Genomic DNA, 57,422 nt, shown 5'->3' with positions numbered 1-57,422 from the left:
ATCTGGGACGGCCTCATGGGCTTGCGCAAAGACAACACCGGCTACGACCTGCGCCACCTGTTCATCGGCAGCGAAGGCACGCTGGGCGTGATCACCGGCGCGATCATGAAGCTATATCCCATGCCGAAGTCCCAGCTCACGGCCTTTGCCGCCGTGCCCTCGCTCGAAGCCGCCGTGGAGTTGCTGGGCCTGGCGCACCAGCACCTGGGCTCGGGACTGACGGGTTTTGAGGTCATGGGCCAGTTCGCGCTGGGCCTGGTGGCCAAACATTTCCCGCAACAGCGTGTGCCCTTCTGGCAGGAACACGCCTGGTGCGTGGTGCTGGAGAACTCGGACAACGAATCGGAATCCCATGCGCGTGAATGCTTCGAGCGCCTGCTCGAGGCCGCTATGGAAGCGGGCTGCGTTCTAGACGCCGTGGTCGCCGAGAGCATGGCGCAGGCGCACGCACTGTGGCACATCCGCGAAAGCATCCCGATGGCACAGGCCGAAGAGGGCCTGAACATCAAGCACGACATCTCGATCAACGTGTCGCGCATCCCCGAGTTCGTGGCCGAAACCAATGCATTGCTGCTCGAGCGGTTTCCCGGCGCGCGCATGGTCGTCTATGGCCACCTGGGCGACGGCAACCTGCATTACAACGTGCAGGCGCCGGAGAACGAAGACCAGGCGCGTTTCCTCAACGAAAAGGAAGTGCCCATGAATGCCCTGGTCTACGAAGCGGTGGACCGCTACCGGGGATCGATCTCCGCCGAGCATGGCGTCGGAAGCCTCAAGGTTGACACGCTGCCCAAGCACAAATCCCCCGTGGCGCTGGAGATGATGCGCGCCATCAAGCAGGGCCTGGACCCGCTGAACCTGATGAACCCGGGTCGGGTGCTAAAGGCATAATTAAACCCTTGCCTGGCCCGCCTTGCCGGCCCGCAGCACCTCTTTCCTGAACCCACGCCGACTGGTTTCCAATGACCCGCCCCATCCGTTCCCAATACGAAGATTTCATGCGCCATGTGGACAGCCACGGCGCCTTCAAGGCCGACCGCACAGGCACCGGCACCAAAAGCGTGTTCGGCTACCAGATGCGCTTCGACCTGAACGAAGGCTTTCCGCTGGTGACCACCAAGAAGGTCCACCTCAAATCCATCGTCCATGAGCTGCTGTGGTTTCTGCAGGGCTCGAGCGACAACAACTGGCTCAAGGAACGCGGTGTCAGCATCTGGGACGAATGGGCACGGCCCGACGGCGACCTGGGCCCGGTCTATGGCGTGCAGTGGCGCAGCTGGCCTACGCCCGACGGCGGCCACATCGACCAGATCAGCGAAGTCATCAAGACGCTCAAGACCAACCCGGATTCGCGCCGCATCATCGTGAGCGCCTGGAATGTCGCCGACCTCTCCAAGATGGCACTCATGCCCTGCCATGCGTTCTTCCAGTTCTACGTGGCGCCGTCCGAGGTGCAGGGCCAGCCCGGAAAGCTGAGCTGCCAGCTCTACCAGCGCAGCGCCGACATCTTTCTGGGCGTGCCCTTTAACATCGCAAGCTACGCACTGCTCACCCACATGGTGGCGCAGCAATGCGGCCTGGGCGTGGGCGACTTCATCTGGACCGGCGGCGATTGCCACATCTACAGCAACCACCACGAGCAGGTCGCGCTGCAACTGAGCCGCCAGCCCTTCCCCTACCCCACGCTGCAGATCAAACGCAAGCCCGCATCGATCTTTGACTACCAGTTTGAAGACTTTGAGTTCCTGGACTACCAGCACCACGAGGCCATCAAGGCGCCGGTCGCTGTCTAAAGCCCCGGAACTCAAAGTCATGACACGCATCCACATGATCTTCGCCCGCGCCGCCAACGGCGTGATAGGCCGCGACAACACCATCCCCTGGCGCCTGCCGGAAGACATGGCGCGCCTCAAGCGCCTGACCACCGGCTGGCCGGTCATCATGGGCCGCAAGACCTGGGATTCATTGCCGGTGAAATTCCGGCCGCTGCCGGGTCGCACCAACATCGTCATCACGCGGCAGCCTGATTGGAAAGACACCGGCGCCACGACGGCCGCGAACTTGGCCGATGCGTTGGCGCTGTGTGCCTCGTCAGCCGAAGTGTGGATCCTGGGCGGCGCGCAAATCTACGCGCAGGCGATGCCGCTGGCAGACCGCATCGAAGTCACAGAGATTGCGGAAGATATTGAAGGCGACGCCTTCGCGCCGCCGCTGGGCCCCGAATGGCGACAGGTCGCGCGCGAAGACCACGTATCGGCGACCGGTATGAAGTTCAGCTTCATCACCTACCAAAAATAGACCATCCACAACCCACAACCACAACAACACTTGAGAGGGAATTCATATGTCAGGAGGCGGATTTCACGTACACGGGCCCCACGACCATGAGCTCGAGCATGCGGCGCAAGGAGGGCATGGCGGCCACGAAGGCGGCGGCATGATCGCGCAGATCGCGGTGATCACGGCCATCATCGCGACCATAGGCGCCATCTTTGCCTACATGGGCGGCGCCACGCAGGCCAATGCGGGCCTTTACAAAAACAACGCGGCCATCAAGAAGACCGAGGCCTCCAACCAGTGGAATTACTTCCAGTCGAAAAGCACCAAGCAGTCGCTGGCCGAGCTGGCCCGTGATCTGGCGCCCGAAGACAAAAAGGCCGGCTACCAGGGCAAGGTGGACCGCTACGAAAAAGAAAAGAACGAGATCAAGGTGGCCGCCGAGAAGCTGGAGGCCGAATCCACGGTCTGGGATAAATCCTCGGACGAGCAGATCCACCAGCACCACCGCTGGGCCCAGGCCACCACCGTGCTGCAGGTAGCGATCGCCCTGGCGGCCATCGCACTGCTGACACGCAAGAAATGGCTGGAATACGGCATGTTCGCCGTAGCCGGCGTGGGCCTGGTGGTGGGTGCACTCGCCGCGCTGCACATTTGACCGCTGTTGAACCCGTCTTTTCCGGGGCTGGAGCATGAGACCATGAAGATTACGACCTGGAACGTCAATTCGCTGACCGCGCGCCTGGCCCATGTGCTGGACTGGCTGGCCGCCAACCCGGTCGACGTGCTGTGCCTGCAAGAGCTCAAGATGACGGACGACAAGTTCCCGCTGGAGGCGCTCAAGGCGGTGGGATATGAAGCCGCCGCCTTCGGCCAGAAGACCTATAACGGTGTGGCCATCCTGTCACGCACACCCATGCGCGAGGTGGTGAAAAACATCGTGGGTTTTGAAGACGAGCATTCGCGCGTCATCGCCGCCACGGTGGACGGCCCCGCGGGACCTCTACGCGTGATGAACGGCTATTTCGTCAACGGGCAGGAGCCCGGCAGCGAAAAGTTCGCCTACAAGATGCGCTGGCTGGACGGCCTGCAGGCTTATGTGCGCGCCGAAATGGCGGCCCACCCGCAACTGGTGCTGCTGGGCGATTTCAACATCACGCCGGAGGACCAGGACTCCTACGATCCTGAAGGCCTGCGCGACACCATCCACCACACCAAAGAAGAGCGCGAACATTTCCGCCAGTTGCTGGCGCTGGGGCTGACCGACAGCTTCCGCATGTTCGAGCAGTTGCCAAAAAGCTATTCATGGTGGGACTACCGCATGCTGGGCTACCAGAAGAACCGGGGCCTGCGCATAGACCACATCCTGGTCAGCGAGACCCTCAAGCCACAGGTCAAAGGCTGCGCCATAGACCGCGTGCCGCGCAAATGGGAAAAGCCCAGCGACCATGCGCCCGTGACAGTGGAAATCGGCTGACCCCCGTCCAGGCTCACTGCGTGTAGCCTGTTCCCCCTTCCAGGGGGCGTCGCCTGCGGTCTGGCAAAGCCAGTCCCGCGGCCCCTACTGGTTGGATACCGCCCCTCTTCAACCCAGCATGAGCCGCGGAACCGGCTTTGCCGGGCCGCAGGGCGGGCGGCCCCCTCGGGGGGCAGGGAGCTACACGAAGTGAGCGACCGTGGGGGCCACCTACTCCAGATGGAGTTCCTGGATTTTCCGCGTGATGGTGTTGCGGCCTATGCCCAGCTTCTGGGCCGCTTCGATGCGGCGGCCGCGGGTATTGGCCAGCGCGGTCTGGATCAGCTTGGACTCAAACCGCCGCGTGAGCACATCCCATACATCGCTGCGCCCGGTGGCCAGCAAGGCCAGGGCTTCGGCTTCAAGGCCGGTTTCCCAGCTTTGCTCAGCACCGCCTGCCGGCACGGGCAAAGCCGCTTCGGACACGTGGGCGGCTGGCGATTTGTCGGTGGCCGCGGCCCATTCCATACGCGGGGCTTCGGTCCTTTCAGCCGGAACCTGGACCTTGCCGGACTCCGGGATCATTCCCAGCACTTCGGGCGGAAGGTCTTTGGGTTCTATCACCTGGGCCGGTGCCATCACCGTGAGCCAGTGGCAGATGTTCTCGAGCTGGCGCACGTTGCCGGGAAAACTGAAATTGCTCAGCTGTTGCAGGGCGGTGTCGGAAATCCGTTTGGGCTCGACACCAAGCTGCTTGGCGCTTTGCTGCAGGAAGTGCCGCGTCAGCATGAAGACATCTTCACGCCGCTCGCGCAGCGCGGGCAGGCGCAGGCGGATGACGTTGAGGCGGTGGAACAAGTCCTCGCGGAAACCGCCTTCCTTGACGCGTTGCTCCAGGTCCTGGTGGGTGGCGGCGATGACGCGCACATTGGCCTTGACGGCGTTGTGCCCGCCGACGCGGTAGAAGTGGCCGTCGCTGAGCACGCGCAACAGGCGCGTCTGCAGGTCAAAGGGCATGTCGCCGATTTCATCGAGGAACAGCGTGCCGCCCTCGGCCTGCTCGAAGCGGCCGCGCCGCATGGTCTGCGCGCCGGTGAAGGCGCCGCGCTCATGGCCGAAGAGTTCGCTTTCGAGCAGGTCCTTGGGGATGGCGGCGGTGTTGATGGCGACAAAAGGCCCGTTGGCGCGCGGCGAATGTTTGTGCAGCGCGCGCGCCACCAGTTCCTTGCCGGAACCCGACTCACCGGTGATCATGACCGTCACCATGCTCTGACTCAAGCGCCCGATGGCGCGGAACACGTCCTGCATGGCCGGCGCCTGGCCCAGCATCTCGGGCGCGGAGGCCATACGCTCCTCAGCCACTTCTTCGCGCTGGCTTTCTTCCACCGCGCGGCGAATCAGCTCGACCGCCTTGGGCAGGTCGAAAGGCTTGGGCAGGTATTCGAAAGCCCCGCCCTGGAAGGCGGAGACCGCGCTGTCCAGGTCGGAAAACGCCGTCATGATGATGACCGGCAGGCCGGGCAGCTTTTCCTTGACTTTTTCGAGCAGGTCCAGGCCGGAGCCGCCGGGCATGCGGATGTCGCTCACCAGGATTTGCGGGCCGTCTTCTTCGGTCGCGTTCTCCAGCGCGGCAAGCACTTCGCGGGGGTTGGTGAAACTGCGCGTAGGAAGGTCCTCGCGAAGCAAGGCCTTTTCCAGAACAAACCGGATGGACTGGTCATCATCAACGATCCAGATCGGTTTCATGTATGCAGTCCCTTTTGTCGTGCTTTCAGCGCGGGGCCCTCTGTAAGCCCTCCGCGCCGATCGCGTTATGTATCAATCATGAAGGAGACACATTTCAAGGAAGCGGTATGAGCAGCTTGAAATCTGTACGGCCCGGCACACTGTCGCACTCGATCAAACCGTGGTGTTGCTGCACAAAGGTTTGCGCCAATGTCAGCCCCAGCCCCGAACCGCCCTCTCGCCCCGAGACCAGGGGATAGAAGATGCGGTCTTTGATGGAGTCCGGCACACCCGGTCCATTGTCGATAACATGCAATTCCAGTGCCAAGCGATAGCGCTGCTTGCCAAAAGTTACCTGCCTGGCGATTCTGGTCTTGAAAGTGATCTGCGCATTGCCCGCCGCGATGCGCTCAGCCAGCGCCTGGGCGGCGTTGTGGGCAATGTTCAGCACCGCCTGGATCAGCTGCTCGCGGTCGCCGCGGAAGTCGGGAATCGAGATGTCGTAATCCCGCGTGACCTTCAGCCCCTTGGGAAACTCCGCCAGGATCAAGGAGCGTACGCGCTCGCAAACCTCGTGGATATTCACATCGCCCACCAGGTGCGGGCGGCGGTGCGGCGCCAGCAAGCGGTCCACCAGCGTCTGTAGCCGGTCGGCCTCGTGGATGATGACCTGGGTGTATTCGGTCAGGTCCTTGCCGATTTCCATCTGCAGCAGCTGGGCAGCGCCGCGGATCCCGCCCAGCGGGTTCTTGATTTCATGGGCCAGGTTGCGGATCAGTTCCTTGTTGGCCTGCGCCTGGTCGATCAGGCGTTCTTCCCGCTCCTGCTTGGCCTGCTGCTCGAGCGGAAGCAGTTCCACGATGGCCTCACCCGGGGTGTCGGTCTGCGCCACCACCACATGGACCGGCAGGGGCTCATGGTTCAGCCGCCTGAGCCAGGCGTCATAACGCAGGGCGGCGAACTCATTGCTGCCCGCGCCTTCGAGCGCGTTTTGCAGGATCATGGGTTCGGTGAAACAGTCGGGAAGCTGGGACCCTTCAATGGTCCGCCGGGAGGTGCCCAGCGCGTCCTCCAGCGCGGCATTGGCGAACACCACGGTGCCGTCGGTGCGGACGACGGCGACCAGCGTGGCCAGCAGGTCGAAGGCCTGAAAGCGAGGAAGCCCCGAAATCAGGGCGGACGAGGATGCGGTACGGATGGATGGCTTGTTCAAGCCATCCATTTTCACCCAGAAGCCGGCGCTGCGCGCTTAATTGAGGGTAGGAGCGCCTGAAGGAAGCCGGGATATTTCGCGCTTGAGGCCGGCGATGTCGCTCTGGTTGCGGGTGATGCTGTCTTTGAGTTCGGCCACGCGGTCCAGGTAGCGCTGGTAATTGCGGCCTTCAATGCCCTGCTTCTCTGGCTCACCGTTGTTGTATTCCTTTTGCTGCTCGGCCAGTTTGGCTTCGGCTTTTTTCAGCTCGGCTTCCAGGATGGCGCGCGAATCGCTGTCGCGGGCTCGCTGCTCTGGGCTGCCGTCGGTGCGCGGGCCGCCTGAACCGGTCGCTGCCGCCACACGGACAGCGGGCTTGGGCGTGCTGCTCACCGGCGTGCTCTGCACCACCGTGACGTTGCCGCCCGAGACCAGCTTGCAGCTGCGGGTCTGCGCTTCTTTGGCGTTATTGATGTATTCAGGCGTGGAGCCGCCGACGCCGGCACAGCGGAAAACCTGCTGCGCCCATGCGGCATTCCCCGCGCCGGCCAGCAACAGGGACAAGGCAGAAAGCAATAAGGTGTTTTTCATAGGGGACTCCCGATGCCGGTAAGGGCTAGGACGGTCTATCAGTATGCGGCAAAGGAACAAAAATACAAAGCCAGCACACCCACAACCTGCCGGGACAATAAAAAAGGACGGCATTTGCCGTCCTTTTTTGGCCACAAACTGTGAAAATCCACAGTAAGCGGCTGGGCGCGAGCCCTCCTGTTTACAGGGAGTAGTACATGTCGAATTCGATGGGGTGGGTCGCCTGGCGCAGGCGGGTCACTTCACCCATCTTCAGTTCAATGTAGGCGTCGAGCATGCTGTCGGTGAACACACCGCCCTTGGTCAGGAAGCTGCGGCCCACGTCGAGCGCGTCCAGCGCCTGGTCCAGGCTGTGGCAGACGGTTGGCACTTTTGCATCTTCCTCGGGCGGCAGATGGTACAGGTCCTTGGTGGCGGCTTCGCCGGGATGGATCTTGTTTTCCACACCGTCCAGGCCGGCCATCATCAGGGCCGAGAAGCCCAGGTACGGGTTCATCAGCGGATCGGGGAAGCGCGCTTCGATGCGGCGGCCCTTGGGGTTCGCGACGTAAGGAATGCGGATCGAGGCCGAGCGGTTCTTGGCCGAGTAAGCCAGCTTGACCGGTGCTTCGTAGCCGGGAACCAGGCGCTTGTAGCTATTGGTGCCGGGGTTGGTGATGGCGTTCAGGGCACGTGCGTGCTTGATGATGCCGCCGATGTAGTACAGCGCGAAGTCGGACAGGCCTGCGTAGCCGTCGCCGGCGAACAGGTTTTTGCCGTCTTTCCAGATGGACTGGTGAACGTGCATGCCGGAGCCGTTATCGCCGACGATGGGCTTGGGCATGAAGGTGGCGGTCTTGCCGTAGGCATTGGCCACGTTCTGCACCACATACTTCAGGATCTGCGTCCAGTCGGCGCGCTGCACCAGAGTGCTGAAGCGGGTGCCGATTTCGTTCTGGCCGGCGCCGGCCACTTCGTGGTGGAACACTTCGACCGGAACGCCCAGCGATTCGAGGATCAGGGACATCTCGGCGCGCATGTCTTGCGTGCTGTCGACGGGAGGCACGGGGAAGTAGCCGCCCTTGACGGTCGGACGGTGGCCGCGATTGCCGCCTTCGAGCTTGGCGCCCGAATTCCAGGGCGCTTCGTACTCTTCGATCTTGAAGAAGGTGCCCGACATGTCGGTGTTCCAGCGCACGTCGTCAAAAATGAAGAATTCGGGTTCAGGACCGAAGTAAGCGGTGTCGCCCAGGCCGGAAGCCTTGAGGTAGGCTTCGGCGCGCTGCGCGATGGAACGCGGGTCGCGGTCATAGGCCTTGCCGTCGGCGGGCTCGAGCACGTCGCAGCTCATGAACAGCGTCGTTTCTTCAAAGAAAGGATCGATGTTGGCTGTTTTGGGGTCAGGCATCAGCTGCATGTCGGAGGCTTCAATGCCCTTCCAGCCGGCAACCGAAGAACCGTCGAAGGCGTGGCCCGACGTGAATTTGTCTTCGTCAAAGTGGGACACGGGCACGGTCACGTGCTGCTCTTTGCCCCGGGTGTCGGTGAAACGGAAGTCAACGAACTTGACTTCGTTTTCCTTGACCATTTTCATGACGTCTGCGACGGTCTTTGCCATCAAAATCTCCTGTGCTGGATGGGTGGTTGAAAATTATCTTCGGGCCTGTTGAATGCACTTTTTGTGCCAAAGCCGTTGGCTCTACGCTTTCCTGCCAAGCCTCGGATTGTGCCGTTATCTGGCCTCACTTCCAGCCTTGGCGAGGCAGAAAAGAGAAAAAACACCTTGCGCTAACGAGTGCACCATTTAAGTGCAATGCCTCGAATGCACCTTTTAAGTGCAAAAAATCATCGCACCAATTCAGGGCCGAACTTGAGGTCAAACTTGTGCAGGCCGGCGAGCATGGCGGGGTAAGCCAGGTTGACCGCCTCAGGCGCGCCTTTGACGCCCAGCTCGATATGGCGGCCATATTCCGGGTGGTCCACGCTGGGCAGGCTGAAGACCTTGACGCCGGCATGCGCCGCTTCAATGGCGAGCATCAGCGGCGTGAGCATGGCTTCCATGGACCCAAAAATGATCACTGACTTTTCGGTGTAAGGCGACTTTTGGTGCAGGTGGGCATAGTGCGTGTCGAGCGCCCATTCGATCATCGGCCAGGCCATGACGGGGAAACCGGGAACAAAGTGAACCGCCCCCTGCCCCGCCCGACAGGTGAAGCCGGGAATCTTGTTGTAGGGGTTCGGGATGATCTCCGCGCCCACCGGAAACACCCCCATGTTGAGGCGGTGGATGTTGTCGTCGCGGTCGGGCTCATAGGGTGTGCCCTGCTCCTTGGCCACGTCCGCCATGCGTTCGAGGATCAGGGTTTTGGCCGTGGGATGCAAGGCCAGTTCGACCCCCAGCGCCTTCGCCGCGCACTGCCGGGTGTGGTCGTCGGGTGTGGCACCTATGCCGCCACAGGAAAACACCACGTCGCCGTTGTCGCGCGCCGCCGAGAAGGCGCGCGCCAGCGTGGCGGTGATGCGCGCCGGGTCGTCGCCCACATAGTCGGCATACGCCAGCTGCAGGCCGCGAGCGCCCAGCAGTTCAATGGTTTTGGGCAGGTGCTTGTCGGCGCGTTTGCCCGAGAGGATTTCGTCGCCGACGATGATGAGGCCGAAGTGAGGAGTCATGTTTTCAGGGGAATTCAAGGCAGGTGTAAATCGGGCTTGCCGCCCATGGAGCCAAAGCTGGGCGCCGGTCCCGGCAGGGCCTCGGGGGCCAGTTCCGCCGCCATGGACGTGACCTCAGCCTGCGCGAGTGGGTCCGGGACGAGCGCATTGTTCTTCTTGCGAAGCTGCTCCAGTGCGGCCAGGGTGTAGTGGGCAAACCAGAGGGATGAAAAGGCAAACACCAGGGTGTAGATCCAGATGGCCACCGGCACAAGGATGGGCGCCATGGCCACGAACATTGCACCTGAAGCCCAGAGCACGCTAGGCGCCGCGCCGAGGTAGCCGCTGAGCACGCCTATGGCAAGCAAGGGCATGCGGTGCTCCTTGAAAATCTGCCGCCGCTCTTCACTGCTGGCGTGGTCCACCATCGCGTCATAAGACATCACGCGGTAAGTCAGCCAGCCCCAGATCAGCGGCGGCAGCACCAGGATCAGGGGCGGAATCAACCAAAGCGGAATCGAAATGACCAGCGCCAACAGGGCCAGCAAGGTCGAGCCCAGCGACCAAAACAGGCTGGTGAACAGGGAACCTCCCCGTTTGCGCTCCATTTGCGGAAAGCGCCGTTCAGCCACCAGGGCCACCATGGCAGGCGTCATGAGCAATGCCACAAAGAGCAGCGAGACAATGATGATGACGGGAATAATCAACAACAACAGCAGCACCTTGGGCAGTATGGTTTGCAGTTGACCCAAGCCCAATCCCTCGAGCCAGCGAATCATGATATCGACGAGCTCGAAACTCCCGAGTTGCACGCGGACGGCTTCGGCAGCACTGTCCCAGAAGAAGTAGGCCAAGGTCAGAGAAACCACGCCCATGATCACCAGCGGCAGGATCGACAGCACGATGACCCGCGGGTGCAGACAATACATCACGGCACGCCAGAAGGCGTCAAGAAGTTTGCTCATGGCCGACAGGATACCGCAGCCCCCACGCTCCCCACTTCGTGTGGTTCGCTGCCCCCCGAGGGGGCGCTGCGCCTGCGGCCCGGCAAAGCCGGTTCCGCGGCCCCTGCTGGGTTGAAGACCTCAGCCCTCAGGCGCGGCCGAAGAGGCGCTTCAAGCCAATCCACTGCTGCGACCAGAAGCCCTTGCCGTAGTCCCGTTTGACCTCCACCTGGTCGCGAACGCCGGTGGGGTCATAACGCTGCTCGAAATTGGCCGTGCCGAACAGCACGTCCCACCAGGGCAGCAACACACCGAAATTGTGTCCGCCCAAGACAGTCCGTTCAGCCTTCACCGTCTCATGTCCTATGCCTATGCTGTGGTGCAGCCGGTGAAAGCGCGGGCTCACCCAAAGGCGCTCGCCGATGCGGCCGAACCAGATGCGCACATTGGCGTGCTGGAAGCTTTCACTGAGCTGGGTGAAGGCCACGATGGCGACGAACTGGCCGGGCGGCACGCCTATGAGCTGGGCCACCAGCACGACGATGGAGTCGACCAGGACGTCGTCGATCAGGTGGTTGCGGTTGTCGCTCCACATGGTCATCTGCCGCTGCGCGTGGTGCAGCGAATGCAGGCGCCACCACCACTCGAGTTGGTGCTGGCCGCGATGCGTCCAGTAAGCCACGAAGTCGAAGACCACCAGGTAGATCAGCAGGCTGACCACCGCGTGGTCGCTCACGCCGGGCCAGAGCTGGTCGAGATGGAAGGTGCCGTAGCCGGCCGTGCGTAGCGCGCCGAAGGCTTCGTCGAACCACGGGTCCAACGTGAAGAACAGCGCAATGCGAAACAGGCCCAGCCGGTGGATCAAGGTGTACAGCACATCGGTGCGTATGGTGGCGCGGTCGGTCACCGGCTCCACCGGCCGCCAGCGCTGCAGCGGGCCGATCAGGGCCAGAAGGATCACGACCTGGATCACGCCCACCATGAACCAGGCGGTGGCGTCATAGCCGTCTTCCAGCAGGTTGCCCATGCCCAACGCGAACATCGCGGGTTGCACGGCCGCCTCGAACAGCCATTGCTGCGCCGCTGAAAAATAATTGCTGAACCAGTCCATGGCGCTTATTTTGCGGGCTTGGCCGGTGCCGGGCCCGACTGCGCGTCAATCCAGTCCTTGTACTGGGGGTGCTCGCGCAGTGTCTTGAAGCAAAAGCCGCGCGCTTGCAGGCCGGTGACCAGCGGCTCCAGCACCTTGGGTGCCCACGGATCCTTGCGCGACCAGATGCCCAGGTGCGCCAGCAGGATGTCGCCGGAGCGCACGTCGCGCAATGCTTTTTTCAGCAGGAAGTCGTTGGGGTATTTTTCGCTGGCCAGTTCGTCGCCCAGGAAGCCCGCGGGCGACCAGCCCACATGTTCATAGCCGCAGGCCTTGGCGGCGGCCAGCAGCGCGGGCGAGGTCTTGCCGCCCGGTGCCCTGAACAGCGGCAGCGTTTTTTTGCCGGTGATGGCTTCCAGGCGCTTGCTTGATTTGCTGATTTCTTCGCAATACTGCGCGGCCGTCCAGGTGAAGTCCTTGCCCTCCAGCGGCCCCGCCGAGGGGCGCATCCTGAACTGCGCCTGTGCCCCCGGCACAGCGGGCACGTCGCCGCGCCAGTAGACGTGGTCCCAGGTGTGCGAAGCAAACTCGTGGCCCTCGGCCGCACGTGCCTTCCACCAGGGCGCCCACTCCGCGCCCAGGCTGCCGTCGCCGGTTTGCGTGCGCTCATTGGCGGCGAAAAACGTGACCTTGACCTGGTGCTTGTTCAGCACCTCGGCCATCAAGGGCGCAACCGCCATGTGGCCGGTGTCCAGCGTCAGGTAGACGGGTTTGCAGGGCGCCGCAGCCGAGGCAGGCTGCAGGCAGGTAACCGCCACAAAAACGGCAAGCAGCGCAGCTGCCGGGACTTGCCTACCTTGGCGAATGATCAAGGGTCCAGACGCCATGCGGGCTCTTTCCAACGTTAACCTGGCGCACTACCTTGCGGGTCGCCACGTCGATCACGGTGAGCTTGCGCGCCCAGCGCGATGTCACCAGGATCTGCTTGCCGTCTCGGCTCACGTCGATGCAGTCGGGGCCGCCCGGCGCGGGAAACTGGTCGACCACCTCGAGGGTTTGCAGGTCTATCCGGCTGATGGTGTTGGCCACGCGGTTGCTGACCAGCACGTGGCGCTTGTCGCCGAAGGCGCGAAAGGCATGGGCGCCGGCGCCGGTCTTGATGACCTTGGTGCGCTGGGGCTGCGCGCCGCTCACGTCATAGACTTCGACCGCGTCGCCGCCCGTCAGGCCCACCAGCATGAATTTGTCGTCGGCCGTGCCGTAGACGTCGGCCGGGATGGAACCGGTCTTGGTGCGCCATTTGATGGACTGGCTGCCCAGGTCGATGGCGATCAGCTCGTCGCTGTCCTGCATGGTGGAGTAGATCGTGGTGCTTTTGCTGTCTATCCACAGATGGCTGGGCGTCTTGCCGGTGGCCACGCGTTTGGCCAGCGTGATGTCCTTGCCGTCCCATTTGTAGATGTCGATGTGGTTCAGGCGATTCGCGGCCGTGACAAACCATTTCATGTCCGGCGAAAAGCGCAGTTGGTAAGGATCCAGGATGCCGCGTATCGTGCGCTGCACCTCGGCGGTTTTCGGGTCTATGAAGGTCAGCGAGTCCGACAGGGCATTGGCCACGATCACCGATTTTTCGTCGGGCGTGAGGTAAAGATGGTGCGGCTGCTTGCCCGTGGCGATGCGCCGGGTCTCGGTCCAGGTGGCCGGGTTGATCACGCTGACGGTGTCGTCGAGCGAGTTGAGCACAAAGACGGGCGTGGTGATCCCGGAAGCGGCCGGAGCCGCCGCGGTCTGAGCAAGGGCGGGGAAACTTGTCAGGGCGGCAAAGGCGCACAGGCAGGCGGCTGCAAAACGGGCGGAAACATTCACAAAAACGGTCTTTCTAGGTGCAACCAGCTAGTGTAGCGGCGCGAAGTTGCCGCAAAACCACTCAAGCCGGCAAATAGCAGCTTGCAGGAGACCTAATGCGCTGGACGCCTTATCCGTTTACATCCCTTACGATGCGGTGATGAATTCGACGGAGATCTTGACGGAGACGGTGGAGATCAACGGTGTGCGCCTGGAAGTCAGGCGTATTGCCGGGCGGGCTGACCTAGCCCCGATTGTTTTCCTGCATGAAGGCCTGGGCTCGGTCGCCTTGTGGACGCAGCGAGGGCTGGACTGGCCGCAGGCCGTGTGTGCAGCGACAGGCCGGGCCGGCATCGTCTACTCGAGGCGCGGCTACGGCCGGTCCGCATCCATCCCCGACGTGCGCGGTAGCGGGCGGCTGCCGCCGGACTATATGCACCGCGAAGCATGGGAAGTGCTGCCCGCCCTGCTGCAAGCCTTGAACATCCATCAGCCGGTGCTGCTGGGCCATTCCGATGGGGCCAGCATCGCCCTGCTCCACGCCAGCCGGCATCCCGTGTCGGCCTGCATCGCGATGGCGCCGCATGTGCTGGTGGAAGACATCGCCGTGCAAGCGATTACCGAAGCCCGGGTGGCTTTTGAATCAGGAGGCTTGCGCGAGCGGCTGGCGCGCTACCACGCCGAAGTGGACGTGGCTTTCTGGCAATGGAACGACGTCTGGCTGTCCGAGGCTTTTCGCCGATTCGACATCCGCGAGGAATGCGGCCGCATCACGGCGCCGCTGCTGCTGGTCCAGGGCCTGGACGATGAATACGGCACCCTGCGGCAGCTGGACGAAATCGCTCAGGTCGCGCCCCACTCGCAGCAACTGCGGCTGGCGGCTTGCGGGCATTCGCCGCAGCGCGACCAGCCCGCCAAGACCGTGGAGGCGGTCACTGACCTTCTCAAGCCGATAGCTTGAGCTTCATTGAACTTCAGGCCTCTTTGACCTCAATGTGGTAAGTCGCCCAGGGGCACCAGGCAAAGCGCGCGGGCAAGGGTTTGGCTGCCATCTCAGGGAAGCGGTCCGCGTCATAGACGGCCCAGAGCGGGCCCAAGCCGCCCAGCGACAAAGGCTGGCCGTCCATGTGGGTGGCAACGATAAACCGGTACTTGGCGATTTCGGCGGCCGTCACCTGGGCCGCATAGCCGTCCACCGCGCGCAGGAACACCGTTGTCTTGTCATTGACCTTCACGCCACTGGCCTTCAGGACATCGGCCAGCAGCGGGCCTTTGAGCGTGTGCGGCTTGCTGTCGTATTCGAGCGTGGGCTTGATGGTGACGGCCGGCAGCGCAGCCAGGGCGGCGAAGTCAAAGGCCTGGGCCTTGTCGAATTTGATCTTTTGCTTGGCCATCATCTGGTCCAGCGCCGGGTCGAGTGCAGCGCGGTTGCCGGCGCCTATGAGGCCGCTGACGGTCAGCACGGTCGGGCCTTTTTGCGCCTTGGGCGCCAGCTGGGCCTGCGCCAGTTCGGGCAAGGCGACAGCGCCCAAGGCCGCTATCCCCATAAATTTGCGCTTGTCCATGTTTTCTCTCCCCTTGTAAGCAAATGCTGCCAGATGTGGATTTCGTCTAAAACTTCACACTAAATCAGTAATACAGCGCCAATTTCACGACACATCTCAAGTAAAAGTACGCAAATCGGCGCATATTGTAATTACCCGTAACAAACCAGGAGTTCGTCGTGTACAGAAACTCAGAATGGTCGCCGGCAGGGCAGCTTCACATGCCGCATCTCGCCGAATGGTACAGCTTGTGGGCACGCTGGGTAAACCGCGGAAAACGCCGCATTCCCAAACACTGGCCCCTGCATGCGCGGGTTTTGATGAACAGCGAGGAACTGCGAACCTGGCACTGGATGATCAGTACTTTCGACGATCACCATGTGCTGGTGAAGATGCCGGTGACCCGGTTCACCAGGCCCAATGCCAGTGAGAACAGCCTGTACTGGTATGAAATGCTGCAGAACACCACCTGCACCTTTTCAGTCTGCGCCGGCGACGGCCACGTGGTCGGCTGCGTGGACGTCCCCAAGTCCTTCGGCCTTTCCCATAAAGCCAGAAGCCTGAAGCGCAACTTGCTGGCGCAATGCGGCATTTCCTACGCCGTGCTCAACCCGTCCATGCTGCCGAACCCGGACGAACTTCGCAATGAATTCTTCGGTGAAGCGGCCACCAAAGCCCGGCATCTCAAGCGTGAAGAAGCAGTCCTCGAAGTTGCACGCATCAGCCTGAAAAACACGCTGGCGCAACAGCGGCAGATACGCACCCACATGGACCAGGAGCACAGCAGCAGCATGCCCGGCCACTGGCACGACTCGTTTCTCATACAGTCCAACACCCGGCCGGCCGAATTGCGATAAGGCGGCGCCTGCGGATGCGCGCGGCACTCAGGCCGCGATACGGGCCAGGTCTTGCGCCGTCAACCAGCGCCACTCACCGGCTTTCAGGTCGGCCGGCAGATCCAGAGAACCTATGCGCGAGCGGTGCAGGCCGCCGACCTCTTCCACCCGGTTGCCCACGGCGGCGATCATGCGCTTGACCTGGTGGTATTTGCCTTCGGTCAGCGTCAGGCTCAACTGGTTCTCGCCGGTTTTCTCACAGGCCGCGGCCCGCACCGGCTTGGGGTCGTCGTCCAGCACCACGCCGGCCAGCAGTTTGGCCACCTGTTTGTCGTCCACCGGGTGTTTGGCCCGCACCTCATACACCTTGGGCACGTGGTGCTTGGGTGAACTCATGCGGTGGATGAACTTGCCGTCGTCCGACAGCAGCAAGAGGCCCGTCGTATCCTGGTCCAGCCGGCCGACGGCCTGCACACCGGCGGCGGCCCCGCCGCCGCGCTGGCGTATCGGCGCCGGCAGCAGCGTGTAGATGCTCGGGTAGGTGCTGGGTTTTTGCGAGCACTCATAGCCCGCGGGCTTGTGCAGCATCAGATAGGCTTTTTCATGGTATTCCCAGGCCACGCCCTGCACCGTGAAGCGCAGGCCTTCGATGGCCTCGAATTCGGCCGTGGGGTCGTCGCAAGGCGCGTCGGCCACCGTCACGTGGCCCTGCTGGACCAGCCCCGCGCACACGCGCCGCGTACCAAAGCCCTGGGAGAAAAGAATTTCTTGAAGTTGCATGCTTGCCATGGGCGTATTGTCGCCCGCTGGCGGCCGGCTTCGGGCAGAGGTGGTGCGCTCCCCGAAAAAACCGGGGAAGGAATCACATCTTCGTTGTGCGGTTGTAGATGTCACACAGCATGACGTCGTATCCCGCATGCGGAAACATGGGATGGGAATTCAGTTCAAGCCACCACAACTGGCCCTGGTCGTCGAGCACGGCATCCACCGAGTAGGCCAAAGGCACAGGCGCCACCTCCCGTAAAGCGCCCCGCATCAGTGCTCCCATCTGCGCAACTTGTTCGCCGCTGCTTGCATTCAGCTCCGCCAGCGCGCTTGCGGTTTTGGCGCCGCTCTGCCGCTTCTCGAAGGTGCGGCCGTACCTGAAATCGATCCACAGTTCCCGTCCGGCAGGCAAGACGTCCGTGAGCGAGAAGCCCTGGTAGGCTACGCAGGACGCCAATATCGCCTTGTCCGCCAGGACATTGGCGCCTATGTCCTGGTTGATCTTTGCATCGGCCAAAGCACCGACCGTTGAGCGCCCGTCACCGGTGACGACGGCGTAATCCTGCGTTTCCGCAAAAAACGGCGTGTGCCCCCAGTACCAGATCTTCACGATTTTCCCGGCCACAAACTGCTCCTGGAATGCGGCCGCGTTCTGCTCGCCCGGCCCCGGCGGCAGGGCCGGCACCGATGCCTGGAAAGGCCCCTGGATGTCGTAGCCGAATGAGCCCCGGGACTTCTTGCGGATGTAGCCTTGCGTCGGCTGCTGGCCGGGCGGCCACAGTTGCGGCGTACGGACACCCGCTTCCGACAGGTGCTGCTTGAACAGCAGTTTTTCGGTCGACAGCCGCGTGGAATACGGTTTGTAAGGGCGCCATCCGCCGAACGCGATCGCCGAATCCGCCATATCTTCAATGTGGACCAGCCGGTCATTGAGGGATGCCGCGAAAATCGGGAAAAACGTGAAATACAGGTTTGCGCAGCGTATTTCCAGCTGCATGGACCTCACGTCCATCTCGACCTTCGCGTCGTGCTGGGCCGCCCATCGGCGCACGGCCCTGAAGTGGTCAAAAAAAGTAGAGAGAGCCATCAGTCGCCAGTCATTGTCGATTGCGGGGCGGTCGCCGCGCCGCTAGTTAAAAGGATGAGGGAACCTTCCCCCGGATGCGATTTTTTCACCCATGCCCAAGGGCAGGCCGTCATACCCGAATGCCATCGGGATGGCGCCCGGAACAAGCACCCGCACCGTGCGAATCACCTTGCCGTCAAATGCACGTGGCGCAGCCGGGTGGGTCAAATCCACCCACACCGCTTTGGAGGGCCCGGGCGCCGCCTTTAGCCTCTCGCCCAGGGAGGCCGGCCATTTTTCGCGCAGCTGTGCGAACCCGGTCACGTCCCCGCCTTCGGTGATCGCCGACATTTTTGAATAGTGGGCCGCCTGCCTGTAGAGAAGGCCATGGTCCGCCGGCGTCAGCACGGATTTGGGCGACAGCCGCCGGGGCGCCTTGAATTCCAGCGCGGCAAACGCGGCGATTTCCGCCTCACCGATTGCATGCGCCATAGCCTCTTCAGCAGAACCGGAGCACGATGCCGCGATCACGGAAAACCGGTGGGAGACGGAAACAACCGCGGCAAAAACGACCGGGCCCCACTCCCCCGTGAAGGCACCGACACGCAAGGCGCAACCGCGCCCTTCCCAGTCATGCGTTTTTTCCTGAACGCTCGCCGGAAGCGAATCGGGCGCCAGCGACAGGCCCGGCCGCTGCGCAAGCCAGTGCCTCACAAAGGCATCGCGTTCAATCACCTCGAGGCCCGCGCGTTCGATCGCCACCTCCAGCGACACGTCGCTGGCGCAACCCGACGAGGTTTGCCGCATCAACATGCCGAGCTCAGCCACCCGCGGCAAATACCGGCCGAAAAAAACACAGTCGGCGGGCACAAAGACTTTCTCGTCGCTGCCCAGGCAGGTCGCGGCCACCCAAAACCGTTCGGCATCGTCGAGGTAGGGCCGTATGCCCACTCCCGCCTTGTCGCGGTACTGCCTGTCCGAGAACCGGATCAGTTCGTGCGGGTTGAGCTTGCCGGCAAGCCGGCTGCCCCTTTCGAGCAGCAAGCCATCGGGCGGCTCGCAATAGGCATGGCGCTCCACCGCCTCCGACAGGGCCTTGGCGCAGGCCAGCCTGGCGTCGGTGGACCGCCCCCAGCCCATGCGGGTGGTGCCGCCGGCCTGCGTCACCCGGGCCGCCGCCAGGTAGTCCCGCTGGTCTTCGCCGTAGTCGACGATCCTGATCGTGGGCCGGGGCGGTGCGGGTTTGCCGCCATCGCCAGCAAGCGGGCCGCCTATGAATGCGGCGGCGATAAATATGTGTTTGTCCGGCGCGCACAGCGTACCCACGGCATGGGCATAGGACGCCCCGGCGTCCACGCAGGCAACGCCCTCCGCGGCTGCCGCTGAGGCCAGCCTTTGCAGGGCCGCGCCGCCGGCCATCAAGGCCATGTCCAGGGGGTAGTCCGGCAAGCCCTCCGGGGCAAAGAAGGCCAGCAAGGCCCGGCTGCGGAAAAAATCGTAGAGATCGGGAAAAGCCCGGTAAGGCACACCGGCGTGTTTTCCGAGCGGCCGAAGAAAAACACCGCTAACCGCCCGGTGCACCTCATAGGCACCGGCCTCGATGAAGTCCAGGGCTTCACGCAAAAAAAGCACTGGCCGCAATCCCTCTATTGACGGCCCGTCTAGGCTGCCGAGGCCGCCCGCCCCGTCCACCTGCTGCGCTGCAAACAGCATGGCGGCCAATGCCTCAAGAGACGGCGCTGCAGCCACGCCGGCCGGCTTGGCCGTCGAAGTGCGTGGCAACACCAGTTCGATGTCACCGGCTTGCAAGGACGAGGCCCCGGGCTTGCCACGGGTGGCCGGTCGGGAGGGCCGCCGCAGCCGCTGCTCCTGCAGCAGGCGATCCACCGCAAAGCGGTGGTCCACCAGCACGCCGGCTTTCAGCATGGCGTCCACAAAGCCGCCGAACCAGGAAGACGGCGAAGAAGGGGAAGACGGCCATCTGGCCTCGCCCATGTCCGCCAGCTCCGTCCGGGTTTTACTGCCGTCGCACCAATGAAAAAGCGCCCGCAAAAATTTTGCAGGCGCTTTGACGGTCAGCTCTTCACCTTTGGTGCGCAGCGTCAGCGCACCGGCCTGGATCAAGGCAGCGCCCGCCAGTACAGGGCGGACGCCGGTGTCGAACTGAAGTGGGTCGTCGTTACGGGTTTTGTCGCTCACGCGGCAATGGTACCCACCTGCTCGACAAAGCTGGCGGCGGCGGCGTCAACCGACAGGGCTTGCCATGGCGCATCCAGTTGCACCGCGCCGTTGCGGCAAGGGCTGAAGGCCAGGAAACCTTCCACAAAAATGCCGCAGCCGTTTTCGGTGATGAGGTTGTACAGCTGGGTTTCGGGCGCCATGTGGTGGAACACCGGGCGGGCATGCACCCAGCCGGAAACGTGCGCAAACTGCTCGGGCAGGTCGATCGCCAGCGCGACGGCCGACGGCAGCTGGGGGCTGGTCGCGTTCCGCATTTCATACAGGTAGTGGTTCATGTTGAAGGTTCCCCAGCCTTCCGACACCACATCGCCCTGCTTGCGGCTGACCCACAGCGGGTGCTCGTCCGACAGGATCAGGCACTGGTCGCCCAGGCCGCGCAGCTCGATGACCTTGCGCGACATGCCCAGGGTGGGCCGCTCAAGCGCGGCAATCCGGTTCGGGCCCAGGTTGGTCATCACCAGGTCGCCCACCACGATGTCTTCTACAGGCTTGCTCGAACCGTCGGCCATCAGGACACGGTTGCCGGCCACAAAGCACGAGCAGCTGCCGCAGGAAGCGTATGACTCCGAACTGGCTTCGTCCTGGACCGCCTGGCCCTGCGGCGCCGAACGGTAAGGCCGCCGGGTCACCGACCAGCCTTCGTTCAGGTCGTCCTGGGCATTCCTGCTCGGGACAAACGACTCGTCTTTTCCGACAAAAAGACCACCTTTGGTAATGTTTCCAGCCATGTTCAACTCCAGTTAATTGACGAATTCCGGATCCCTTCCCAAGAGCCCTCTTGGGTCGTTCCAGTGCCTGACAACCAATATATCCAGGGTTTTCGGGGAATGTTTAGGGCCGTGGCCGGGCCCAGTTGTTAAAAATTCACACCCGGATCACGCGCTCGTCCCGGGCGGAAAAAATAAGGCAACATTGCCGTGCGCGAGCACCCTCACATCCAGCCCGGCAAGCGCAAGATGCGCCCCGGACCAGAGGCAAGCGCCCCTTTCTTTCCCATGAAAACCGGTCGAGCCGAGATGCAAAAAGCCAACTGTTCCCGAGACGTTTTTGAAAACCTGCTGTGCCAAAGCCTTTTCGAGCCCGAGCTGTTAAGAAACGTGGCAAGCCTGCTGGACCAGGACCCTTATTTCATGCAAGGCCACCTGGAAATGCTGTGGAGCGCCGAAAAAAAAGGGCACGAAGACCTTCACGCCGAAATCCTTCAAGCTGCCCTGGCCTCGGCGGCGGCGCTGTACCGCGGCGGCGAACTCCAGCTGGCCACCCTTGCGCACTGGACGCCCTCGGACTTCGAAAGCCTGCGCGAACTCTTGTCGATCGCGCTCCGGAGAAAAGAGCTCTCCCTCTGGAAACGGGCGGGCATTTCCCGCCAGTTGAGGGGCTTGTCCCGCGCGACGCGCTTGATGTCGCCTGCGGATTCCGGCGAACAGAAATACCTGGTGTTCCAGAAAATGGTGGATGTCCGCGAGCTTGCCGCCGAGGTGGACGGCATTGCGCCCTACTGGTGGGGCGTCCACACCCGCAGGCAGCAGGCGCTTGACCACCACCGCCACACCCAGTCCATCCTGGTCAGGAACAGGAAGGCGCACGAACGCGCCTACCAGCCGGCCGACGGCGTCCACGAAAGCGAGGAGATGGCCTTCTCAAAGCAATACCCAAAAACCAATGCACTTGTGCTCTCGCTGGCGCAGGATCTCGGCCTGGCCCTGGGCCGCGTCGCGCTGGTCAGGCTGCCGGCCCACAGCCAGGTCTACCGGCACTTCGACGACGAGGAGTATTTAAAGGACAGAGACCGCTACCACCTGGTGCTGAGTTGCGGCGACCGCAATCTGCTCGAGTCCGGCAACAACCGCTTTAACGTGAAGCCGGGGGAGCTCTGGTTTTTTGACAACAAGGTGATGCACAGGGCGGCGAATCTATCCGATAGGCCGCGTGTGCATATTATTTTTGATGGGTATGCGCTTGGAAAACTGGGCCATTCGCCTGTGAAGCCCAAGGCTGATTCAAGCGCAGCTATTGAATAAGGAAATTCCGTTCGACGAATGCCGCAGCAGGCTCATCGGGATCTATCGTCGCGCCCTTGTTTTTCCAATTCGAGATTGCGGGCCCGCAAGAGTTGGATTTTTTCCGGCAACGAATCAGCAAATCCATTTTCTTTTTAATAATTTCATACGCTGAATGATGGCCATCAAGCTCGTCTCCTGATCGACATAGCCCTTCAGCCGGGCTGTCAGCCACGCTGGCGAACGGCGCCGGCAGCAGCGTGTAAATGCTCGGATAGGCACTGGGCTTTTGGGAGCACTCGTAGCCTGCCGGCTTGTGCAGCATCAAATAGGCTGTTTCATGGTATTCCCAGGCCGCGCCCTGCACCGTAAAGCACAGGCCTTCAACGGCTTCGCATTCGGCGGATGGATCGTCGCAAGGCGAGCTATTCACTGCCACATGGTCTTGTTGAACCAGCCTCGCGCACGCGCGGCGTGTGCCGAAGCCTTGGGGAAAAAGTATTTCTTGAAGCTGCATGCTTGCCATGGGGGTATTGTTGCCGGGCTGCGTAACCGGGCGGACGGGTAAAGCCTCAACCCCAAAACCACGCCCGCATCCACTCTATGGGCCGCTTAAAATCTTCGGAGACAAAACACACAAGCACGAAGATGGCAGATTTTGTGATTGACACCTGGTTTCCAAGCAGCATCTACAAACCCTATGACATTGTTTCGGCGCAAGAGAACCAACGTGTGCTCGCCAAGGTGCTGAAGTTGAAAAAATTGAACCGGGCGGGAAGGCATGGAAGTCCAACACCTTCAATTCGCACCATATCTACGACTTTCTGGCCGACGAAGACTTCAAGCCGGTCACCCAGGAAGTCACCCGCCGGGTCGCCGAATACGCCGAAGCATTCAATTCGACCTACCCCTACCAGAGCGCCTCAGCGTGGTTTAACGTCGCCCCTGAGCACGCGTACTAAGAGTTCCATGTCCACCCCCACAGCGTACTGCAGACCTATTCCACTTACATTTACATTTACATTTTGAGAGAAGAGAAGGAATGACCCACAAGCTACTCACCGAAACGAGCAAGTTCCTTAGCTTTGTGCTGCGTCATGAACCGCAGGCCATTGGCCTGACGCTGGACAGCGAGGGCTGGGCCGACATGGAAGCATTGATTGCAGCCGCTACCCAACACGGGCACATGCTGGATCGTGTCTTGATAGACCAGGTGGTAACCACCAGTGAGAAGAAGCGTTTTGCGATCTCGCCTGATGGCGCTTGCATTCGGGCCGTGCAGGGGCATTCGACCGACAGCGTGGTGATCCACTTCAAAGAGAAAGTTCCCCCTGAATTTCTTTATCACGGCACCGCAACGCGGTTTCTGGAGTCAATTCGCACGCAAGGTCTATTGCCAGGCTCCAGACAGTATGTGCATCTATCAGAAGATGTGCAGACAGCCCTTGCTGTCGGTCAGCGTTACGGCAAGCCAGCGGTGTTAACCATCGCAGCAAGGAGCATGCACGAACAAGGGGGCAAGTTCTATTTGACTGGGAATGAAGTTTGGCTTACCGCGACGGTGGCTTCCGGTTTCTTGCTGCCATCCATTGCCACGCCCGCCGGCTCATCACACTGACTCAATCTCGCTCTCCAAATAGCGCCTTGACGACTTCTTTCCATCGAAGGCCAATCCATAGACGTGTGTAGCATTCTTGTAATGCCACGCCACATAAAGAATCTTGGCCAGCTGATCTTTTGAGATGGCCTTGACACTTTGCCCAACTTCGAATTTGGGTGCTGTTACTGGGTTGAATGTTGTCGGATTTACGCGATAGACTTTTCCACCATAACGAAGCACTGCCCAACCTTGATTCTCACCAAGGTACTCAAATACTTTGTCTGCGGGCATAAGCTTTGTAAATGACTCCAAATCCTCCTCGGCTACGAGATGGCTGCCGTGCTGAGGAAACCATTTGGAAGCAACGAATTTCCGGATTGTCTTTTCCATTACTGCGAACCTCGGTTGTACGGAAAATATCCTTGGAAGTCTTTACTGAAAACCTTCGAAGGCAATTGTCCAAACGCTTTTTGCGCGGCATCCAGTGATCCTATACCAGGTTGAAAGTGTCCAGATGAATTATCGATAGAGTAAATACGCCCGGCACGAATATCAACCATACCCGCACCCAAGACCGTAGGATTATTGCCCCCGATCAACGTGGGGTGTGGCATTCTCAAAGTTTGCCCATCAGTATCCTTGCCACGAGTGCCAACCACGATGTTGTAGTCTTCATCAATGACGTACATGTACTTTCCATTGTGACGAGGACCGACGATCTTTCCTGCGTCATTTACTAAATCGGAAAGCGGCTGGGCTGTCGGGTTCTTAATGTAAGTTCCATCACTCATCAGTCGACCTGTTAGAGCATCATCGACGAACATTTGCGGTTGAACACGAAATTGATTCGGCACAACTATTCCAACCCCATCTATCGCGGCGGCGCCCTGCAGGTCTCTGGCAAGCCCAGAGCGGATTGTCGCGTTCAATTCAGTATCGAGCTCTGACCGAAATAGCGAAGCCACTTTATTAGCACCACCAGAGACTGCGACGTTCAACAAGACTTCGCCCCCATACCCAGCAGCGGCCGCATAGTTTCCCTGTAGGGCGTTGGTGGTCCCATTAAGGGAGGCAAAGAAAGTATTCACCGCCAAGCCTGGCGCAGAGAACTGTACTGCAGCAATCTGCGACACAGCCAAATTCTGCCCCATTTGAAAACCCGTGCTGTTAAGCCGCGCCTGTTCCCCAGCAGTCAGTGGTTGCACAGCGCTTCCCGTTGAGGCCGTCACAATCGGCCCTCTCGCGAGTCGATCATTGAAATCGACAAACGCTTGAGCGGCTCCCAATCCAAGCGACATCGTCGACTGGTAAACAAAACTCGCTCGTATGTCTCGGGCATCCCGCCCATCAGCAAATCCTGCGTTGGCATTTGTCGCAGCCTGTGCCGCAGCTTTCATCCGCTCGCCAAGTGCGATGTCTTTCCCGTACACGCCCAGTCCACCCGTGGCAGCAGGGGTGTCACCGTTTGGCAAAACAATGTCCCTATCGCTTCCTACGGCACGCGGATTCTTAATGCCATTGATCTCTATAAGTTGACCCACATAGTTGTTGATGTCGTGCTGGGTAGCACCTGAGCCAAGCTGTGCCCGCGCAATGCGCTCCATCGAACCACCATAGTCCCCCGCACTTACCGAGCGCGGCTGTGAAATCACGGGCGTTGCAGCCCAACTTGGCCTACCCGCTCTGCGTGCTGCCACATCTGCCGCCCAGTCCTGCCCGCCTGTCCAAGGTGCTTGATACGGTTCACTCCGATAGCTGCCACCGTCCAGGCGCGCGAAGTCTCCGGGTGTACGAAGAAGCTCATCTTGGGCGCGAGCAGCATCATTGGCGCGGTCCATGCGCGCAAAGTCGCCCGTTGTCGGTGTCTGCACGCCCATATCATTTAAGTCTGACTCCCAAGCCCTCCCCAACGCATTCCCAAACGCATCCGTCGCAACCTGCTGAATGGTCACTCTGCCGCCTTTGGCTATCGCGGCGGCTGCGCCGGACGCCAGGCCTTTAAAGGTCGCCTTGGCAATGAACTCTCCCGCGTCCATCCCGGCGGGGCGTGAGCCGTCACCGGGCAAGCCCAACTTGTCGCCGACCGCCTGACCCACGGCCGATCCCACCGCGGCAGCGGCCACGCCTCTCCAGTCAAAGTGGTCTTGCAGGCCGGTGATGACACCAATGCCCTGCGTCACGGCGTTGGCAACCGCCGCCTTGACGATGACCGTGCCTGTTTTGCCGACTGCATCAACCACTTCCTTGGGAATAAACTCGCCTATGCCTTCGCTGATACCGGCGCTCACGCCGGCCAGGGCAACAGCCTCCCAGCTGATGCCGTCCTGCACGCCCAGCGCATTTCCGGCGATCTGCCCCATGAGCGAGCCCAGCATGGCGCCGCCGATGCCGCCCGTAACAGCGGACACCACCACCGTGATGATGACCACGATGATCTGGCCGACGACCCCGCAGCCATCATCCTCTGCAGGCGGCGGAGGCGTCGGCAGGTTGGGCGTGGTGTCGCCCACCATCGCGCTCGGGTCGTAAGGCTTGAAGGTGTTGACGTTGTTGCTCAGCGTCCCGACGCGATTCGGGATGGTCAGGGTCTGGCCGATCTTGAGGTCGTTGTCGCCTGAAAGGCCGTTGGCCTCCGCGATGCGGTACCACAGGGCGCTGTCGCCGAAAGCGCCCTTGGCGATGCTTTGCAGCGTGTCGCCGGGCACCACGATGTAGATGCCGGGGCTGGACGACGGGTAGTTGCCGTTGATGGGCTGGTAGCCGAAGTTGAAGTCGGCCACGTTGGCGCCGCTGGCGGCGTAGCCGTAGCGGCCCAGCACTTCACCGCCGACGATCAGCTGGCGCTGGACCTGGCCGTTCTGGTTGGTGTACAAGGCCTTGCCGGCCGCGTCGCTGACGAAGCTGCGGTTGTTCGCCGGCGCGGTGCTGTCCGTGACGGCGGACAGGTTGCCGTTGACGTCGTAGCTGCTGGTAGTGCTGCCCGGCAGGAAGTAGCTGCTGCCGGCGTAGACGCTGGCTTCCTTGTAGCCCTCATAACGCGCCTGGCTGTAGGCGTAGGTGTTGGTATAGGCCATGCCCTGGTAGTTCTGCAGGGTGTAGCTTTGCAGGTTGCCGGCCGCGTCGTAGCTGCTGTAGTCGATCTCGTACTTGGCGCTGTCGTCGCTGTTGAACACACGCTGGTGCAGCAGGCGGCCGTTGGCGTCGAAGCGGTTGATGCGCGTTTCGGTGCCGCTGGCGCTGGACGCGCCGCCGTTGAGGGCGTTGATGTAACCCACCGGCAGGTGGCCGGCCGGGCCGGTCTGCATGTTGCGGTTGGCGCCGTCGTAAAAGCGGTAGTCCAGCTGCACACCGTCGCGCACCACGCCGGTGAGACGGTTCAGCCCGTCGTAGTTGTAGGCCTCGGTGGTCTGGCCCTGACCGGCGTAGTAGTCCGTGCGGTACACGGGTACCTGTTCGGTCTGGTAGATGATGTGGCCGTTCTGGTCCAACGCCGGGGTGGGGTTGCCCGACTCGTCGAGCACCGGGTTGCCGGACTCGTCGAGAACCCAGACGGGAACGCTGGTGTAGACGGTGTTGTAGTGGTCCACCACCTGCGTGGCGTAAACGCGGTTTCCGTAGTAGCTGTCGCTGGTGCGGTTGCCGCTGCCGTCATAGGTGATGCGGTGGCCCTGGGCGCCGAGGTTGCCGGCTGCGTCCACCGCGTCGACCACGGTCTGGCGGTTCATCGCGTCGTACTGGAAGTAGCGGTCGCTGTCATTGGCGGTGTCGCCGTTGATGACGTGGGTCTGGATGTGGGTGCGGTTCCCCATCTTGTCGTAGTCGATGTTGATGAAGGCATGGGTGTCGTTCACCCAGCGCAGGCGGCCCAGGGCGTCGTAGGCCATGCGGTTGTCCTGGTAGACAACGCCGCCCTGCGACATCTGCTCGCGCACCTGGTGGCCTGCCAGGTCCCAGGCATAGCTGGTGACCTTGCCGAGCGCGTAGTCGGTGATGCGGGTGAGCTGGCCGGCGGCGTCGAAGGTGTAGCCCAGGCTCTGGCCACGGGTGTTGGTCTGCGAAGTCAGCTGGCGCGCGTTGTCATAGCTGTAGCTGTACTTGGCGCCGCCCAGGTCGGTGTGGCTGTAGAGCCGGCCGAAGTAGTCGTAGCTCCAGGTGCTGGTGTAGCCATTGGCATCGGCCTCGCCGGACTTTCGGCCCTGCAGGTCGAAGGTGGCGCGCACCGTCTGGCCCATCGGCTGGCGGGTGGCGACCACGTTGCCGCGCAGGTCGTAGGTGTAGCTCAGGGTCTCGCCGTTGCCGTTGGTGTCGGTCAGCTTGTTGCCGGCCTGGTCCCAGGTGCTGGACTCCACGATGGCGCTGGTGCCGATGTAGTACGCCGAATTGGCGCTGTTGACGCTGTAGATGCCGACGGCCGGGCGCACGGTGCTGAGCAGGCGGTCCAGTTTGTCGTAGTTGAAGGTGGTGGCAAAGCCGCGCGCGTCGGTGGTCTTGACCCGGTTGCCGAAGGCGTCGTAGCGGTAGCTGGAGACGGCTGCGTCCGCATGGATGTCCTGTACCAGGTTGCCGGCCGCGTCGAAGACCTGGCCGTTGACGTTGCCGTTGGCGTCCTTCAGGGCGACCTGGCGGCCTATACGGTCGTAGTAGACGCGGGTCACCGGGCTGCCCGCACCCTGGTTGCCGTTGCTGTCGGGCTGGGCCTGCTCGACCAGCTCGTTGTTGGCGTTGTAGCGGTAGCTGGTTTTCCAGTTCAGGGAACGCGGGTCGTTGATCTCCAGCACATTGCCCCAGCGGTCGGTCTTCTGGTTGATGACCGGGCGCACCCACTGGCTGTCCCCGTTCTGCACGGCGGTCTGCCCGAGCTGGGCGCCCACGCCCTGGCTGATCGAGCTGCTGCCCGGGGCCGTCGTGTTGCTGGCGAAGTAGCCCGTCGGAATATAGGTGGAGACCGAATAGGGCACGGCGACCACCGTGTTGCCGCTCCACTGGTAGTGCTCGGCCAGCATGGTCACGTAAATATTGCCGCCGTTTTCGTCGACGCCGATGAGGAGCTGGGTCGCGATGGGCGGGCCGTAGATGGGCTTGCTCGGGGCCGTCATGTACTGGGCCGGGTCCGGCGGCAGATGCCACACGTTCGAGTACACCGGCGACTGGTAGCTATAGGTCGTCGGGACGTAGATGATCTGGTAAATGATGTTGCCGGCCTCGTCGGTCGCATACATCGGCTGCCCGTTTTCGTCGTAACCGATAAAGGTGGGCGGCCCTTGTGTCGGCACCTGGACGGTGTAGTACACCGTGGTGTAGCTGGTCAGCGTCCACACGGGGTAGGGAACGCCGACGACGACATGACCGCTCCACTGGTAATTGGCCCCCAGCGTCGTGCCGTAAATCGGTGCACCGCTTTCGTCATAGCCGGTCACCACCTGGTACATGACAGGCGCGGTGTACTGGGCGTTGGTATACCCGGTGATGTAGTTGGCCGGGTTGGCCGGGGTGATCCACTGGGTCTGGACGTAAGGCGCAACGACCTCGATGTTGCCGGTGGCATGCGCAAAAGGCGCGCCCTCGCCGGAATACGACCAGAGCAGTTCGTACTGGTAAACGCCCGCGCCCACGTCGCTCACGTCGGCGCCGTCATAGCCGCCGCCGCGCGGTGCTACCGCCCGGACCTGCCAGGGCCCGGTGCTGCCTAGCGGCCTGAAGCGCAAAACCTGGTCGATGCCCGTGCCCGGGCTTGCCCAGCCGTAGACGCCGGTCTGGATAAAGCCCAGGGGGGCGCTGATGGTCGAGAGGGCAGGCATGGCCAAGGACACGGTACCCGTGGCGGTGGTGCGCGTCGCGGCGCCGGTCGGCGTGGTCAGCACCCGGTATTCATAGTTCCCGAGGCTGAGCGCGGAGGCGTCAAAGCGCAGCGCATCACCGAAGTTGGTCAAGCCCACATTGCTCCAGCCGCCGCTTCCCGGTGTTCCCGCGGGACGCAGCTGCAGCTGGATGTCGGTGCCGGGATCAGTGGGCACGGCCACTTCAATGGTATTGCCAGCGTAGCCCAGCTTGGGCTGGGCGCTGATCAGCTGCCAGTTGCCCTGCAAGTCCTTCTTGTAGAGGGTCAACCGCATGACGCGGCCCAGGCCGCCGTTGATGGTTCCGGCGGGGTCCTGCCAGCTCATGGTGACGCCGCTGGCGCCCTGCTCGGCGGTCAGGATCTGGCTGCGGCTACCGGCGACGCCACCGGCCTGCACAACGGTTCCGATGATGTTGCCGGCTTCGTCCGTGGCGTAGATGGGCTGGCCGGCCTCGTCGGTGCCGATGACGGTGGCGCCGACAAAATTGGTGTAGGCGGCCGTCTCGTAGTCCATCACCACCTTGACGTCGCCGCTGCCCAGGCTTGCCAGGCTGGTCCAGCTCAGGGCCACGCTGTTGGTGCCGGTCCAGCCCATGACGTTGCCGGATTCATCGCGTCCGATGATGTTCGCAGAGGTGTAGACAGCGGCGTGGGTGGCGTTCTGGCGCACCAGCACCCCGCCCTGCGTCTGCAGGCGCTCGGGCTGCAGTTGCTGCGTCAAGTGCCCGATCGCGTCGTAGCGCATGTCGGTGCGCCGCACGTCGGTCAGTGCCGCGACCTGGTCCGCGCTGGTGAAGGCCAGCAGGTTGGTATTGGCACGGCCCGAACCGGCGCTGCGGATGTCCGCCGTCTGGTGTCCCTGCAGGTCGTAGAGCGCAACCTTGTCGACGCCGTCACCGCCGTTGGTCCGCCAGATGTGGCCGGCGTTGTCGTAGTCGAAGTATTCCTGGCGCCCGCCGTTGATGCCCTTGCGCGTTATCTCGCCGAAGGCGTTGTACTCGACCGCGGTGTCCACCACGCCGGCCTGTGCCTGGCTGACGGTGGTCACGCCGGAACCGGTGGCCTGCGCCGCGCTGCCTTCCCATTTCGCGACCCAGTTGCCGCCCGCATCCTGTTGCCAGATGCGGATGTAGCTGAGCTGTGAAATGCCGCCGTCCGTCGCGCTGGCATTCTCCCAGCCGACGGTGACGCCGCCGCTGGCGGCGCCGGCGCCGTAATCCCGCACCTGGCTGGCTGCGTGGCTGAGCACGCCGCCGTAGAGGATGCCGGACTCGTTGGCGCCGGCAGGGCTGTAGGTGGACAGCGTCTGGTAGTCGACCTGCACCCGCACCAGGCCACCGGCCGCATTGATCAGGCTGGACCAGGTCAGGGACACGCTGTTGCTTCCCGACAGCGTCAACGAGCCCGCTTCATCCGCCGTGGCGAGGGCTGAGCCGACCTGCACCGTGTTGAGGCCGCCCTGCAGCACCGTGGTGGACGCCGGGTCGATGACGTGGGTCTGGCGGCCGAGCTTGTCGTACTGGTAGGCGCGGAATTGGGTTCTGGTGGCGCCGTCGTTGCCGGTGACGGCCTGCCATTCCTTGGCGATGTTGCCGCGCGCGTCGTAAGAGCTGTAGTGGTTGTAGCCCTGCGCGTCGGCGCGCTGGGTCGCGTGCCCCGAGCGGTCGAAGTAGGCCATGGTCGTGCGGTCCGCGGCATCCGCCGCAGCCGCCGTGTACGCGCCCTCGTTCGCGGCGCTGGCTCCCTTGGCCAGGTCGGTCTTGACGACGACGTTGCCGTAGGCGTCGCGGCGGAACAAGGTCAAGGGCGTCAGCACGCTGGCGTCGGCCGCACCGGCACGCGTGGGTGCCGCGATCGCGGTGACGCGGCCCATGGCGTCGTAGTAGCTGTAGGTCGAGGCGCCGGCGGCGTCGGTCGTGCGGGTCAGGTTGCCGACGCTGTCGTAGCCGTAGCTCGTGCTCAAGTTGCCGCGGACACTGGTCGCATTGCTGCTGTCGCTGTATTCGACGTTGACCCTGACTTCCGAGGTTTTGCGGTTGCCGCGGTCGAAGCTATACAGCGTGGTGCGGTCGTCGGCGTTGCTTGTAGCTGCCGGCGCCGTGGCGGCGGGGGAGGCACCGTTCCAGCCCGTGATCGCCGTAGCGGATTCGGTGCGCGCGCTGACGTTTCCGGCGGCGTCGAAAGCCTGCGTCGTCAGGTAGCCCAGGGCGTCCACGCTGGCGGTTTGCTGGCCGCGCTTGTCGAAATAGTTGGCGGTGGAGGTCCAGGTGTCGGTTGCGGGATTTTTCAGCAGCGCGACGCGGGTCAGGTTGCCGAAGGCGTCAAAGGTGTTGCGGGTGGTTTTGCCCGCGATGAAATACTGGCCGCCGCTGGCGGCATCCGGATCGTAGACATAGGTCTGCGGCTCGGTGACCCTGACGGCGCGCCCCGCACGGTCGTACTGGGTCAGCAGGTTGCGGTCCGCGCCGTGGTTCACGCCGGCGGCATTGACCGCGGCATCGACCTGGGCCGCCGACAGGCTTGCAGGGTTGCCGTTCGGCAAGGTGGTCGCGGTGCCGAAACGCACCAGGCGCGTGACCTCGCCCATGGCGTTGCGTGTGTAGCCGGTGACAAAACCCAGGCTGTCGACCTCGTAGGCGACATTGCCGAGCTTGTCATAGGCCTTGTAGCTGTAGTTGCCGGCAACGTCGCGGTTGGCGACGGCATTGCCCAGCGCGTCATAGCTGACCTGGCTGAACAGGGCTTGCTGCGTTTCGGTGCGCGTGGCCAGGCCGGCCGCGCCGTTGGCGGTCAGGTTGTCGGTGGCGGGGTTGTACACGCCCACCGCCGGGTAGGTCGTTTTGACCTGCCGGCCCAGCGCGTCGTATTCGTAGCTTGTCAGCCGCTGCTCAGCGCGCCCGAAAGCTTCGGTGCGGGACACCAGGTTGCCGAGCGCGTCGTAGGCCAGGCGCGTAACGATGCCCGCCGCGCCTGAGGCCGCTTCATTGACTTCCAGGTTGCCGCCCGCATTGACGATGACGGACGTCAATGCAACTTGCGGCGAGGTTTCCTGAATGAGGCGGCCACCCGCGTCGTAGTCGTAAGTCCAGGTGGCGGACTTCTTATTCGTGAAGCTGATTTTTTCACCGAGCCCGTTGTAGGTGTTGGATTCGGTGAAGCCCAGCGCATCGGTGCTGCCGGTCAGGCGGCCGGCGGCGTCGTAGACAAAGCTGTTGCTGCGGTCGGACGCCGCGCTGGCGACCAGGGCGGCCGCGATGGCGCTTGCCGTGTTGGCCGTTGCGGCGGGAATGGCGAGCGCGTACTCCACAACGTTGCTGATCGCGCCCGTGCCGTCGTAGCCGGTCTTGCGCACATAACCCAGCGTATCGACGCCGTAGGTCTGGCGGTTGGCGGCGTCGAACACGCGCCGTTCGGTCCTGTCGTTCGCGGCATCGGCCACAAGCAAGGCGCGAACCGCGGCCTCCGTGGGAACGGCGGCCAGGGTGGCAACATTAAGCAGCGTGGCATAGCGCTTGACCTGCACGGCATTGCCGGCGGCGTCAAAGCTGGTCTCGGTGGCGGCGCCGGTGCCGTCGATGCCAAAGACTTTGCGGTCGGCCAGGTCATAGGCGAAACGCTCAATGCGGTCGTTGACGGCGTCGGGAATCACCGCCGACTGGATGGTCTGGGCGCTCGGTGCGCCGGCCGCGGTCGGCGGCGTCATGGCCGTGGCATAGCTCAGGCGCTGCGCCACGTTGCCGTTCTTGTCATAGACGAACTGCGTGATGCCGCCCAGCGCGTTCACGGAGAAAGTCTGGCGGCCGGCCTTGTCATAGGCGAACACAGTGATGCGGTCAGCGGCGTTGGTGCTGACGCTGCCTGGCGCGGCGGAGCCGGCAATGGCCACGGCGTGCTGGATGCGTTGCACCACCTGACCGCTCTTGTCGTACACGAACTGGGTGACGGCGCCCGTGCCGTCGGCGCTGTAGACCAGGCGGTTGGCCTTGTCGTAAACGCTGCGCACGCGGTTGTCGGCGCTGCTTGCCACCACCGCGGCATTGATCGCTGTTTCCGTCGCGGCGGTTGCCGGCGAAATAGTGGCGGCATAAGCCAGCCGGTCGACCACATTGCCGTTGGCGTCGTAGACCTGCCTGACGACGGCGCCCGTACCGTCGATGGAGAGCACGGCGCGGCCGAGCTGGTCGTACACGGTGCGCACGCGCTGATCATGGGCGGCGTCGGCCACCGGCGCTGGAACCGTGCCGGCCACCCAGGCGCCGCCGCCCGACATGGCCACGCGGTTGGCATAGGCCACGCGTTCGATGACGTTGCCGGCCGCGTCGTGGACGTACTTGGTCACTTCGCCCAGGGCGTTGACCGTGGCGGCCAGCCGGCCGTCGCGGTCGTAGACACGGTTCTCCACCAGGTCCGAACCCGCAGCGGCAAATACTTTGGCCTGGATTTGCGCCACGGTGGCGGCCGCCGGCAGGGTGGCAAGGTTCGCAGGCGTGATGGCGGTCGCGTAGACCGTGGTCTTGACGACACGGCCTTCGGCGTCAAAGTCGTTCTGCCTGGCGTTGCCGGCCGCATCGACGGTGAAGACCAGCCGGTCTCCCGCGTCATAGGCGTAACGCGTGAGATTGCCGTTCGCGTCGGTGGAACTGGTAACGTTGCCGGCCTTGTCGTAGGCATAGCTGCGCGTGAGGTTCAGGCCCGTCGGGTCGACCTGCTCCAGCGTGCGGCGGCCCAGCTTGTCGTAGGTGTAGCGCGTCACCGAGCCGCGAGGGTCGGTCACCGTCAGCGTCTTGCCGCGCCCGTCGTAGCTGTAGGCCGTCACGAGGTTCAGCCCCAGGGGATCGACCGCCTGTTGCGTCAGCTGACCCTTGAGGTCGTAGCTGAACTGGGTCACATTGCCGAGCGGGTCGGTCACCGTGGCCTGCCGGCCTTTGGCGTCGTAGCTGTAGCTGGTCGTCAGGTTCAGCCCCAGCGGGTCGACGGTTCGCGCCAGCACCCGGTTGGCCGCGTCATAGCCGAGCACCACCAGGTTGCCGTTGGCGTCGGTCGTGCTGGCCAGCCGGTTGCTGCGGTCGTAGCTGTTGCTGGCGGTGGTGAGCGCGGTCGCCGTCGTGACCAGGTTGCCGTTCAGGTCATAAGTAAAACTGGTGGTGTTGCCGAGCCCATCGGTCACGCTCTGGGTCTGGCCGAAGCGGGTCTGCACCGTCGTGACCTGCACGCCCTCCGGCGTGGTGACAGTGACGGAGCGTGCCGCCTTGTCGTAGCTGTAGCTCGTGACCTGGCCCAGGCCGTCGGTGTGCGTGAGCACGCGGTCGAATGCGTCGTAGCTGCTGGTGCGCGTGACATTGAGCGGGTCGACGCTGGTGACGGCGCGGCCCAGCCTGTCGAAGGTCCGGGTGCTGACGCGGCCGTTGGCATCGGTGCTGCCGGTCAACCGGCCGAATGCGTCGTAGACCGCGGCGGTGATGGCGTTGATGCCGCCGGCGTCCAGCACGGTCCCGGTCTGCAGGCCGCGGCGGTCCACCGTGGTGGTCTGCGTCAGGGTCTGCGAGGCGCCCAGGTCCTGGACGCGGAAAACTTCATCGCCGAAGGCGTTGTAGCCCAGGACAGTGGCATTGCCCAGCGCATCGGCGCTGCCGGCCAGGCCGCCGAAGCTGTTGTAGGTGTAGGTGGTTTTGCTGTCGAGCGCGGCGTTGGCCACGACGGCCGCGGTGAGCGCGGCATTCACCAGCCCGCCGGCATTGGCGCCGACCAGCCCCGCCAGGTTGATGCGTGTGCCGTAGCTCACGGTGGCGGACAGCTGCCCGAGGGCGTTGTACTGGTTCTCGCTCACCTCGCCGAGCGCGTTGACCGTGTGCGTGAGATGCCCGTCGACGTCGTAGAAGAACAGTGTCTTGTTGCCGTAACCGTCGGTCGTGCTGGTGCGCCGGCCCGCGGCGTCGTAAGCGTGGGTCAATCCGTACTGGGCCCAGACGGCGTCGACCTGCGCCTGCGTCAGGCCGCCCGTGAGCAGCGCGCTGCCGACGCCGGCCAGCTCGCCGACCAGCCGGCCCTGGAGGTCGTATTTCACCGTCAGCGTACGCGCCTGCGCCGTGCCCGCCGCCGCGATTTTTTGTGTCAGGTTTCCTGCGATGTCGTAGCTGAACTGCGTGACGGTGCCGGCCGGGTCGGTGGACTGTGTGGCGCGGTTGAGCAGGTCGTAGCTGTAGCTGCTGCCGCGGTCTTGCGCGTTGGCGGCCGGACGGATGTCGGCCACCGTGGTGCCGGCGGTGATGGAGGACAGGACGCCCGCAGCCAGCGCCGTCGCGTAGCGCACGCTCTGGGTCAGGTTGCCGTTGGCGTCGTAGACCTTCTCGGTCAGGTAGCCCTCGGCATCGATCTCGCCGGCGACCTGTCCGCGCGCGTTCAGGATCAAGGTGCTCGTGATGTCGCCGGCGCTTGCCGCCGGCAACAGTTGCGCCAGCGTGCCCGCCGCACGCAACGCGGGGGTGGTCGCCGCCGCATAGGCGGTGCGGCCGGCCAGGCGCCCGGCGCCGTCATAGCGCAGGACCGTCAGGTAGCCTTCCGCGTCGAGCTGGGCGAGCAGCAAGCCGTCCTCGTCGTAGAAGTTTCTCTCGATGCGGTCGGCGGCGGCGTTGGCCGTGGGCACGACGCTGCCGGAAGCCGGCGCGGCGCCCAGGCCCGCCGTTGAGATGAGGTTGGCGTAATGGGTGACCGAGAGGACGCGAGACGCGCCGTCATAGAGCATCTCGGTGACGGCGCCCTGGCCGTCCACCGTCTTCAGCAAGCGGCCGGCGCTGTCGTACACGCGCCAGGACTTGAGGTCCGCGGCCACGCCCGCGGGCCTCAGGGCCGCCAGCGCCGGGTTCAGCGGCTGGCCCGGCCCGGTGGCCAGGGTCGCCACACTCACTGCGGTCGCATAGGCGATGGCCTGTGTGACCTGGTTGTTCTTGTTGTAGACGTATTCCGTCAGGCTGCCGTTACCGTCGATGTCGGCGGTCTTGCGGCCGGCCTCGTCGTAGAGCATCCATGCCCGCACGCCGGTCGGGTCCTGGGTCATCGTCAGCCGGTTGTCGGCATCGTAGAAATAAAGCGTGGTGCCCAGGTTGGCTGTCTGCGCGCTGCTTTGCGTCACGCTGATGAGGCGGCCGGCCGCGTCGTAGCTGCTGCTGGTCGAGAGACCGTTGGCAAAACTCACCGTCGTCCGGTTGCCGGCATCGTCATAGCTGGTCAGCGTCGTCTGCAGCAGCGCATTCTGGACCGACAGCACGCGGCCCAGGCCGTCGTAGGTGTAAAGGTTGACACCCGCGGTCCCCGAGATGGTCTTCAGGAGCAGGCCGGCCTGGTCGTAGATGTATTGCGTGGTCGACTGGCTACCGTCGGAAACGCCGTTGCCCGAGGCGTCCACCTTGGCATAGCTCGTCAGCGACTGCAGCTGCCCGCGCGCGTCCAGCACGCGGTCCGAACGGCTCGTCAGCGCAAGGTTTTGCGAAGCGGCCCAGGCGGCCATGGCTGCTTCGCCCGGCACCGCGGTCGCGCCCAGGGACGCCACGTCATACGCTCCGGCGTTGTACTGGATGCTGGCGACTTGCTCGCCCCAGGCGTTATAGCGGAATTCGCTCACGCGCCCCGCGGGGCTCAGCACGAAGCGCAGGAGATTTTTGTTGGCGGCGTCGTACACATAGCGTGTGGTCAGCGGCGCTGCCGGCAGGCCGGCGCCCGCGCCGTCCGGGTCGGCCACGGTGTAGCTCGACTCCGTCAGCAGCTGGTTGCGGGCATCGTAAGTCCGCGTGATGGTGTTTCCGGCCGCGTCGCGCTGCAGCACCTGGTTGCCGTTGGCGTCGTATTGCATCACCAGCGCCTGGCCCAGCGCGTCGGTGACCTGGACCAGGTCGCCCGTGGCGTTGTAGGCGAAGTTGCTGACCTGCGAAACGCCGCCCACCGCGGGTGCCGTGATCTTCGTGAGCTGGCCCGCGGCGTCGTATTCGTAGCTGGTGACGAGGCTCAGCGGATCGGTCACCGTTGTGCGCTTGTTGGCGGTGTCGTAGCTGTAACTCGTCGTGTGGTTCAGCCCATCCTTGACGGTGGCGACCCGGTAGTCGGCGCCCACTTGCACATAGGTGAACGTCAGGCTGGTGCCGTCGCTCTGCGTGACGGATGCCACGCGTTTGCTGGTTCCGTCGTAGGTGTAGGTGCTGCGGTAAAACTTGTTGTCGGCCGTGCTGCTGTCGTCCGGGCTCAAGTCCACCGTGACGGTGGAAAGGCGGTTGCTGCCGTCGTAGGTATAGGCCACGCGCGTGAGCGTCGTGCCGTCGGCCCTGACGGTGCGCACCCTGGAGACGTTGCTGCCGATGTAGTCGAGGTAAGTCACGTCGCCGCTGGCGCTCGTCATGCTCGACAGGAAACCCGAGGCGTTATAGGCGTAGCTGGCCGTCGTGCCGCTGGCGTCGGTGGTGCTGGCCAGTCGCCCGGTGGCGGCCTCATAAGTCTCGGTCAGGCCGGTATCGCCATCGGTCCAGACATAGTCGCTGCCGATCGCCTTGATGGTGTCGTAGGCGCCCGCGCCGTCGGTGCTCACATAGGCCAGCCTGGCGGCGTCCCAGCTGTAGACCGATTCGCTGCCGTCCCGGGCCGTGCGCGTGATGGTGCTACCGGCGGCATTCAGCGTGCCGGCCAGCTTCGCCTGCTGGGCGTAGGCCCCCATGGACCAGTTGTCGGCGTTCTCGTCGTTGAGTTTGCCCTGGCTGTTGTAGGTGCGCAGCGCCGTGAGGTTGACGCCATGCGCGACCAGGTAGTCGTCGCGGTCCTGCAGCACCAGGTTGCCGTTGGCGACATTCACGAACGCCTGCTCGCCGCCGCGTCCCTGGGCCGCTGTTCCCAGAAGGCCGTTTCGCCCCAGGGTGGACAAAGACGTTGAACCCAAGCCCAGGCTGTTGCCGCTGACAATCGCAACCATGTGGTGTACCTAATGGTGAGCCGCTGAGTTGGGGCTAGCCCCGGGAATTCCTCCAACCCTTTGGAGAAGTGCTCAACGGTATTTCCCAGTACATCCATCCATTTCCGCTTTTGTTTAGGGGAAACTTCAGGCCACACCCGGGCGGGTCCTGTATTTCCGGCCCGGGATTGGTTTATCCGGATGGTCAAGAGCTCGGGAAGATGGTTCCGCAGGAGCCGGCTTGAACCCGCAAGAGGCCCCGGCTGCAAAAAACCAAACAAATTCCGGAACGTGTGGATATATTAGTGAGCATCGCACCGGCTGGCCCGGCGGTTCACCGTCCGGTCCGCGCAACCCCATGCATTGCGCAGGGCCCTTCCCGCCCCTTACCTTCCCTGGAAAAGACCACGTGCCCATCACCACACGCATGACCCGATTTCACGCCGAAAAGCCCCGCCATGGCGCCTATGAACGGGCCGGCATACCCCCGCGATGACCCGCACGGCTCCGCGCAACAGCATCCTGAATTCCCGCGTGCCGGCGGCCGTAGAGGCATGCCTCACCGACTGGACCCACCTGGCGCCCATGCTCGCGGGCGCAAGCCGCATACGCAGCAAAGGCCGCAAGGCCGTGCTGGTGGTCCGTCATGCCGGTGAGATTGTCGAGATAGCGGCGCCAACGGCCTTGCTGGACCATGTCTTTAACTTGTGCGACGGCACCCGCACGGCCCAGCAGGCCGTGGACGCCATCGCCGATGAAGAGGTCCGCGCGAAATTTGCCGATTTCCTGGCCTTTCTGCTCGGTGAAGGTGTTTTGATCGATGCCAGCCTGGCGAGCGCGCACGCGGCACGTGATGCGTTTCAGCGCAGCCCTTTTGGCGCCACAGCCCCGTCCGCGCTCATCCAGGAAATCGCGGGCCGCTTCCTGTGGAATACCGAAGAGGCGGCAACCGCGATGCCCGAAGCCGCCGCCAAAGTGGAGAGCGCGCCGCTTGACAGGTTTTTATCTTCCCGTATCACGACCAAAACCTTTGCCGACCAGTCGATGCCCGCCTCCGCGCTGCATCAGTTGCTGTGGTCGCTTGCCGGCGTCGTGAGCGTCAGGCATCCGCGCAAGGGTGATTTTTTTCCCCAGCGCACGCTCGCCTCGGCCGGGGGAATGTACCTGCTGGAAATCTACCTGGCATTGCAGCGCCCGGTCGGCGGCTATGCGCCGGGGGTGTACCGGATCCACTATCCGCACGAGCGCATGGTCTTTCTCCAGAAGATCGGCGAAACCGCGGCGCAACTGGCCCGCGCCTTCGTCAGGCCCTGGGAACTGACTTACGCCACCGGCGCGATTTTCCTGGCGGCGGATCCCGCCGTCGGCGCCATGCGCTATCCAAGCCGTTCGCTTCAATTCCTCTTCATGGAAGCGGGCGCCGCCTTGCACAACGGCGCCTTGAGCGCCGACGCCCTGGAGCTGGGCTACGCAACCATCGGCGGCTACCATGAGCAGCCCGCCGCCCAGCTGTGCGGCCTGGACCGGCAGTTGCTTCTGGGTGCGGCCATGTTCGGCGCGAAACCCTCCCCCGAACAGATTGAAACCGCATCCGGCGCCGCAAAAATTGATTTCGCCTGGGCCGACGATGACGGCTCAGGCCACGGCAGGAGTTTTCACCGCGCCCGTGCAAGGGTCGACACCGGCGCGGACGGCGGAGCCTACGCCCACGGCAACGGCACCGATCCCATGCGGGCGGCCCGCCAGGCCATCGAGAACGCCATCGCGCAGGCAGGCCATGAACAGGCCGGCCGGCTTGTCGAAGGCTGCTTCGGTGAGGTCGGGGAGGCCCTGGACCCGAGGCAGTTCGTGCGGTATACGGACGCGCAATACCGGCTTCCTGGTTTCCCCTATCTGCCGTTTTCGCCGTCGCGGGCCTATCCCTGGGTTGAAGGGACGGACCTCGCCACCGGAAAAAAAGTTCGCATCCTGGGCGAGCTGGTTTTTTCCCGTGCCGGCCTGGCGGCCCTTGGCCAAAGCCCCCCAAAACCTTACACGCAGGCCGCCGTGTCCGGGTGTTGCACAGGCACGTCGCCGGAAGACGCGACGGTACGGGCTTTGCGCACCGCCGTCGAACATGATGCCGTCATGAGGCACTGGCTGGCCCAAAAACCGGGCACCGTCTACCCGCCGGCCCAATGGCCGGGCGAAGTGGCTCGTCGCCTTGCGGCGCTCACAGGCGCCGGTTGCACGATCACGATTCAGCAACTCCCCGCGGCCTGCACCCACGTCGCACTGGTTTCCGCCCAGCACGGGCAAAGGCATTTCACGGCCACGGCAAGCGCGGAAGCCGCCAGCTTTACCCACGCCGTCAACAACGCGATCGACCAACTGGAATCCAGGGTTCATGCCTGGACGCAAGGTCGGCTGCCACGCATCAAATTTGCCAAGGAGGCCGGGACGGCTGAACACCATACGGAGCTGTATGGACAGCGACGCCATTTCAAGCGTGCCGACAAAGTACTCTTCCCGTCCGGGGCCGTTACCGGTGCCGACTGGCCGCTTGACCTCGCCGACCTCTCGCTCAACGCCCTGGTCGGGCACTTTTGCGCACGGGGCTTGCACCCCGTGGCCGTCGATATCACCCCGCCGCAATCTCATGTCGACCAAGGCCGCACCCGAATCACGGTCGTGAAAGCCCTGGTGCCCGGCCTGCTGCCTGTTTCAGTCGGTCACCAGCGGGAACCCCTGGGAATGATCCATCGCGGCCACCCCGGCGCAAAATTCCCCCATCCATTCGGCGATTTCCGAATCTAACCAGACAATGACCACCATGACACCAGCACCTTCGGCGCGCGTACAGGCGCAAATCCTGCTCCAGCAGGGAATTGAAGCCGGCCGGGCCCAAGCCCATGCGCAGGCCCTCGCCCTCTATCAGCAGAGCGCGGCGGCTGACCCGACCTGGGGCATTCCCTTCTTCCTGATCGGATCCCACCATGCATCCCAAGGCGGGATGGAGCAGGCCGAAGTCGCTTTCGCCAATGCCGTCCTGCTGTCGCCGGAGTTCACCATGGCCAGGTACCAGCTCGGGACATTGCAGTTCAGCGCAGGCAGGGCGGCGACTGCGTTGGTAAGCTGGCAGCCCTTGCTCAGCCTTCCCGAAAGCGACCCGCTCCCTCATTTCGTCCGCGCCTATGCGGCGCTTGCCCAGGACGACTTTGAAAATGCCGTCAAGCACTACGAAGATGGTTTGATGAGGAATACCGGGAACGAAGCCCTTTCCGGCGACATACGTAAAATCATCGCGCGGATCGCCGAATTGCAGGGAGCGGCCTCAGGTGCCACGTCGCCGCAGGCGGCGGACGTCGCCGAAGAAAACCATGTGCTGCTGTCAAACTACCAGCGCCATAACCACTCAAATTGAGACGCCCGGCCACATCTGGATTTCATTCACGCCATGCCCGTCATCGATCCTTCTTCCCGCCTCGGCGCGTTTCTTCGCCCGAACGCCACCGACCTGAAAAGGCCGGCTCCCTCCGATGCGCCCTCGCAGGAAAAAACCTCCGGGCTCCAGCGGGAACAAGTCGGAAACCCCAACCAGTTTCTTGAATCGCTGGCACTGCTCGAGCCCAAAATCAAACAACAGCTGTTGCAGCGGGTTCGTGCGCTTTCAAAAGAAGATGCGCGGCAGGCACGCAAGGTGTTCCAGCTGTTCATGGAATTCGTTTTGATGCAGGAATTCGCCGGCGACGCCGGCCAGGACATGGACTGGAAGCGGCTGGCGGATCCCGTGGTGGACCAGATGGAGTCCGACCCGGGGCTGGCCTCGGCGATCAAGGAGGCAGCCCGCCATCTCGTCGACGCCGCGGCCGCCATGCCGCAAGCCTGAAGGGTGGCGCCGGCAATCCCTGCCGGCTAGCGGAGCTAATCCTGCGGTGAGTTCCCCGTGAAATCAGGAACGCTCACACCGGGCATGTTCTTCCGGCCTGCAAGCAGCCGCTGCGCGAGTTTACGGATGGCGACTTCGTCCTTCACTTCCCCATTGAGCAAAGCCTCGGCATAGCGCCCCGACATATTGTTTTTGTCCAGGCCTATCGCACGCTCCGCGTGCTGCCTCGCTTCCTGGATCCGTTGTTTGAGCGCCAGCACGACAGCCATGCCGCCATGGCTTTCAGCAAAGTTCCGGTCCATCTCAAGGGCCGTGGAAAAACTGGCCTGTGCGGCGTCCAGGTCGTGATCGAGCAACTCCGCCCAGCCTTGGCCGTGCCAGGTCCCGATGTGGCTGGGCATGCCCTGCAACGCGCGCGCGAAATCCTGCCGGGCCCGCTTCAGGTCGCCTTTCAACAAAGAGGCAAACGCCCGCCCCGACCATGCCCGGCCGTCCGAATGATTGAGCTGCAAAGCCTGGTCCGCCCAGGCGATGGCGTCGTCCGCTTTTCGCGCGCCGAGGGCCAGGGTCAATTGCGTGACGAAGACTTCGGTGGGAAGCAGGCCCGGCGGTTTTTGCGATTGCGAATGCCGCAGCGCCATATCCGCCCAGCGCTGCGCACTGGCCATGTCCCCCGCGTCAATGGCGATCAAACTGGCGATCGCAGCCGCGCCGGCTTCCAGGCCTTGTGCCTTTTCGGCCTCCCGGGCCCAGTTGCAGGCGCGGTCCAGTTCGGCCGTGCGATGAAGGGATCGCAGCCACAGCTGCTGCAGCAACTGCCACGGCAGCGCGGCGCCCACAGCGCGCTCGGTGCCCTCCGGGGGAAGGGGCGGCGCCGCTCCGGTGAAGCTCTCCATGTATTCGGCCAACTCGGAAACGCATTCTGTGTATCGGCCCTGCCTGAACTCGATATAGGCGAGATTGTGCAAAACCACGGCCTTGAACTCCGGGGGAGCCTGGTCGACATGCTGCAACACCTCGAGCGCAGCCCTGGCTTCCGGGTAGAGCTCCTGCGCAAGCAACAGATCGCCCTCTTTCAGGCGCCACGACAGGACATCGGCCTGAAGCGCCTGGCCGTGACGCAGATGGAAAGCGGCCCGGTCCCACTGCCTGCATCGCAAGGACAGGTCAAAAGCCTCCGCGAGCAACTGTGGATTGCCGGGATCGGTTTTCAGATAACCCTCGAGGCGGTCAAGGCGGGCCAGCGCGGCGGAAATCATGGCCGCAGCTTCAGGGGAGAGGTCGTTGTTCATCAATAAATGTCCATGTAGCCATCGAAAAGGCCGGCCTAGGCCAGCACGTCGCAACTTTGCCGCGTCAAACCGTCCCGCAAACTCCGTAGCGCCTGGTGGTGAATCTGCGATATACGGCTTCGCTTGACGCCCAGCATTTTTCCAATGTCTTCAAACGAAGTTTCCTGAAGGTAGTGATACCGGATGACAGTCCGTTCCTGTTCCGTCAGTCCCTTGAGGAGATTGGCAAGCGTTTGCTGCAAGCGCTGCAGTTCGGTTTTTTTGAAATAGCTCACCTCGGCGGAAACTTCGCTGGCCTCCGAATTGAACGACTCGGCGTCTATCATGCCGGTGCCTTCGAGCATGACACCCAGGGCCAGGCTCATGCCGACCTCAGCGAGAAAGGAGAACAGGAACTTCGGGTCGGTCATTTTTTCCGGAAGTTCAGCGCCTTCACTCGCCGCCGAGGCCGGATCCAGCTTCTGCAGTGCCGCCGCTTTGGCTGCGTTGAGGCGTTCGCGCCGCAACTCCCCCTGAATGGCGATCTGCTGGTTCTTCTCCGTCAACCGGGCAAGCCCGTTAAGGATTGAGCCCTGCATTCTGCGAGCGGCAAAAGTCCTGAACTGCGCCCCCAACGACGGCTCATAACGATCGAAGGACTCCAGCAGCCCCACACTGGCAAGTTGAAGATAGTCGTCGAACTCCACCTCGTCATGCGTGCGGCGCGCGTAAAAAGTTGCGGCGACGATGCGCGCGTAAGGCAAGTGCATGGAAAGAAGTTTCTCGCGGGCCGCGGGATCACGCTGGTCTATCCATCCCCGCCACAACACCAGTTCGTCATTTCCCGGGCCCACGGGAAGCGTGGACTGGGTGGGCTGGTTGTTTGCGGTCTTCGACATGTGGGACAAGGTTCAGTGGAAACTGCCGACCAGCGCCTTGAGCAGCAGGCTCCAGCCATCCACCAGGATGAACATCAGTATCTTGATCGGCAGGGCGATGGTGGTGGGCGGCATCATCATCATCCCCAAAGCCATCAGGATGCTCGAGACAATGAGGTCGATCAGCAAGAAGGGCAGGAAGATCACAAAACCGATCTGGAACGCCGCGCGCAGCTCGGACAGCATGAAGGCGGGAATCAGCTGGATGTTGCCGATGTCTTCCATGGACTGCGGAACCGGCGCCTTCGACAATTCCACCATCAGGGCCAGATCGGCCTCGCGCGTTTGCCGCACCATGAATTCACGCAGCGGACCGACACCTTTTCCGTAGCCCTGTTCCATGCTGATCCTTCCTGCCATGAAGGGCTCGAAGGCATCCGCGTTGATTTTCTGCAGCACCGGCGACATGGTGAACATCGTCAGGAACAAGGCCAGCCCGATCAAGGCGGTGTTGGGCGGCGTCTCGGGCATGCCGATGGCGTGGCGCAGCATGGACAGCACGATGATGATGCGCAGGAAACTCGTCAGGCACACCAGCATCGCCGGAAGTATCGCCAGCACCGTCAAGCCCAGCACGACACGCAGGGCTTGAGAGGTTTCCGTGGCGGGTGTTTTGCCTGCGGCGGGGGCCGCGGGCGCGGGCGCACGCGAGCGGGTGGCCGCAGCGGGCGCCTGCGTGGCGGACAGCTCCTGGCTGGCTTTGAGCTGGACGGCGGATTCTCCGGCGGGGCTCCGGGCGTCCGGCGCTTCGGTGCTCTGGGCGCTTTCCACCGCCGGATCGGTCGTTTGCGCGTTCACCCCCGCCCAGCATGCGGCGCCCATCACAAGGCCCGCGATCCACCGCCGCAGCAAAATGCCGGCAGGCGGGCGCGTCATGGCTTTTCCTCCACCGCCGCATGCGGATGGTCCGGCGCGGCTCCCTCGGGTGGTTCGGCCAGCACGCGCTCGGACAGCAAGGTCATGGTCTGGTCCGCGCATCCGATCAACAAACGGCGGCCCCGCCATTCGACCTCGTGGACACTGTGCCTGGGCGACAGGCGCGTCGTGCCATGGAGCAGAAGGTTTTTTTTGGCCGGTGTAAGGCCCCACAAGCTCAAACCCTTCCCGGCGCTTCCCGCGCCGTAGGCCTGCGCGCGCTTGCGCCATGCCCAAAACGCGAAGCCCGCAAGGCCGGACAACAAGGCCAGGGCGATGACCGCCGAAGAGGGACTCTGATCCCCGGAAGCGGGCGTCGAGTCCTGCTTGAACGGAATCGTCCTTGGCAAAACGACGGGGGCGCCGGCGGAGGAAGCGGAAGAACTTGGCGCGGATGCCGCCACGCCCTGGCTGTACGCAGCGGCATGGCTGAACAGCAGGCATGCCGCCACTGATTGCAGGATGCGAAAAAAGCGGGGGGGCCGATCCGGCGCAGCCGACCCGCCGCGTTGAGCCCCCCACAACACGCCGGAAAATCTCATGGCTTGGCGCCGGCCGGTGAGCCGCCTTGAAGGTCCAGCGGCAGAGGCAACTCGGTGATGCGAACCGCAAAACGGTCATCGAGCGCGACCAGCTGTCCGCGCGCCACCACCTGGCCTTCAAGCAGCAGGTCCACGGGCTGGCCAACCGTCCGATCGAGCACCAGCAACTGGTTTTTCGCGGCGGACATCAGCTCGCCTACGGTGAGCGTTGCCGATCCCAGATAGACCTGGAGTGTGGCCTTCACCTGGTGGAGGGGATGGGACGCATTGCCTTCGGGCCGCCAGCCGTTTTTCCCGGGAGAGGCCTCCTCAGCCTGCTGGTGCCTGTCATTCGCCGGCGCATGGGGAAATGTGATGGGGCGGACGGTGAGCGCCGACACGTCGGGCTTGTCGGGGTCAGCGCCTGGATGGGCGGGAGTTTGGGGAGGGAGATTCATCATTTTTCCGACGACTGTATTCACGTTGGGTCTCAGTTAGGGTTGCGTGCCGGCGAGTTCCAGCGATTTAAAACCGTTTGTCTGCGCCAGCCAGGCATGGGCCACTTTCTCGCGGTTTTCCGAGAAGAGCTGCGAAGGCTGGTCCAGGGGGTGCTCAAGCGCAATGACGTCGCCGACCCGCAGGTTCTGGAGCGCGCCAAGCGAGAGGGTGCATGGGCGCAAATATGCGTCAAGCGCAAGCATGCGTTGGCCCAGCGCGGCGTCCATGCGGACGAGGCCGGCCTGCCCGGAGGTTTTCGGCGAGGCCGGCTTTTCTTCGCCGGACTTCAAAAGAATGGCATCCACGCTGTCGGCGTCCAATGCCACGGTCCATTGGAGGCCGGCGGCACAGAACTCAAGCAGCAAAACTCCGGAAAACTCACCAGGCCCGGGCTGGTCGTCAGGGCGCACCGCCATCTCCATCGGCGCCGCAGCGTCTTCGTGGCGCGGCGCGCATGCATCGGCCCAGCACCGCCAGAAATCCCGCCACATGGACAAGGCCGTCTCCGCGGCCATGGATCCCGGCGCCGGAGCAGGTTCAGGCAACTGCCGCTCGTCCGATGCGCCCCAGAGGTAGGCGGCAAAGCGCTCGACGGGAAATCCGGGCGCCATCCCGCCATCGCCCGCACGCCAGCGCAGGCTCGGCAAGCCGGCGCCGTGGTCGCCGAACTCGCACACCATCCATGGCTTGTTCCAGGTCCCGGCATGCGCCGGATCAGCGGCATCAGAAACCTGAACTTGAAGACTTCCGGTTTCCGTGCGCGCGCCGCGCCAGTCCCATGCGCTTTGCCACTGAGAAAGCGCCGCCGAGATGGCAGCACTCACGCGCTCGCGCTGGGCGGCCGAAAACGCCCTGAGCACCCGGAACCTTGAAGCGGCGTCCGCCTCGGAAACCAGGACGGGACCTGCAGCACTGGCATTCAGCATCATTTACCCTTCAGCGCGAAAAGTTCCTGCAGCATTTCATTGGCGGTCGAGATCACCTGAGAGCTGGCCTGAAAGCCTCGCTGCATCACCACCAGGTCGCTGAACTCCTGGGAAAGGTCCACATTGGCGATCTCCACGGATGCGGAACGGATCGAACCAAACCCGCCCTCCTCCGCGCTGCCTGTGGTCCAGTGTTGCGGGTCCAGCGCGCTGAACTGGTTGTCGCCCACGGTGCCCACCGCATCCAGCGAGTCGAAGCGGCCCAGGGCCAGCCGCGTGCTTTTGATGTTTTGGCCGTTCGAATAGCCCAGCACCAACGTCCCCGTGGAATCAAAGCTGGCCTCGGTCAAAGCGCCTGGCGTGATGCCGTCCTGCGAGGACATGGCCAGTGTTGACAGGTTGCCCGAGGCAAAAGAGGTCACGTCGGTGCTGAAGTCCAGCACCAGCGGAATCGCTTTGCTCCCGGCGGGCGTGTACGTCATGCTGAGTTTGGCGGTTGCGGCGGTGGGCTTGCCGTCAAAAAAAATGATCTGGCGGGTCGCGACCACCGCGGCGCCCTCGAGCAGGTCAACCTTCCAGCTTCCCGGGGTCGTTGCATCCGTGTTGGTGAATTTGACGTTAAGGGTATGCGCGCCGCCCAGCGCGTCGATGACGCGCACGCCGCCCACGGTCTGGTCGGTGGCGGTGCTTGAAAGATTGCCGTTGAACTTGACGGTCGCGGTGGCTTTTCCCGGATTGGTGGCCAGCCCGGAGAGGCTGATTTCAGTCAGCCCACCTTCGGGGGAGCGGCCCATGACCTTGGCATCGTCTGCCTGGTTCACGAGCACGCCCGCGCCGTTGAACTTGAACTGGCCGGCGCGCGTATAGGTGATGTGTCCTTCAGCGTCCCGAAGGATGAACAATCCCTGGCCGTCGACCGCCATGTCCAGCGGATTGTCGGTTTTGCGGATTTCCCCCTGCTTGAAGGACAGCACGGTTGATCCCGCGTTCAGGCCGTAACCCAGGCCGCCGTAACTGCCCGAGCCGCTGCCGCTGGCCAGGTTGCTGTTGGAATAAAAAAGATCGGAAAACTGCAGGCTGGAGCCCTTGAAGCCCGGCGTATTGAGGTTGGCCGTGTTGTTCGCGATCACCCGCAAACCCTTGGAATATCCCAGCAGGCCGGTCATTCCGACATAGATCGAATCAAGCATTGTGGTCTCCGGTTGTACCGTTCATATCCCGCGCTATCGCACTGCGACGATCTGGCTGATGCTGACGCCGTCGACAACCGCCCCCGAAGCGGTCTTGACGCTGAGGGAGGGTGAGCTTCCCTGCAGGGACAGCGCCGTGACGGTACCCGTCAGCGTGCCCGATGCCGTCGTGGCGTCGACGACGCGCCCGATCAGCCCCACCGACTGCAAGGCGGCCTGATTGTTGATCAGGGTTTCGATTTTGGTGTTGAGTTGCTGGGTCTGCTCGACACTGGTGAACTGGGCAATCTGGGCCATGAACTCCTGGTTGTCCATGGGTTTGAGCGGGTCCTGGTACGAGAGCTGGGTCAACAGCACTTTGAGGAAGTCCTGAAGCCCGAGGCTGCTGGCCTGCAAATTGGGCGAGGAACTGCTTTGCGGGGCGCTGATTGCGGAGATGGTCATGAAAGCTCCTTGGGCGGGGTGAAATAGGACAAGGTTGAAACGGAGAAGGAAGGAATCTCAAAAACGGTCTTGCCATTGCAGACCAGCCTGGAGAGCCTGCTTCGCTGCTCCTGAAGGCAGGCCCTGATCTGGGTCAGAAGTTGCGCCACCTGCGCTTCTCCGGCTTCGGCCCGGGCGTCGATGCCCAGCCACACGACGACATCCGGCCCGTGCCATTCGGCATGCAGGCGTATCGCCTGCGGATCCGGATTGTCTCCCTCGCTTTGCGGGGTCGGGCCCATCGGCGCAGGAAGCGCATCCGCCGTCAGTTCATCGGCGTCCACGGAAGGTCTCAGGCCCGTCACTTTCAGGCGCGAAACACCCGCCAGCGCAAGCGCCAGGCTGGCCAACCGTATATCCGTGGCAGGCAGGCGGCCCGCTTCGGGCCGGGGCGCACGGGCAGGTGCCGGTATTCCAGGTGAGCGATTCGACATCGGACGGGGAGCCGGGGGCCCCGACTCAGCCACGCGCCTGTCCGCCCTCACCGCACGGTTTGACAGGGCCGGGTGCGGCCGGACCGGATCCAGGCGGAATGGGCCGGCCACGCCTTCGGGCCGCCCTTCAGCCCGCGCCGCGGCTTGCCCCGGCTTGAACCAGGTGTCCCGTTGCGCTTGCTCCATTTCCCGCTTCCAGGCGCCGGCGGATTGCAGCTGGTCGCCGGAAGGGGCAAGCCGAGGGCCGGTCCCGGCCTTGGCCGCCGGGTACAGCCCGCCCGGGTCTTCGCGAAGCGGAAACAAGGGGGAGCTCACGCGCCGGCTCCCGGTTCAGCCGGTGGAGTCGCCAGGGCCTTGTTGAACGTCTCGCGCATGGCCCAGTCCCGGTCGGCTTCAGCCGCGTGAAGGTGCGACTGCTCGCGCACGTAGATGGCAATGACACCCGATTCGTGAGACCGCAGGCCTTCAAGCCGGACCTCGGCGGCGCGGCACAGCTGCAGCAAGTCGGTGCGTGCCTTGTCCAGCGCCGCTACATGCGCTTGAAGCTTCTTCATCGATGTCTGCAGCTGGGCCAGATAAAGCAGCCCGGCCTGGTGCCTGGAGGAATCCAGGCGCACCTGGAGTTGCCGTCCGAGTTTCTCGCAGGCCTGCTGGTGCAAACCTTCGATGGCGCCCAGTTCGGCGCGCGCGGAGGCCAGCTGATGCTGCACCTTGACGAGTTTTCCGTTCAGCGCATCGAGTTGCCATTGGGCCCGCCTGGCCAGGGGCTCCAACGGATATTTGAATCCGCGGAGATCGCCTTTGCCGGCATTGCCGTTGCCCGGCGGGTTCAACGCGAGCCTCCTGCTTTGGCGCCCAGCGCCGCGGCCGGAAGTGCCGCATCCTCGGCCATGCAGGCCCGCAGTTGGTCCAGCGCGCGAGGCCGGTCAAAGCCGCCGTCGCGCTGCGTCATCCATTCCCGAAGCACCGTGTCGCGCCGCAGTGCCTGGTCCAGCAGCGGGTTGGTTCCGGCTTCATAGGCACCGATCTCCACCATCTGCCGATTGCGCTCCACCAGCGACACATGCCGGGTCACGCGGTTGACCAGTTCGCGTTCGGCCGCATCCGTCAGGTCCGCGCGAAGGCGGCTGGTGCTTTGCAGGACATCGATGGCGGGATACTGGCCGGTGTGGGCCAGCGCGCGCGACAGCACGATATGGCCGTCCAGGATGGCGCGCAGGTTGTCCGAAATGGGTTCGTTGAAATCGTCGCCTTCCACCAGAACCGTGAGGAGGGCCGTGATGGCCCCGCCGCTGTCGGAAGTGCCGAAGCGTTCGCACAGCTGCGGCAGCTCGGAAAATACCGAGGGCGTATAGCCGCGGGCCGTGGGAGGCTCACCCGCCGAGAGCCCGACTTCACGGCGGGCCATCGCAAGCCTTGTGACCGAGTCCATGGTGAGCAAGACCTGCTGCCCCTGTTCCCTGAAGTGTTCGGCGATGGCGACCGCCGCGTGGGCGGCGCGAATGCGGGCCAGCGCGGGCTGGTCCGCGGTGGCCACCACGACGATGGACCGGCGCAGGCCCTCGGGGCCCAGCTGCTTGTCGATAAAGTCCCGGACTTCCCGCCCTCGCTCGCCGATCAGCGCGATAACGTTGATATCGGCTTTGACATGGCGCGCGATCATGCCGAGCAAGGTGCTTTTGCCGACACCGCTTCCCGCGAAGATTCCCACCCGCTGGCCTTGGCCGAGCGTCAACAGGCCGTCGATCGCCCGGATGCCGGTCTCGAGGATACGGGCCACCGGGGGGCGTTTCATGGGATTGACCGGCGCGCCGTGCAAAGGGACGCCGCGGACCGTGGCCGGCCGCGCGCCGCCATCCAGGGCTTCGCCGAAACCGTCTATCACGCGGCCGATCTGGGCGGGCCCCACGCCGAACGTCGATGTCCGGCCAAGCGCGACCACCTCGGCGCCGGCGCTGACACCCTGAAGCGAGCCGTAGGGAAGCAGTGTGACGTGGCCGGCATGCAAGCCCACCACCTCGGCCAGGACACCGGCATCTTCCGCAGGCAGGCCGCTGGCGGAGCCCCGTGCCGGCGGGCTGTGCGCCGCCAGGCGGGGGCGGATCCGGCACAACTCGCCGACCGTGGCGTCAGGTCCCTGCGCCTGGATGGCCAGACCCTGGACCTGGCGCACCCAGCCTATCCGCCTCATCAACTCCCGCTCCTGGAGCGCCTGCGAATAGGCGCCCAGCCCCGGACCGGGTATCGGGGCGGCGCCCGGATTGGCCCTCATGCCGGGTCCTCCGTGCGGCGCGCCGCCCGGGTCTGAAGCAGCATGGTTTTGAAGGCCTCGACCTGCACGTCGAGCCGGGCATCGAGCGCGCCCTCAGTCGAGCGCAACATGCAGCCCCCTACGGCAAGCTCCGCATTGGCCATCCACCGGATCGTGTGGTGCGCATGCGCAGCGACTCGAGTCGACCAATCCTTGTCGCCTTCCAGCCACTTCAGGTCTTCCGGGTGGACATGAATTTCGAGCGCCGCCTTGCCCCGCCAATGGGCCAGTGCATTCACGACGCCCGACCTCACCATGTCCCGGCTTGCCGCCGTTTCGCCCAGTACCCGGCAAAACGCCTCAAAAACCAGCGCCACCATGTCGTCCTCGGCGCCTTCCAGAAAGCCGGCTTTCTGCCGGGCCACCGATTCCGCCATCTGCTGCATTTTTTCCAGGGCGTCGGCCAGCTTCTGCTGGCCGGCCCGGTTGCTTTCCAGGGCGGCGCGGTGTTCCAGCGCGGAGCGCTCCAGGGCCTGTTTGAGGCCCGCCTCATAGCCGTCTTTTTCCCCCTGGGCCCTGCCGGCTTCATAGCCGTCGGCATGCGCCTCCTGCCGCGCCTGTTCGCGGTTCGCATCAGGATCGGGAAGTCCCCGGCCGGCTGCGGCGGGCACCGGTTTCTCGGAACCCGATCGCTGCAATGGCGAGGCCGCGCCAACGCGTGGCGCCCCGCGCAACTCCAGCGGCGCGCCTTCCGCGACGCCTCTGATGACAAAACTGTCGGCGTTCACTTGTGGACCTTCATGGGCGCCACGATGCTGGACCAGAACCGCCGCCGCTCCCGCCACCAGCGCTCAAGACCGCCGGGGTGGGCGCCGGCCTCGTTTCGCGAGGGTGCGCAAGCTTCGGCGTTCTGATAGCGCTCAAGCAGGCGCCGCAACAGCGCAAGCTGCAAGCGGGCGGCCTGGGCGTTGTCGGCCCCGGTGCGGGAGCCCAAGCTGTCGAGCTGCAATCGAAGCGACAGGCGCCTGTGCGTCTCAAGCGCCGCCAGCAAGGCATCGGCCCACAACCAGGATTTCAGGGAAAGCAGGAAAGCCAACAGTGCGACCGGCTCCGGTTTCAGGATGGGAAGCAGCAGCTCCACACGCGCGCCGTCGAGCTCGTGCTTGATGGCTTCAAGGGACAGGTCACCGGTGCCGGCCCTGCCCGCGAACGCTGCCTCCCGAGGCGCCTCATGGCTTTGTCGCAAGGCGTCCAGAAGACCGGGATCGGAAGGTATGCCCAGAGTGCGCAGTTCCTCAAGCAAGGATTGCAGCTCGGCGGCTTCGGGGGCCGGGAGTTGCCGCAGCAGCCAGTCGGCATCCTGCGGCGGCATCGCATGCAATGTCAGCGCAGCCTGCCGCGCGGCAGAGGATATTTCCAGATTCACAATTTCAGTCCGGCGGGCGGTGACTCTTGCTGCATCCAGGCGCGGACCTGGCGCAAAGCCGATTGCCTCTGCTCCTCGCTCATCGCGGGAGGCCGGGCTCTTTTCCTATGCAGCAGGAACCAGGCCAAACCGCCGAACACAAGCAGCAGCAAACCCGCTATGGCCATCACGGGCGCAGGCATGTCGCCCTGCACCGCGACCGACGGGCCTGCGGGCGCATCGCCGGCTTCCACCCCGGGTGCCGCCGGCAGGGGAATGGCGCCGCTCTTCAGGCTCTGGACAACGACGGTGTCACCGCGTTCGAGCGAAGCACCCACCGCCGCGGCAATGACTTTTCGCGTCAGCTCCTCGTCGCCCGCATCCAGGGCCTTGCGGACAACTGCGACCACCTGGATGCGGCGGATCGAGCCGGGCTGGCTGACCACCTGTTCGACCCTGCGCCCGACCTGGTATTCCACCTCCCGCTGCATGCTGCCGTTCGCACCGGTGCCGGGACGCGCATCCAGCGGCGCAACCCCGGCATCGCGCGCGGACTCGCGTTCGCGCACCATCACGCCGGCGGGTGGTTTGTTCTCCCGCCCGCTCGCGGGGATGACTTCTTCGGTGGTGATGCGTATCTGGTCCATGTTCAGGAGAACGTCGACGCTGGCAAGTGCCTGCCCTGCGCCAAAGCTTTGGTCCAGCACCAGCGCCGCCTTGCGGGCCAGGTAGTCTTCGGTTTCCTTCTTGAGATCGAGCCGGGCCGAACTGCTGCCGGGCGCCGCGCCGGTTTCGGCATTGGCGGCCACGCGGCTCAGTGCAACCCCCTGGTGATTGACGACGGCGACGTCGGCCATGGTCATTCCAGGCGTGGCGGAGGCGACCAGGTGCTGGATGCCGAAGACCTGTTCGGGGCGCAGGTTCTGGCCCTGCTTGAGCGTCAGGGTGATGGCGGCCTTGGGCTTGCTGCTGGCCTGCTTGAACAGGCCTTGCTCCGGAAGCGCCAGGTGGACACGCACCTCGCTGACTTCAGCCAGGGACAGGATGGTCCGCGTCAACTCGCCCTGGAGCGCCCGCTGGTAGTTGATCTTCTGGGCGAACTCGGTCATGCCGAAATCGGTATTGTTGAACAGCTCGAACCCGACCACGCCCTGCAAAGGGATTTCCTTGCCCATCAGCTTGATCCGTGTCGCATGCACCTGCGTTTTGTCGACGAGGATTGTCGAGCCTCCGTCACCGAGGCGATAGGGCACTTTTTGCTTGTCGAGCTCCGCCGTCATCGCGAGCGCGTCCTGGGGTTTCAGGTCGGAGAACAGCACCTGGTATTCCACCCTGAAAGCCCACCAGGCAAAAAAGACCACGGCAGCCAGGAACAAGACCAGCCCGCCCACCAGGAGCGCGCGAGCCGGCCGGGCGAGCCCTTTCCAGAAATCGATCATTGCTTTCAGCTTTCTTCTATAAAACGGATTTGCGCGGGGGCGCGGGCTATATCTGCATCTTCATGACGTCCTGGTACGCTTCGAGCAAGCGGTTGCGGACCTGCATCATCAGCTGAAAGGCAATCCGGCTTTCTTCCATGCGGATCATCACCTGGTGCAGGTTCTGCACATCGCCCACGGCCAGCGCCTGGAGATCGCCCTGCGTCGCGAGCAGTTGTTCGTTGACCTGTTGCAGGCCTTGCGTCACCAGGGCGCCAAAGGAGCCCGCCCCTTGCGGGACTTGGTCCAGTGGGTGGAGCTGCGGAACGCTGGAGCTTGTTGCCGCAAGGACCGGCGCGATCATGTCGGTACTCATCACGCGCCCCCGATTTCAAGCGCCTTCAAGGCCATGGTGCGCGCCGCGTTCATCGCCGCCACGTTGGCCTCATAGGAACGCATGGCGCTCATCAGCGTCACCATCTCGGTCGCGTTGTCCACACCCGTATAAGCCACAAAGCCTTTGTCATTGGCCAGCGGATGGCCGGGCTCGTAGACCATGCGCGGCGGCAGGTCGGTCGGTTCGACCGACACCACGGCCGGCGCGCCAACCGGGCCCGCGCCGCCCACACCACTGCTGAAAAGATCGGCGAATGCCGGCGAGCCGGACGCCGCCATCGCGGCGGCCCGGGCCACCACGCGAAGCGGCCTGTACTGGGGCCCGTCCGCGCTCTGAATTGTGTTGGCGTTGGCAAGGTTGAGCGAAGCCACATCGGCGCGCGTGCGCTCCAGGCTCATGCCCGCGGCGCTGATGGCAAAGGAATCGGAGTAATCCATGGGTGCTGGTTCCTGCGTGGAGGATCGGTCGAATTATTTTTTGCCTTCCGTCGCGGCCGACGAAAGCATGGCGAGGTGGCGCGAAAGGCCTTTCACGAGCGCCTGGTACTGGACTGCGTTCCGGGCCATGTTCCCGACCTCCACGTCCAATTCCACGCGCGCCGGCTGGCCGTCGGTGCGAAGCACGGGGTGCTGGCGAAATTTCATATCGCCCAGCGCCGCCGCGTCCAGCCGCCCGTGCTCGCGCAAGGTCCGGCGCGCCTGTTCGAGCTGGCCTTCAAAATCCAGGGCCTGCGGCACATAGGCTTCCGTGTTGGCGTTGGCGATGTTGCCGGCAATGACTTTTTGCCTGGCTGCGGCCGCGTCCAGCGCAAGTGACAGCGCGGCCGTCGTGATGGATTCGATGCTGTTTGACATGAGTGTGACCTTTGACTGATCCTGGCTGGTATGGCTGAAAGGCGAAGCTATTGGACGACGAGTTCCGCGTGGAGGGCGCCGGCGGACTTGATGGCGCGCAGGATGGAGATGATGTCGCGGGTATTGGTTTTGAGCTTGGCGAGCGACTGGACCAGGTCGGCCACCGTCGTCTGGCCGGCCACAAAACCCGGGCTGTTGCGCTCATCGACGTCAATCCGGGTGTTGCTGACCAGGGCGGTGCGCACGCCGGGCCCGGCTTCCCCGATGAAGAAAGGCTGCGAAACGCTGTTTTGCTCGGTAATGGCGATCTTCAGGTCGCCGTGGGTGATGGCCACTTTGGCAATGCGCACATCCCCACCCGCGACGACGGTGCCCGTGCGTTCATTGATTACCACCTTGGCGCGCCTGTCGGGTTCGACCGTGACGGACTCCAGGCGCGACAGGAAAGCCACAAGGCTGCCGCGCTGGTTTTGCGGCACGTCGATGTCGATGCCCGAGGCATCGCGCGCCTGCGCCAGGTTGGCGCCCAGCTGCGTGTTGATGGCCATGGCGATCCGGTTCGCTGTGGTGTAGTCCGGCTCTGCCAGCAGAAAGGTGACGTTGGGAACAGCGGCGCCAGCGGAGCCGGGCTCCACCGGGGCTTTGGCCGTGCCGACCTCGACGGTCGCGCCGTTGGGCACGGCGCCTACCGTGGGGTGGTTTTTTTGCAGCACGTTGCCGTTGGAGTCATAGCGATAGCCGCCCACCGACAGCGGCCCCTGCGCCAGCGCGTAGATGCGGCCGTTCGCCGCTTTCAACGGCACCTGCAACAAGCTGCCGCCGACCAGGCTGCGCGCATCGCCCGTGGAAGACACCGTGATATCCAGGGTGTCGCCCGGGCGGGCAAAGCTCGGCAGCGAGGCGCTGACCATGACCACGGCCACGTTCCGGCTCTGGATCTGTTCGGGCGGCACGCTGAGGTTGAACTGCGACATCGCATTGGACAAGGCTTGCCGGGTGGCGCGGTTCGTCGGCGAGTCGCCCGTGCCGGCGAGGCCGGTCACGATACCGGTTCCCGTCAGTGCGTTGTCCCGCCATCCCTGCAGCTTGCCCAGGTCCTTGATGCGGATGAGGCCGGTCTGGCCATGCGACTGCGGCGCGGCGAAGCAGAGCGCGCCGCACAGCAGCAGCGCAAAGGCATGAAGCCCGGGGGCGCGCCGGTTTCTAGGCTGCAGAAAAGAAGTGAGCTTGAGCGTGAGCGCCATGTTCAGAATCCCGTCCAGTCGAGCAATTTTCGCCACCAGGGCCGCTGGTTGCGTTCGGCAATGTCGCCCTCGCCCACATAGGTGATCTTCGCGTCGGCCAGCCGGGTGGAAAGAACGATGTTGCCGTCGGACACGTCCACGGGCCGCACACGCCCTTCCAGCGTGACGCGTTGCGGCTCCTGGTTGACCGTCAGCATCTGCTCGCCCGTCACCGCGAGATCGCCGTTGGGCAGCACCTCAC

48 protein-coding genes (2 of these 48 running past the window's edge) are annotated in these 57,422 nt (G+C 63.7%); 12 read left to right on the top strand and 36 right to left on the bottom strand.

The genetic code is table 11. The features are described 5' to 3' along the window. The 5 genes from AC1D0O_RS11480 to xth all read left to right on the top strand — a co-directional run. Window positions 1–891 carry the 3' portion of an FAD-binding oxidoreductase gene (locus AC1D0O_RS11480; protein WP_477653648.1) on the top strand. Its footprint begins 531 nt before the window's first position, so 891 of the gene's 1,422 nt are visible here — the last part of the coding sequence; its start codon lies off the left edge, out of view; its stop codon occupies window positions 889–891. 71 nt (window positions 892–962) lie between these two features. Next, window positions 963–1,793 (top strand): thymidylate synthase, encoded by an 831-nt coding sequence (locus tag AC1D0O_RS11475; protein ID WP_436157662.1) that lies wholly within the window; start codon window positions 963–965, stop codon window positions 1,791–1,793. A gap of 19 nt (window positions 1,794–1,812) precedes the next feature. Then, on the top strand, window positions 1,813–2,298 hold the full coding sequence (locus AC1D0O_RS11470) for a dihydrofolate reductase (RefSeq protein WP_477653646.1): 486 nt from the start codon (window positions 1,813–1,815) through the stop codon (window positions 2,296–2,298). A 46-nt stretch (window positions 2,299–2,344) separates the two neighbouring features. Beyond that, on the top strand, window positions 2,345–2,935 hold the full coding sequence (locus AC1D0O_RS11465; protein ID WP_477653645.1) for a DUF4337 domain-containing protein: 591 nt from the start codon (window positions 2,345–2,347) through the stop codon (window positions 2,933–2,935). 42 nt (window positions 2,936–2,977) lie between these two features. Next, on the top strand, window positions 2,978–3,754 hold the full coding sequence (gene xth / locus AC1D0O_RS11460; RefSeq protein ID WP_477653644.1) for an exodeoxyribonuclease III: 777 nt from the start codon (window positions 2,978–2,980) through the stop codon (window positions 3,752–3,754). Window positions 3,755–3,964: 210 nt separating this feature from the next. Here the strand turns inward: xth and ntrC are convergent, their stop codons facing one another. The 9 genes from ntrC to AC1D0O_RS11415 form a co-directional block, all read right to left on the bottom strand. Then, window positions 3,965–5,479, bottom strand: a complete 1,515-nt coding sequence (gene ntrC, locus AC1D0O_RS11455; RefSeq protein WP_477653643.1) for a nitrogen regulation protein NR(I) — start codon at window positions 5,477–5,479, stop codon at window positions 3,965–3,967. Between the two features lie 94 nt (window positions 5,480–5,573). Beyond that, window positions 5,574–6,680, bottom strand: coding sequence for a nitrogen regulation protein NR(II) (gene glnL / locus AC1D0O_RS11450; protein WP_477653642.1), 1,107 nt, complete (start codon window positions 6,678–6,680; stop codon window positions 5,574–5,576). Between the two features lie 27 nt (window positions 6,681–6,707). Further along, on the bottom strand, window positions 6,708–7,241 hold the full coding sequence (locus tag AC1D0O_RS11445; protein WP_477653641.1) for a hypothetical protein: 534 nt from the start codon (window positions 7,239–7,241) through the stop codon (window positions 6,708–6,710). A gap of 181 nt (window positions 7,242–7,422) precedes the next feature. Next, window positions 7,423–8,838 (bottom strand): type I glutamate--ammonia ligase, encoded by a 1,416-nt coding sequence (glnA, locus tag AC1D0O_RS11440; RefSeq protein WP_436157669.1) that lies wholly within the window; start codon window positions 8,836–8,838, stop codon window positions 7,423–7,425. Between the two features lie 227 nt (window positions 8,839–9,065). Then, window positions 9,066–9,890: a competence/damage-inducible protein A gene (locus AC1D0O_RS11435; RefSeq protein WP_477653640.1), complete on the bottom strand. Its 825-nt coding sequence runs from the start codon at window positions 9,888–9,890 to the stop codon at window positions 9,066–9,068. 14 nt (window positions 9,891–9,904) lie between these two features. Beyond that, window positions 9,905–10,834, bottom strand: a complete 930-nt coding sequence (locus AC1D0O_RS11430; RefSeq protein WP_477653639.1) for an EI24 domain-containing protein — start codon at window positions 10,832–10,834, stop codon at window positions 9,905–9,907. Between the two features lie 127 nt (window positions 10,835–10,961). Further along, the gene (locus AC1D0O_RS11425; RefSeq protein WP_477653638.1) at window positions 10,962–11,924 is read right to left on the bottom strand and encodes a sterol desaturase family protein; all 963 of its coding nucleotides are present in this window, start codon (window positions 11,922–11,924) and stop codon (window positions 10,962–10,964) included. A 5-nt stretch (window positions 11,925–11,929) separates the two neighbouring features. Beyond that, a complete protein-coding gene (locus AC1D0O_RS11420) occupies window positions 11,930–12,790 on the bottom strand; it encodes a polysaccharide deacetylase family protein (protein ID WP_477653637.1) in 861 nt (286 codons plus the stop codon). Further along, window positions 12,756–13,769, bottom strand: coding sequence for a YVTN family beta-propeller repeat protein (locus AC1D0O_RS11415; protein ID WP_477653636.1), 1,014 nt, complete (start codon window positions 13,767–13,769; stop codon window positions 12,756–12,758). The genes AC1D0O_RS11420 and AC1D0O_RS11415 overlap by 35 nt, the downstream gene beginning before the upstream one ends. 139 nt (window positions 13,770–13,908) lie before the next feature. Between AC1D0O_RS11415 and AC1D0O_RS11410 the strand changes: the two genes are divergently transcribed. After that, the gene (locus tag AC1D0O_RS11410) at window positions 13,909–14,709 is read left to right on the top strand and encodes an alpha/beta fold hydrolase (protein ID WP_477653635.1); all 801 of its coding nucleotides are present in this window, start codon (window positions 13,909–13,911) and stop codon (window positions 14,707–14,709) included. A gap of 13 nt (window positions 14,710–14,722) precedes the next feature. Here AC1D0O_RS11410 and AC1D0O_RS11405 read toward each other — a convergent pair whose 3' ends face one another. Continuing rightward, entirely contained in the window at window positions 14,723–15,313 is a 591-nt protein-coding gene (locus tag AC1D0O_RS11405; RefSeq protein WP_436157676.1) for a putative pterin-binding protein, read from the bottom strand. A 158-nt stretch (window positions 15,314–15,471) separates the two neighbouring features. On the opposite strand from AC1D0O_RS11405, the gene AC1D0O_RS11400 reads away from it, so the two are divergent. After that, window positions 15,472–16,149: a hypothetical protein gene (locus AC1D0O_RS11400; protein WP_477653634.1), complete on the top strand. Its 678-nt coding sequence runs from the start codon at window positions 15,472–15,474 to the stop codon at window positions 16,147–16,149. Between the two features lie 27 nt (window positions 16,150–16,176). On the opposite strand, the gene AC1D0O_RS11395 is transcribed toward AC1D0O_RS11400, so the two are convergent. The 4 genes from AC1D0O_RS11395 to AC1D0O_RS11380 form a co-directional block, all read right to left on the bottom strand. Further along, the gene (locus tag AC1D0O_RS11395) at window positions 16,177–16,908 is read right to left on the bottom strand and encodes a pseudouridine synthase (RefSeq protein ID WP_477653633.1); all 732 of its coding nucleotides are present in this window, start codon (window positions 16,906–16,908) and stop codon (window positions 16,177–16,179) included. Window positions 16,909–16,990: 82 nt separating this feature from the next. Continuing rightward, window positions 16,991–17,980, bottom strand: a complete 990-nt coding sequence (locus tag AC1D0O_RS11390) for a hypothetical protein (protein ID WP_477653632.1) — start codon at window positions 17,978–17,980, stop codon at window positions 16,991–16,993. 42 nt (window positions 17,981–18,022) lie between these two features. Next, on the bottom strand, window positions 18,023–20,158 hold the full coding sequence (locus AC1D0O_RS11385; protein WP_477653631.1) for a YcaO-like family protein: 2,136 nt from the start codon (window positions 20,156–20,158) through the stop codon (window positions 18,023–18,025). Then, a complete protein-coding gene (locus AC1D0O_RS11380; protein WP_477653630.1) occupies window positions 20,155–20,928 on the bottom strand; it encodes a hypothetical protein in 774 nt (257 codons plus the stop codon). The genes AC1D0O_RS11385 and AC1D0O_RS11380 overlap by 4 nt, the downstream gene beginning before the upstream one ends. Before the next feature lie 267 nt (window positions 20,929–21,195). Between AC1D0O_RS11380 and AC1D0O_RS11375 the strand changes: the two genes are divergently transcribed. Then, complete coding sequence (locus tag AC1D0O_RS11375; RefSeq protein ID WP_477653629.1) at window positions 21,196–22,221, top strand: aspartyl/asparaginyl beta-hydroxylase domain-containing protein; 1,026 nt, start codon at window positions 21,196–21,198, stop codon at window positions 22,219–22,221. Here AC1D0O_RS11375 and AC1D0O_RS11370 read toward each other — a convergent pair. Beyond that, a complete protein-coding gene (locus AC1D0O_RS11370; protein WP_477653628.1) occupies window positions 22,211–22,726 on the bottom strand; it encodes a S4 domain-containing protein in 516 nt (171 codons plus the stop codon). The genes AC1D0O_RS11375 and AC1D0O_RS11370 overlap by 11 nt on opposite strands. A gap of 516 nt (window positions 22,727–23,242) precedes the next feature. Between AC1D0O_RS11370 and kptA the strand changes: the two genes are divergently transcribed. Next, window positions 23,243–23,818, top strand: coding sequence for an RNA 2'-phosphotransferase (gene kptA, locus AC1D0O_RS11365; protein ID WP_477653627.1), 576 nt, complete (start codon window positions 23,243–23,245; stop codon window positions 23,816–23,818). Here kptA and AC1D0O_RS11360 read toward each other — a convergent pair. Beyond that, window positions 23,810–24,190 carry a DUF6960 family protein gene (locus tag AC1D0O_RS11360; RefSeq protein WP_477653626.1) on the bottom strand — a complete coding sequence of 127 codons (381 nt, stop codon included), beginning with the start codon at window positions 24,188–24,190 and terminating at the stop codon, window positions 23,810–23,812. The genes kptA and AC1D0O_RS11360 overlap by 9 nt on opposite strands. Next, complete coding sequence (locus AC1D0O_RS11355; protein ID WP_477653625.1) at window positions 24,190–38,589, bottom strand: LysM peptidoglycan-binding domain-containing protein; 14,400 nt, start codon at window positions 38,587–38,589, stop codon at window positions 24,190–24,192. The genes AC1D0O_RS11360 and AC1D0O_RS11355 overlap by 1 nt, the downstream gene beginning before the upstream one ends. 564 nt (window positions 38,590–39,153) lie before the next feature. On the opposite strand from AC1D0O_RS11355, the gene AC1D0O_RS11350 reads away from it, so the two are divergent. Genes AC1D0O_RS11350 through AC1D0O_RS11340 form a run of 3 tightly spaced genes read left to right on the top strand, consistent with a single transcriptional unit; the run spans window position 39,154 to window position 42,436 of the window. Continuing rightward, window positions 39,154–41,364, top strand: a complete 2,211-nt coding sequence (locus tag AC1D0O_RS11350) for a YcaO-like family protein (protein WP_477653624.1) — start codon at window positions 39,154–39,156, stop codon at window positions 41,362–41,364. A 16-nt stretch (window positions 41,365–41,380) separates the two neighbouring features. Continuing rightward, a complete protein-coding gene (locus tag AC1D0O_RS11345) occupies window positions 41,381–41,971 on the top strand; it encodes a tetratricopeptide repeat protein (RefSeq protein WP_477653623.1) in 591 nt (196 codons plus the stop codon). A 33-nt stretch (window positions 41,972–42,004) separates the two neighbouring features. After that, window positions 42,005–42,436, top strand: a complete 432-nt coding sequence (locus AC1D0O_RS11340) for a hypothetical protein (RefSeq protein WP_477653622.1) — start codon at window positions 42,005–42,007, stop codon at window positions 42,434–42,436. Between the two features lie 35 nt (window positions 42,437–42,471). Here the strand turns inward: AC1D0O_RS11340 and AC1D0O_RS11335 are convergent, their stop codons facing one another. From AC1D0O_RS11335 to AC1D0O_RS11245, 19 genes are all read right to left on the bottom strand, one after another. Then, on the bottom strand, window positions 42,472–43,728 hold the full coding sequence (locus AC1D0O_RS11335) for a tetratricopeptide repeat protein (protein ID WP_477653621.1): 1,257 nt from the start codon (window positions 43,726–43,728) through the stop codon (window positions 42,472–42,474). 35 nt (window positions 43,729–43,763) lie between these two features. Further along, complete coding sequence (locus AC1D0O_RS11330) at window positions 43,764–44,537, bottom strand: sigma-70 family RNA polymerase sigma factor (RefSeq protein ID WP_477653678.1); 774 nt, start codon at window positions 44,535–44,537, stop codon at window positions 43,764–43,766. Window positions 44,538–44,618: 81 nt separating this feature from the next. Then, the gene (gene fliP, locus AC1D0O_RS11325; protein ID WP_477653620.1) at window positions 44,619–45,521 is read right to left on the bottom strand and encodes a flagellar type III secretion system pore protein FliP; all 903 of its coding nucleotides are present in this window, start codon (window positions 45,519–45,521) and stop codon (window positions 44,619–44,621) included. Next, window positions 45,518–46,102, bottom strand: coding sequence for a flagellar biosynthetic protein FliO (locus AC1D0O_RS11320; RefSeq protein WP_477653619.1), 585 nt, complete (start codon window positions 46,100–46,102; stop codon window positions 45,518–45,520). The genes fliP and AC1D0O_RS11320 overlap by 4 nt, the downstream gene beginning before the upstream one ends. Then, complete coding sequence (locus AC1D0O_RS11315) at window positions 46,099–46,563, bottom strand: FliM/FliN family flagellar motor switch protein (protein WP_477653618.1); 465 nt, start codon at window positions 46,561–46,563, stop codon at window positions 46,099–46,101. The genes AC1D0O_RS11320 and AC1D0O_RS11315 overlap by 4 nt, the downstream gene beginning before the upstream one ends. Before the next feature lie 12 nt (window positions 46,564–46,575). Next, entirely contained in the window at window positions 46,576–47,508 is a 933-nt protein-coding gene (locus AC1D0O_RS11310) for a FliM/FliN family flagellar motor C-terminal domain-containing protein (RefSeq protein ID WP_477653617.1), read from the bottom strand. Further along, window positions 47,505–48,695 (bottom strand): flagellar hook-basal body complex protein, encoded by a 1,191-nt coding sequence (locus AC1D0O_RS11305; protein WP_477653616.1) that lies wholly within the window; start codon window positions 48,693–48,695, stop codon window positions 47,505–47,507. The genes AC1D0O_RS11310 and AC1D0O_RS11305 overlap by 4 nt, the downstream gene beginning before the upstream one ends. 33 nt (window positions 48,696–48,728) lie before the next feature. Further along, window positions 48,729–49,139, bottom strand: a complete 411-nt coding sequence (locus AC1D0O_RS11300) for a flagellar hook assembly protein FlgD (RefSeq protein ID WP_477653615.1) — start codon at window positions 49,137–49,139, stop codon at window positions 48,729–48,731. Continuing rightward, window positions 49,136–49,528: a hypothetical protein gene (locus AC1D0O_RS11295; RefSeq protein WP_477653614.1), complete on the bottom strand. Its 393-nt coding sequence runs from the start codon at window positions 49,526–49,528 to the stop codon at window positions 49,136–49,138. The genes AC1D0O_RS11300 and AC1D0O_RS11295 overlap by 4 nt, the downstream gene beginning before the upstream one ends. A gap of 395 nt (window positions 49,529–49,923) precedes the next feature. Next, on the bottom strand, window positions 49,924–50,445 hold the full coding sequence (locus AC1D0O_RS11290; protein WP_477653613.1) for a hypothetical protein: 522 nt from the start codon (window positions 50,443–50,445) through the stop codon (window positions 49,924–49,926). Continuing rightward, window positions 50,442–51,884 (bottom strand): FliI/YscN family ATPase, encoded by a 1,443-nt coding sequence (locus AC1D0O_RS11285; protein ID WP_477653612.1) that lies wholly within the window; start codon window positions 51,882–51,884, stop codon window positions 50,442–50,444. The genes AC1D0O_RS11290 and AC1D0O_RS11285 overlap by 4 nt, the downstream gene beginning before the upstream one ends. Next, a complete protein-coding gene (locus AC1D0O_RS11280) occupies window positions 51,881–52,651 on the bottom strand; it encodes a FliH/SctL family protein (RefSeq protein WP_477653611.1) in 771 nt (256 codons plus the stop codon). Before AC1D0O_RS11280 ends, AC1D0O_RS11285 begins: the two co-directional genes overlap by 4 nt. After that, a complete protein-coding gene (locus tag AC1D0O_RS11275) occupies window positions 52,648–53,235 on the bottom strand; it encodes a hypothetical protein (RefSeq protein ID WP_477653610.1) in 588 nt (195 codons plus the stop codon). The genes AC1D0O_RS11280 and AC1D0O_RS11275 overlap by 4 nt, the downstream gene beginning before the upstream one ends. 50 nt (window positions 53,236–53,285) lie before the next feature. Next, the gene (gene fliF / locus AC1D0O_RS11270) at window positions 53,286–54,707 is read right to left on the bottom strand and encodes a flagellar basal-body MS-ring/collar protein FliF (protein WP_477653609.1); all 1,422 of its coding nucleotides are present in this window, start codon (window positions 54,705–54,707) and stop codon (window positions 53,286–53,288) included. Between the two features lie 46 nt (window positions 54,708–54,753). Next, a complete protein-coding gene (gene fliE, locus AC1D0O_RS11265) occupies window positions 54,754–55,062 on the bottom strand; it encodes a flagellar hook-basal body complex protein FliE (RefSeq protein ID WP_477653608.1) in 309 nt (102 codons plus the stop codon). After that, complete coding sequence (gene flgC, locus AC1D0O_RS11260; RefSeq protein WP_477653607.1) at window positions 55,062–55,520, bottom strand: flagellar basal body rod protein FlgC; 459 nt, start codon at window positions 55,518–55,520, stop codon at window positions 55,062–55,064. Before flgC ends, fliE begins: the two co-directional genes overlap by 1 nt. Before the next feature lie 33 nt (window positions 55,521–55,553). Then, window positions 55,554–55,937 carry a flagellar basal body rod protein FlgB gene (gene flgB, locus AC1D0O_RS11255; protein WP_477653606.1) on the bottom strand — a complete coding sequence of 128 codons (384 nt, stop codon included), beginning with the start codon at window positions 55,935–55,937 and terminating at the stop codon, window positions 55,554–55,556. A 47-nt stretch (window positions 55,938–55,984) separates the two neighbouring features. Next, the gene (locus AC1D0O_RS11250; protein WP_477653605.1) at window positions 55,985–57,181 is read right to left on the bottom strand and encodes a flagellar basal body P-ring protein FlgI; all 1,197 of its coding nucleotides are present in this window, start codon (window positions 57,179–57,181) and stop codon (window positions 55,985–55,987) included. Window positions 57,182–57,183: 2 nt separating this feature from the next. After that, window positions 57,184–57,422 carry the 3' portion of a flagellar basal body L-ring protein FlgH gene (locus tag AC1D0O_RS11245; RefSeq protein WP_477653604.1) on the bottom strand. The gene runs 391 nt beyond the window's last position, so 239 of the gene's 630 nt are visible here — the last part of the coding sequence; its start codon lies off the right edge, out of view; it ends in the stop codon at window positions 57,184–57,186.

This window comes from Polaromonas sp. P1_F2 (assembly GCF_056405735.1).
Note: the sequence above shows the minus strand (reverse complement) of the source record. Positions and strands in the feature narration are given on the sequence as shown.

Coding starts and splice junctions, on each gene's coding strand:
- AC1D0O_RS11340 (WP_477653622.1), top strand. CDS start 42,005: ATGCCCGTCATCGATCCTTCTTCCCGCCTCGGCGCGTTTCTTCGCCCG.
- fliF (WP_477653609.1), bottom strand. CDS start 54,707: ATGATCGATTTCTGGAAAGGGCTCGCCCGGCCGGCTCGCGCGCTCCTG.
- AC1D0O_RS11310 (WP_477653617.1), bottom strand. CDS start 47,508: ATGATGCTGAATGCCAGTGCTGCAGGTCCCGTCCTGGTTTCCGAGGCG.
- AC1D0O_RS11345 (WP_477653623.1), top strand. CDS start 41,381: ATGACACCAGCACCTTCGGCGCGCGTACAGGCGCAAATCCTGCTCCAG.
- AC1D0O_RS11300 (WP_477653615.1), bottom strand. CDS start 49,139: ATGACCATCTCCGCAATCAGCGCCCCGCAAAGCAGTTCCTCGCCCAAT.
- AC1D0O_RS11425 (WP_477653638.1), bottom strand. CDS start 11,924: ATGGACTGGTTCAGCAATTATTTTTCAGCGGCGCAGCAATGGCTGTTC.
- AC1D0O_RS11360 (WP_477653626.1), bottom strand. CDS start 24,190: ATGGAAAAGACAATCCGGAAATTCGTTGCTTCCAAATGGTTTCCTCAG.
- AC1D0O_RS11320 (WP_477653619.1), bottom strand. CDS start 46,102: ATGAGATTTTCCGGCGTGTTGTGGGGGGCTCAACGCGGCGGGTCGGCT.
- AC1D0O_RS11430 (WP_477653639.1), bottom strand. CDS start 10,834: ATGAGCAAACTTCTTGACGCCTTCTGGCGTGCCGTGATGTATTGTCTG.
- AC1D0O_RS11405 (WP_436157676.1), bottom strand. CDS start 15,313: ATGGACAAGCGCAAATTTATGGGGATAGCGGCCTTGGGCGCTGTCGCC.
- AC1D0O_RS11445 (WP_477653641.1), bottom strand. CDS start 7,241: ATGAAAAACACCTTATTGCTTTCTGCCTTGTCCCTGTTGCTGGCCGGC.
- AC1D0O_RS11305 (WP_477653616.1), bottom strand. CDS start 48,695: ATGCTTGATTCGATCTATGTCGGAATGACCGGCCTGCTGGGATATTCC.
- AC1D0O_RS11470 (WP_477653646.1), top strand. CDS start 1,813: ATGACACGCATCCACATGATCTTCGCCCGCGCCGCCAACGGCGTGATA.
- AC1D0O_RS11420 (WP_477653637.1), bottom strand. CDS start 12,790: ATGGCGTCTGGACCCTTGATCATTCGCCAAGGTAGGCAAGTCCCGGCA.
- AC1D0O_RS11350 (WP_477653624.1), top strand. CDS start 39,154: ATGCTCGCGGGCGCAAGCCGCATACGCAGCAAAGGCCGCAAGGCCGTG.
- AC1D0O_RS11410 (WP_477653635.1), top strand. CDS start 13,909: ATGAATTCGACGGAGATCTTGACGGAGACGGTGGAGATCAACGGTGTG.
- AC1D0O_RS11390 (WP_477653632.1), bottom strand. CDS start 17,980: ATGGCTCTCTCTACTTTTTTTGACCACTTCAGGGCCGTGCGCCGATGG.
- AC1D0O_RS11335 (WP_477653621.1), bottom strand. CDS start 43,728: ATGAACAACGACCTCTCCCCTGAAGCTGCGGCCATGATTTCCGCCGCG.
- AC1D0O_RS11465 (WP_477653645.1), top strand. CDS start 2,345: ATGTCAGGAGGCGGATTTCACGTACACGGGCCCCACGACCATGAGCTC.
- glnA (WP_436157669.1), bottom strand. CDS start 8,838: ATGGCAAAGACCGTCGCAGACGTCATGAAAATGGTCAAGGAAAACGAA.
- AC1D0O_RS11355 (WP_477653625.1), bottom strand. CDS start 38,589: ATGGTTGCGATTGTCAGCGGCAACAGCCTGGGCTTGGGTTCAACGTCT.
- glnL (WP_477653642.1), bottom strand. CDS start 6,680: ATGGATGGCTTGAACAAGCCATCCATCCGTACCGCATCCTCGTCCGCC.
- AC1D0O_RS11435 (WP_477653640.1), bottom strand. CDS start 9,890: ATGACTCCTCACTTCGGCCTCATCATCGTCGGCGACGAAATCCTCTCG.
- AC1D0O_RS11375 (WP_477653629.1), top strand. CDS start 21,196: ATGAAAACCGGTCGAGCCGAGATGCAAAAAGCCAACTGTTCCCGAGAC.
- AC1D0O_RS11475 (WP_436157662.1), top strand. CDS start 963: ATGACCCGCCCCATCCGTTCCCAATACGAAGATTTCATGCGCCATGTG.
- ntrC (WP_477653643.1), bottom strand. CDS start 5,479: ATGAAACCGATCTGGATCGTTGATGATGACCAGTCCATCCGGTTTGTT.
- AC1D0O_RS11395 (WP_477653633.1), bottom strand. CDS start 16,908: ATGCAACTTCAAGAAATTCTTTTCTCCCAGGGCTTTGGTACGCGGCGC.
- xth (WP_477653644.1), top strand. CDS start 2,978: ATGAAGATTACGACCTGGAACGTCAATTCGCTGACCGCGCGCCTGGCC.
- AC1D0O_RS11275 (WP_477653610.1), bottom strand. CDS start 53,235: ATGCCGCCGCAGGATGCCGACTGGCTGCTGCGGCAACTCCCGGCCCCC.
- flgB (WP_477653606.1), bottom strand. CDS start 55,937: ATGTCAAACAGCATCGAATCCATCACGACGGCCGCGCTGTCACTTGCG.
- AC1D0O_RS11380 (WP_477653630.1), bottom strand. CDS start 20,928: ATGGCTGGAAACATTACCAAAGGTGGTCTTTTTGTCGGAAAAGACGAG.
- AC1D0O_RS11250 (WP_477653605.1), bottom strand. CDS start 57,181: ATGGCGCTCACGCTCAAGCTCACTTCTTTTCTGCAGCCTAGAAACCGG.
- fliE (WP_477653608.1), bottom strand. CDS start 55,062: ATGAGTACCGACATGATCGCGCCGGTCCTTGCGGCAACAAGCTCCAGC.
- kptA (WP_477653627.1), top strand. CDS start 23,243: ATGACCCACAAGCTACTCACCGAAACGAGCAAGTTCCTTAGCTTTGTG.
- AC1D0O_RS11370 (WP_477653628.1), bottom strand. CDS start 22,726: ATGGCAAGCATGCAGCTTCAAGAAATACTTTTTCCCCAAGGCTTCGGC.
- AC1D0O_RS11285 (WP_477653612.1), bottom strand. CDS start 51,884: ATGAGGGCCAATCCGGGCGCCGCCCCGATACCCGGTCCGGGGCTGGGC.
- fliP (WP_477653620.1), bottom strand. CDS start 45,521: ATGACGCGCCCGCCTGCCGGCATTTTGCTGCGGCGGTGGATCGCGGGC.
- flgC (WP_477653607.1), bottom strand. CDS start 55,520: ATGGATTACTCCGATTCCTTTGCCATCAGCGCCGCGGGCATGAGCCTG.